The organism is Bifidobacterium sp. UBA4282 (assembly GCF_002394995.1).
GTDB lineage: Bacteria > Actinomycetota > Actinomycetes > Actinomycetales > Bifidobacteriaceae > Bifidobacterium > Bifidobacterium pullorum_B.
Genome location: NZ_DGVO01000053.1, coordinates 1 through 41255, shown reverse-complemented (window position 1 = coordinate 41255; position 41255 = coordinate 1). Strand labels below are relative to the sequence as shown.

31 protein-coding genes, 2 tRNA genes and 6 pseudogenes are annotated in these 41255 nt (G+C 65.7%); 9 read left to right on the top strand and 30 right to left on the bottom strand.

Translation table 11 applies throughout. The features are described 5' to 3' along the window. The 13 genes and pseudogenes from B4C31_RS08295 to B4C31_RS08245 form a co-directional block, all read right to left on the bottom strand. Positions 1-383: pseudogene (locus B4C31_RS08295) on the bottom strand (L-arabinose isomerase); the annotation flags it as partial. Positions 384-595: 212 nt separating this feature from the next. Beyond that, complete coding sequence (locus tag B4C31_RS08290; protein WP_033507239.1) at positions 596-1288, bottom strand: L-ribulose-5-phosphate 4-epimerase; 693 nt, start codon at positions 1286-1288, stop codon at positions 596-598. A 53-nt stretch (positions 1289-1341) separates the two neighbouring features. After that, a complete protein-coding gene (locus tag B4C31_RS08285) occupies positions 1342-2976 on the bottom strand; it encodes a xylulokinase (protein WP_291532078.1) in 1635 nt (544 codons plus the stop codon). Between the two features lie 236 nt (positions 2977-3212). After that, positions 3213-4289, bottom strand: a complete 1077-nt coding sequence (locus tag B4C31_RS08280) for a LacI family DNA-binding transcriptional regulator (RefSeq protein WP_414631863.1) — start codon at positions 4287-4289, stop codon at positions 3213-3215. A gap of 145 nt (positions 4290-4434) precedes the next feature. Beyond that, positions 4435-5436 (bottom strand): annotated as a pseudogene (locus tag B4C31_RS08895) (Maf family protein); the annotation flags it as partial. A 275-nt stretch (positions 5437-5711) separates the two neighbouring features. Then, a pseudogene (locus B4C31_RS08890) lies at positions 5712-6003 on the bottom strand (Maf family protein); the annotation flags it as partial. A 39-nt stretch (positions 6004-6042) separates the two neighbouring features. Further along, positions 6043-6315, bottom strand: a pseudogene (locus B4C31_RS08885) (homoserine kinase); the annotation flags it as partial. Between the two features lie 89 nt (positions 6316-6404). Continuing rightward, positions 6405-7125: pseudogene (gene thrB, locus B4C31_RS08270) on the bottom strand (homoserine kinase); the annotation flags it as partial. A gap of 127 nt (positions 7126-7252) precedes the next feature. Continuing rightward, positions 7253-8563, bottom strand: a complete 1311-nt coding sequence (locus B4C31_RS08265; protein WP_291532074.1) for a homoserine dehydrogenase — start codon at positions 8561-8563, stop codon at positions 7253-7255. Positions 8564-8721: 158 nt separating this feature from the next. Next, positions 8722-10284, bottom strand: a complete 1563-nt coding sequence (locus tag B4C31_RS08260) for a diaminopimelate decarboxylase family protein (RefSeq protein ID WP_291532073.1) — start codon at positions 10282-10284, stop codon at positions 8722-8724. Positions 10285-10409: 125 nt separating this feature from the next. Continuing rightward, the gene (gene argS, locus B4C31_RS08255) at positions 10410-12206 is read right to left on the bottom strand and encodes an arginine--tRNA ligase (protein WP_291532072.1); all 1797 of its coding nucleotides are present in this window, start codon (positions 12204-12206) and stop codon (positions 10410-10412) included. A gap of 107 nt (positions 12207-12313) precedes the next feature. Beyond that, the gene (locus B4C31_RS08250) at positions 12314-12700 is read right to left on the bottom strand and encodes a Rid family detoxifying hydrolase (RefSeq protein ID WP_291532071.1); all 387 of its coding nucleotides are present in this window, start codon (positions 12698-12700) and stop codon (positions 12314-12316) included. A 301-nt stretch (positions 12701-13001) separates the two neighbouring features. Further along, positions 13002-13074 (bottom strand) — tRNA-Arg (locus B4C31_RS08245). A 136-nt stretch (positions 13075-13210) separates the two neighbouring features. Between B4C31_RS08245 and B4C31_RS08240 the strand changes: the two genes are divergently transcribed. After that, a complete protein-coding gene (locus tag B4C31_RS08240) occupies positions 13211-13837 on the top strand; it encodes a hypothetical protein (protein WP_291532070.1) in 627 nt (208 codons plus the stop codon). Positions 13838-13946: 109 nt separating this feature from the next. Here the strand turns inward: B4C31_RS08240 and B4C31_RS08235 are convergent, their stop codons facing one another. The 3 genes from B4C31_RS08235 to B4C31_RS08225 all read right to left on the bottom strand — a co-directional run bounded on the left by B4C31_RS08235 (position 13947) and on the right by B4C31_RS08225 (position 17188). After that, a complete protein-coding gene (locus B4C31_RS08235) occupies positions 13947-14903 on the bottom strand; it encodes a tetratricopeptide repeat protein (protein ID WP_291532069.1) in 957 nt (318 codons plus the stop codon). 205 nt (positions 14904-15108) lie between these two features. Next, complete coding sequence (locus B4C31_RS08230; RefSeq protein WP_204386575.1) at positions 15109-16113, bottom strand: hypothetical protein; 1005 nt, start codon at positions 16111-16113, stop codon at positions 15109-15111. 1 nt (position 16114) lies between these two features. Next, the gene (locus B4C31_RS08225; RefSeq protein ID WP_291532068.1) at positions 16115-17188 is read right to left on the bottom strand and encodes a hypothetical protein; all 1074 of its coding nucleotides are present in this window, start codon (positions 17186-17188) and stop codon (positions 16115-16117) included. A gap of 88 nt (positions 17189-17276) precedes the next feature. Here B4C31_RS08225 and B4C31_RS08220 point away from each other — a divergent pair, with 88 nt between their 5' ends. After that, on the top strand, positions 17277-18248 hold the full coding sequence (locus B4C31_RS08220; protein ID WP_291532067.1) for an FKBP-type peptidyl-prolyl cis-trans isomerase: 972 nt from the start codon (positions 17277-17279) through the stop codon (positions 18246-18248). A 91-nt stretch (positions 18249-18339) separates the two neighbouring features. On the opposite strand, the gene nucS is transcribed toward B4C31_RS08220, so the two are convergent. From nucS to B4C31_RS08170, 10 genes are all read right to left on the bottom strand, one after another. Further along, positions 18340-19044 (bottom strand): endonuclease NucS, encoded by a 705-nt coding sequence (nucS, locus tag B4C31_RS08215; protein ID WP_291532066.1) that lies wholly within the window; start codon positions 19042-19044, stop codon positions 18340-18342. Between the two features lie 142 nt (positions 19045-19186). Further along, positions 19187-19486 carry a F0F1 ATP synthase subunit epsilon gene (locus B4C31_RS08210; RefSeq protein WP_291532065.1) on the bottom strand — a complete coding sequence of 100 codons (300 nt, stop codon included), beginning with the start codon at positions 19484-19486 and terminating at the stop codon, positions 19187-19189. Next, positions 19486-20973 carry a F0F1 ATP synthase subunit beta gene (gene atpD / locus B4C31_RS08205; RefSeq protein WP_033510367.1) on the bottom strand — a complete coding sequence of 496 codons (1488 nt, stop codon included), beginning with the start codon at positions 20971-20973 and terminating at the stop codon, positions 19486-19488. Before atpD ends, B4C31_RS08210 begins: the two co-directional genes overlap by 1 nt. 9 nt (positions 20974-20982) lie before the next feature. Further along, positions 20983-21900: a F0F1 ATP synthase subunit gamma gene (locus tag B4C31_RS08200; RefSeq protein WP_204386573.1), complete on the bottom strand. Its 918-nt coding sequence runs from the start codon at positions 21898-21900 to the stop codon at positions 20983-20985. Positions 21901-21902: 2 nt separating this feature from the next. Continuing rightward, positions 21903-23579 carry a F0F1 ATP synthase subunit alpha gene (gene atpA, locus B4C31_RS08195; RefSeq protein ID WP_291532064.1) on the bottom strand — a complete coding sequence of 559 codons (1677 nt, stop codon included), beginning with the start codon at positions 23577-23579 and terminating at the stop codon, positions 21903-21905. Between the two features lie 38 nt (positions 23580-23617). Next, positions 23618-24454, bottom strand: a complete 837-nt coding sequence (locus B4C31_RS08190) for a F0F1 ATP synthase subunit delta (RefSeq protein ID WP_291532063.1) — start codon at positions 24452-24454, stop codon at positions 23618-23620. 41 nt (positions 24455-24495) lie between these two features. Further along, the gene (locus tag B4C31_RS08185) at positions 24496-25020 is read right to left on the bottom strand and encodes a F0F1 ATP synthase subunit B (protein ID WP_033510363.1); all 525 of its coding nucleotides are present in this window, start codon (positions 25018-25020) and stop codon (positions 24496-24498) included. Positions 25021-25067: 47 nt separating this feature from the next. Then, complete coding sequence (atpE, locus tag B4C31_RS08180) at positions 25068-25298, bottom strand: ATP synthase F0 subunit C (protein WP_033510362.1); 231 nt, start codon at positions 25296-25298, stop codon at positions 25068-25070. 80 nt (positions 25299-25378) lie between these two features. After that, positions 25379-26188, bottom strand: a complete 810-nt coding sequence (gene atpB, locus B4C31_RS08175; protein ID WP_291532062.1) for a F0F1 ATP synthase subunit A — start codon at positions 26186-26188, stop codon at positions 25379-25381. Between the two features lie 234 nt (positions 26189-26422). After that, on the bottom strand, positions 26423-27472 hold the full coding sequence (locus B4C31_RS08170) for a homoserine O-succinyltransferase (RefSeq protein WP_291532061.1): 1050 nt from the start codon (positions 27470-27472) through the stop codon (positions 26423-26425). Between the two features lie 345 nt (positions 27473-27817). Between B4C31_RS08170 and B4C31_RS08165 the strand changes: the two genes are divergently transcribed. Beyond that, positions 27818-27891 (top strand) — tRNA-Met (locus B4C31_RS08165). Between the two features lie 153 nt (positions 27892-28044). Here the strand turns inward: B4C31_RS08165 and B4C31_RS08160 are convergent. Further along, the gene (locus B4C31_RS08160) at positions 28045-30291 is read right to left on the bottom strand and encodes a peptidase (protein WP_291532060.1); all 2247 of its coding nucleotides are present in this window, start codon (positions 30289-30291) and stop codon (positions 28045-28047) included. A 431-nt stretch (positions 30292-30722) separates the two neighbouring features. Between B4C31_RS08160 and B4C31_RS08155 the strand changes: the two genes are divergently transcribed. Both B4C31_RS08155 and B4C31_RS08150 read left to right on the top strand, forming a co-directional pair. Beyond that, positions 30723-32807: an alpha-1,4-glucan--maltose-1-phosphate maltosyltransferase gene (locus tag B4C31_RS08155; RefSeq protein WP_414631862.1), complete on the top strand. Its 2085-nt coding sequence runs from the start codon at positions 30723-30725 to the stop codon at positions 32805-32807. A gap of 134 nt (positions 32808-32941) precedes the next feature. After that, the gene (locus tag B4C31_RS08150) at positions 32942-33436 is read left to right on the top strand and encodes an inorganic diphosphatase (RefSeq protein WP_033507188.1); all 495 of its coding nucleotides are present in this window, start codon (positions 32942-32944) and stop codon (positions 33434-33436) included. Positions 33437-33521: 85 nt separating this feature from the next. On the opposite strand, the gene B4C31_RS08145 is transcribed toward B4C31_RS08150, so the two are convergent. After that, a complete protein-coding gene (locus B4C31_RS08145) occupies positions 33522-34286 on the bottom strand; it encodes a hypothetical protein (RefSeq protein ID WP_291532058.1) in 765 nt (254 codons plus the stop codon). Between the two features lie 189 nt (positions 34287-34475). Here B4C31_RS08145 and B4C31_RS08140 point away from each other — a divergent pair, with 189 nt between their 5' ends. Genes B4C31_RS08140 through valS form a run of 4 tightly spaced genes read left to right on the top strand, consistent with a single transcriptional unit; the run spans position 34476 to position 40177 of the window. Next, positions 34476-35198 carry a winged helix-turn-helix transcriptional regulator gene (locus B4C31_RS08140; protein WP_291532057.1) on the top strand — a complete coding sequence of 241 codons (723 nt, stop codon included), beginning with the start codon at positions 34476-34478 and terminating at the stop codon, positions 35196-35198. A gap of 1 nt (position 35199) precedes the next feature. Beyond that, on the top strand, positions 35200-35859 hold the full coding sequence (gene nth / locus B4C31_RS08135; RefSeq protein ID WP_291532056.1) for an endonuclease III: 660 nt from the start codon (positions 35200-35202) through the stop codon (positions 35857-35859). A gap of 37 nt (positions 35860-35896) precedes the next feature. After that, positions 35897-37429 carry an ABC transporter substrate-binding protein gene (locus tag B4C31_RS08130; RefSeq protein WP_291532055.1) on the top strand — a complete coding sequence of 511 codons (1533 nt, stop codon included), beginning with the start codon at positions 35897-35899 and terminating at the stop codon, positions 37427-37429. Positions 37430-37450: 21 nt separating this feature from the next. Beyond that, positions 37451-40177 carry a valine--tRNA ligase gene (gene valS, locus B4C31_RS08125; protein WP_291532054.1) on the top strand — a complete coding sequence of 909 codons (2727 nt, stop codon included), beginning with the start codon at positions 37451-37453 and terminating at the stop codon, positions 40175-40177. Positions 40178-40251: 74 nt separating this feature from the next. Here valS and B4C31_RS08120 read toward each other — a convergent pair whose 3' ends face one another. Both B4C31_RS08120 and B4C31_RS08115 read right to left on the bottom strand, forming a co-directional pair. Further along, positions 40252-40614, bottom strand: a complete 363-nt coding sequence (locus B4C31_RS08120) for a chorismate mutase (protein ID WP_291532053.1) — start codon at positions 40612-40614, stop codon at positions 40252-40254. Positions 40615-40967: 353 nt separating this feature from the next. Further along, positions 40968-41255 (bottom strand): annotated as a pseudogene (locus B4C31_RS08115) (transcription termination factor Rho); the annotation flags it as partial.

The window sequence follows — 41255 nt, the reverse complement described above, 5'->3', positions numbered from 1 at the left end:
TGGTTCAGGTTCATGAAGTCCATGTCGATGGTCTCCCACGGGATCTCCATGTGATGCTGGGTGTTCAGCTGCAGCATCGGCTTGGTGAGCACTTCCAGGCCGCGGATCCACATCTTGGCCGGGGAGAAGGTGTGGCACCAGGTGATCACGCCGATGACGTTCGGGTTGGCCGAGGCCTCGACCATGAACTGCTTGACGCCGTCGGAGGACTTCAGCGTGGGCTTGAGGACGATCTTGACCGGGATGACGCCGGTGGCGTTCAGGTAGTCGACGATCTCGGTGGACTGCTCGGCGACCTGACGCAGGGCCTCCTCGCCGTACAGGTCCTGCGAGCCGACGCCGAACCAGACTTCCTTGCCCTCGAACGGGTTTGCCATAACCATATGTGTTGTTTCCTTTGTTGTGTTGGTGTTGTATTGGTTGGTTTATTTCGATGCGTGTATCAGGCCGGTCGCCGCGGGTGCAGCATTAATAAGTCCCAGTACGGTGACCGACCGGCAGCACTGGCGCGATGCGTGCGGCCCCGGTGCGGCGGAGGGCGAAGGCGTACAACGGTACGTCGAGTCCTCCGCCGTGCCGGGGACGCTCCATCGCGTCAGTGCTGCCCGTAGACGTTCTGGTAGCGGTCGTTAAGCTTGTCGATGTCCTCCTGCGGGATCGGGATGATATCGCCGAGCTGGCGGGCGGCCCACATGGTATGGGCGACCTCCTCGGTCATCGCGGCGGCCTTGACGGCGGACTCAGCGTCCTTGCCGATGGTGAACGGACCATGGTTCTGCATGAGGACGGCCGGGGACTTCGGGTACTTCTTGAGCGTCTCGACGACGCCCTCGCCGATCGCCTCGGAGCCGATGAGACGGAACGGGCCGACCGGCACCTCGCCGCCGAACTCGTCGCCCATCATCGTCAGACCGCACGGGATGTTCTGGCCGGTGGCCGCCCAGGCGGTGGCGTAGGTGGAGTGCGTGTGCACGACGCCGTACACGTCCGGCATGTTGCGGTAGATGTAGCAGTGGGAGGCGGTGTCGGAGGACGGGGCCTCGGAGCCGTCGACCACGTTGCCGTCGAGGTCGCAGACGACCATCGAGCTCGGGGTCAGGTATTCGTAGCGCAGGCCGGAGGGCTTGATCACCATGAGGTCGGCGGTGTGCAGACGCTGGGAGACGTTGCCGGCGGTCCACACGACCAGGTTCCACTTGATGAGCTGGTCGTGCAGCGTCGCGACGACCTCGCGCACCTGCTTGACTTCGGCCCGGACTTCGGGACCGTAATCAGCCAATGTTGCCATATTGTGTTTCCTTTCTAATTGATCAGGTCTGTATCAGGTCTTGGGTTGGGGCGTCAGTCCTCAAGCGGGATCGCCGCGATGGCGGCGTGCTCGATCGGCAGGCCCGCGCGGAAGCGGGCGAAGAAGTCCTCGAAGCCTTCCACGTCTTTCTCGTCCGGGGTTTCGGTGACCGACTCGGCGTCCGCGAACACGCGGTTGTCCAGGTAGTCGGCCAGGTCCTCGTCGGCGTGCCACAGGTAGTCGCCGAGCACGGCCATGCCCCAGGCGCCGCCTTCCGCGGCGGTGGCCATGACCTTGATCGGGGTGTCGAACGCGGCGGCGAGGATCTTCTGCGCCACCTTGGGGGTGGTGAAGATGCCGCCGTGGCCCACGAGCGAATCGACCTGGACGTGCTCGTCCTTGGTCATGACGTCCATGCCGATCTTGACCGGCGAGAACGCGCCGAACAGCTGCGCGCGCATGAAGTTGCCGAGGCTCATGCGGGCTTCGGGCTTGCGGGCGAACAGCGGGCGGCCTTCGGGCAGGCCGGCCAGGAACTCGCCGGAGCGGAACGGATAGTTGAGCAGGCCGCCGCAGTTGGCGTCCACGTCGTCGGCGATGGCCGCGCGGAACAGCGTGCCGTACAGCGTGCCCGCGTCGACCGGATGGCCGAGGGCCTCGGCGAACTGGCCGAACAGGCCGACCCAGGCGTTCAGATCGGAGGTGAAGTTATTGGCGTGGCTCATGCCGGCCAGGTCGCCGGCCGGAGTGGTGACCAGATCGACCTCCGGATGCAGGGCCTTGAGCTTGCCTTCAAGCACCACGGTGGCAAAGATGGAGGTGCCGGCGGACACGTTGCCGGTGCGCTTGCGCACGGAGTTCGTGGCCATCATGCCGGTGCCGGCGTCGCCTTCCGGCGGGGCCAGCGTGATGCCGGCCTGCAGGGTGCCGGTCGGGTCGAGCAGCTTGGCGCCCTCCTCGGTGAGTTCGCCGGCCGGGGTGCCGGCCACGAGCGGTTCGGGCAGCAGGTCCTCGAGCTTCCACGGCTGGGCGGCCACCTCGGGCAGTTCGTTGAACTGGCGGATGAATTCGGTCTCCCAGGTGTGGGTGGCCGGGTCGATCGGGAACATGCCGGAGGCGTCGCCGACGCCGAGCACCTTCCTGCCGGTGAGCTTCCAGTGCACGTAGCCGGCCAGGGTGGTGAAGAAGGCGACCTTGGAGACGTGCTCCTCGTTGTCGAGCACGCACTGGTACAGGTGGGCGATGGACCAGCGTTCCGGGATGTTGTACTGGAACAGCTCGGAGAGCTTCTCATGCGCCTCGTGGGTGTTGGTGTTCTGCCAGGTGCGGAACGGCACCAGCAGTTCGCCGGCCTCGTCGAAGGCCAGATAGCCGTGCATCATGGCGGAGAAGCCGATGTGGCCGATGTGGGTGAGCTTCTCGCCGTAGGCGGCCTCCACGTCGCCGGCCATCTCGGCGTAGGCGGTCTGCAGGCCCTTCCAGATCTCCTCGACGGTGTAGCTCCACAGGCCGTGCTCCAGATGGCTGGCCCAGCCGTAATCGCCGGAGGCGATGGTGCGGTAGGTGTCGTCGATGAGGACGGCCTTGATTCGCGTGGAACCGAACTCGATGCCGAGCGAGGTCTTGCCCGCGCGGATCTTCTCCGCGATCGCGGCAACCTGATCGGAATCGTTCTGCATTACTGCCATGGTGGTGGACTCCTTACCCTGCCCGGCCGGCCCGTACCGTCCGCTGCACTGCTGTTGTCGTGAACGTTAACAGCCGCCTTCATCGGCCAGTGTTAGCGCTCACAATTTGTAGTGTCGATTATACGCGCCGACACCTCGAATCTCAACCCGGCGAGTGTCTTGTTTCATCGTTGTAAATTTCGATTGCCAGGCACCGCAACCCCGTGTCGTCATGACGGCCAACAGCCGCGTCGACGTCAACGCGCGGCCGAGCCCAGCGAGTTGCGCAGTATCACCTTCGCCGGCACCAGCCCCACGCCGTGCGAAGCCGCCGTGAACGTCGGTTCCGGCCCCTCACCCAGCAGATGCAGCACCTGCCTCATCGCGGCCACGCCCAACTGCTCGAAATCGGGGCGCACCGTGGTCAACGGCGGCAGCATGTTATCCATCGCGGGCATATCGTCGAAGCCCACCAGGCTCACATCCTGCGGGATCCGCAGCCGATGCTCGTGCAGCGCGCGCGTCACGCCCACCGCCTGGCTGTCGTTCGCCGTCACCACCAGCGACGGCAACGCGGCGCCACGGCTGCCGAAATCCTCAAGCACATGGTTCATCCGCGTATACGCCTCGGCCGACTCCCAGGACTCGCACTGCTCGACCATGCACTCCACGGCATGCTCCGCGCACAGCTGCCGCCACGCCGCCAGTCGCGTCCCCGCATCGCGCCACTCCTGCGGGCCGGCGAAATACAGCGCGCGACGATGCCCGTATTCCACGACCAGCCGCATCACCTCGGCCATCGCCCCCCACTGGTCGATGCCCACCAGCGCCACCTTGCGTTGATCGGCGGGACGGATCGCCGCCATGGCGGTGCGGATGTCCACCGCGCCGTGCGTCGAGGTGATCAGCACGCGCGGCTGCTGCACCGGCGCGTGGCAGGCGGCCGAGAACATGGCGTCGGTGGGTGTCAGGAAGATGAACGCGTCCACGTTCTGCTCGTCGAACGTGTCGCACAGCGTCTCGAAATCCTTCTGCGAGCAGAACGCCTCATGCACCAGCATGACGGACATGAACAGCTCATGGGCGCGGGCCATCGTCTCGATCGAGGAGATGGCGGAGATCGGCCCGAAGAAGCGCAGGCCGCCGGCGATCAGGCCGATCGTGCGCGAGCGCTGCGAGGCGAGCGCGCGGGCCGAATTGCTCGGACGGTAGCCCAGACGGTCGATGGCGGCCTGCACCTTGGCGCGCGTGACCTCGGACACGTCCGGGGAATGGTTGATCACGCGGGAGACGGTCTGATGACTCACACCGGCCAGCTTGGCCACTTCGAACATCGACGGGCGTTTGTTCGCACGGTTGACCGCCATGTCATCCTCCCTGTCTTGGTCCGACACGAATATACCGAGCATACCGCGTCACCCCCGGTAACACGGTGAACGCTCACATTCGGCGTATCTCAGTGCATATCATGCAGCCAAGTCACCGTTCACCGGCGATCGCGTCCAGCCGGGCGCGGAAGCGCGGCCAGTCGGTGCGCATGGCCGTCAGCAGCTTGCGGTTGGGCACTTCGTCGATCGGCACCCACTCGATTTCCATGCTCTCGTCGTCATTGGTGCGCGGCGTGACCGTGTGGCCGGGCTTCTCGAACGCGAACACGGTGGTGTAGGCCCAGTTGCCGTGGTCCTCCCGGTAGGCGCCGACCACCTCGATGTCCTCGGGGGTGATGTTGGCCTCCTCGTAGCTTTCGCGCAGCGCACCCTCGATGGCGCTCTCACCGTCCGCCGTGGCGCCGCCCGGGATGCCCCAGGTGCCGCCTTCGGCGCTCCACAACGCGCGATGCTGCATCACCACATGCGTCACCTTGCCGGTGACGGCGTCACGACGGGCCAGCAGCACGCCGGAGGCGCCGTTGAGTCCCCAGTGGCGGCGGCCGCAGTCGCAGTCGATCCAGCCGTCGCCCGGCTGGTGCACGTTCTCCTTGGGCGGCACCGAACCGGCGGCGGAGCTGGTCACGCCGTCAGATTTGGGGGCGGGGTCATGGTCGCCGCGGGCCACGTTCCACAGGTCCGTCCATTCCACGCCCAGCTCGCCGGCCAGCCGCCGGGCCAGCGGCAGGCTCAGGCCGATGATGCCGTGCGGATCGCCCTCGATGCCGTCGATGAACGCGCCGCCGAATCCTTCCAGCGTAAAGGAGCCGGCCACCTCCAACGGCTCGCCGGTGGCGATGTAGCGCTCGATGTCACGGTCGGAGTAATCGCTGAAATGCACGATGGCATGGCTGGCGCCGCAGGCCACGCGCCCGGTGGCGAAGTCGATCAGACAGTGGCCGGTCCACAGCTCGCCGCTGTGGCCGCGCATAGCCCTGAGCCGTTCGCGCGCCACGTCCGCGCTGTGAGGCTTGCCGTGGCATTCGCCGTTGAATAGGAACATCGAGTCGCAGCCCAGGATCAGCGGGCCGACCGCGGCGGTGGTCAGGCCATGGATTGCGGAGGCGGTGTTGATGCCGGAACCGTTGGCGCCAGTGCGGCCGGTATCGTCGGCGTCAGTGTCGTTAACGCCGGAACCGTCCCTGCCGACGCCACCCGCGGGCGTGTGAATCGGCTCCACGGTGATGGGCATATCCACGCCGGAGAAATCGCGGGTGATGTCGGAGGCTTTGTCGCCTGTAACGCCGGACGCCGGGGATGCGGAAGACGAAACGGAAGCCGGGACAGCGGTCAGATCGGATGATGAGGGAACTGAACCCGCATCGCCCACCCCCACGGCCTTGAGCGGATAGGCGGTCACGCGTTCGCCGGTCGCGGCGGCGGCCGCCTCGGCCACATTCCGGTACGCCTGATATACGGCCTGGGCCTTGGCCTCGGCCAGGATCATGACCCGCTGATTCACGCTCAGCTCATCGACGCTCACACCGGCCTGTTCGGCGGCATGTTCCAATGCGGCCGGTTCGTCGACATGCGAGACGCGAATGGTCGGGCACACGCCGGCCGAGTACAGCACATTGCGACGCGGGGCGGACTTCGAGGCAAGGATCAGCGGAATCGTCATACCGCCCACTGTACCGCAACAGTCACGCACATGGCCGGCTCAGCCGCGTTCCACGGTTACGCCGGCGGTGTCGATGGGCAGGTGCAGCACCTGCCAGTGGCCGGAGGCCAGATCATCGGCTGCAATGGCGTCGATGGCCCCACGCGCGTCACCATAGTGCAATACCAGCACGCACGGGCCGGCACCGGAGACGGCGGCCGCGTACCCATGCGAGCGGAAGCGTTCGATGAGCTTCCACGAAGGTTCCATCAACGCGGCGCGGTACGGCTGATGCAGCTTGTCCTGCGTGGCCGTGTACAGCAACGTGTTCGCCGTGGCCGCGAGCGCGGGCGACGCGGCGGAAGCGGAGGCGGCAACGTCCCCGTCGGCGGTCTCCGAGGAGGCGGTGTCCGCGGCAGTGGTGGCCGCGGCCAGCGCCCCGGGGTTCATGGCCGCGGGCAGCAGGCCCACGCGCGAGACGTTGTAGACCGCATCCCGGTAGGGCAGCGTGGCCGGCAGCGCCTGACGCGCCTTCTCGGTGGAGAGCTCGTAGTCCGGCACGAACACGGCGGCGGTGATGGCCAGGTCGACCGGATAGTTGACGGTATGGAACCCGCCATGCAGCGGTTCGCCGCCGGGGATCGGCACGGAGCCGACGCCCTCGGCGGTGGAGAAATCCCAGGATACGGTCAGGCCGCCGAACACGGCCGGCGCCACGTTGTCCGGATGCCCTTCGATGGTGGCGGCCAGGTCGAAGATGGCCGAACGGTTGAGCTCGCCCTCCTGCGCGAAGGCGGCGGCCGCCGCGATGCCGGCCACAATCGCCTCGGCGGAGGAGCCCATACCGCGTGCCTGCGGGATGCGATTGTGCGCCTCGAGCGTGAAGCCGAGCCGCCCCAGACCGAAGGTGCGGCAGGCACGGCGGAAGGTGGAGACCACCAGGTGGGTTTCGTCGCGCGGCAGCGTCCGTGCGCCCTCCCCCTCGATGATCACGTGCGCGTCGGTGTCCGCCGGGTCATCGCTCAGCGTGAAGGTGAGCTCGTCGTGGTAGTCGAGCGCCAGACCGACCGTGTCGAAGCCCGACCCCAGGTTCGCGCTGGTGGCGGGGACGCGGACGTGTACGCGACGTGTCACAGGATTCATGACATGCTCCTTACGAGGGGTCGGGTGGACTGGTTCCAGGATCGATGGTGAAACGAGAATCGGCCGGACTACCCCCGCTGCCGCATCGTTGCGCCGGCTTGCGGCAGGAGGGCGGCCATGCCGTGGGTTACAGGACGCGCAGGATGGAGGGCTCGCCGGTCACGAAGTCGAGCCGGCAGACGGCCTGCACGGTTTCGCGCAGCGTGACCTCGTCGGTCAGGTGGGTCACCAGGCGCAGCTGCTGGAGCTCGCCGGAGTAGCCCGGCTCGTGCAGCGTGGGTTTCAGGTCCTGGTTCACGCCGTTGATCGACACGCCGCGCTTGGCGAACTCCTCCGCGATGGCGGCGAGCACGCCCGGCTTGTCATGGATGACGAAACGCACGGCGAACGCGGCCTTGGAGGCCTCGATCGGAGCCTTGGGCAGGTCGTTGTACAGCGTGATGGCCGGGCCGGTGCAGCCCTGGGCGATATGGCGGGCCACGGTGACCACGTCGCCGACCACGGCGGAGGCGGTGGGTGCACCGCCGGCACCGCGACCGTAGAACATCAGGTCGTCGGCGGCCTCGGCCTTCACGAACACGGCGTTGAAGCTGCCGCGCACGGAGGCCAGCGGGTGGTTCTCGTCGATCAGGGCCGGGTAGACGCGCGCGGAGACGCCGGCCCCGCCGTTCTCCACCACCGCGAGCAGCTTGACCACCTTGTGTTCGGCGGCTGCGGCGGCGATGTCGTCCGCGGTGACCTTGGTGATGCCCTCCACGGTCACGTCGTCGATGCCGATGTTGGTGTGGAAACCGAGCGTGGCCATGATGGCGGCCTTGTTCGCCGCGTCATGCCCCTCGATGTCGCCGGTCGGATCCGCCTCGGCGTACCCCTTGGCCTGCGCGTCCTTGAGCGCCACGTCGAAGTCGAGGCCCTTGGTGGTCATCTCGTCGAGGATGTAGTTGGTGGTGCCGTTGACGATGCCGAGCATGCTGGTGACCTTGTCGCCGACCAACGACTCGCGCAGCGGGCGCACGATCGGAATCGCGCCGCCGACCGCGGCTTCGAAGTAGATGTCCACGCCCTTGGCTTCCGCGGCCTGGTAGATCTCGGGGCCGTACTTGGCCAGCAACGCCTTGTTGGCGGTCACCACGGACGCGCCGGATTCGATGGCGGCCAGCACGAAGGTGCGCGCCGGTTCGAGCCCGCCGATCAGTTCGACGACGATATCGGCGTTCGTGGCCACGGCCATGGTGTCGCTGGTCAGCAGCGACCGGTCGATCCAGGGGAAGTCGACCTCGTCCGGATCCAGACAGGCCACGCCGACGAGTTCGATGTCGCGCCCGATGCGCTGGGAGAGTTCGTCCCGCTGTTCCACCAGCAGGCGCGCGGTCTGCGATCCGACAGTGCCCGCGCCCAACAGTCCGACGCGGATGGGGGCTTCATTATGCTGTGCCACGAGTGTCCTTCCCTAGCGATGACGGGTGTGTACTGCCATCCTACGGAACGCCGCCGATTTACCGGGCCCGCGTCTCATACTCGAGCCGCCCGGGCACGGATGTGCGCCGGGCGGCAGGGATACGGAATGAATTGGCGGCACGGGAAACAGACGGCGGCTCAGCTGACGTCCAGCGCGAGCAGATCGTCCACGCTCTGCCGCCGCAGCATCACATGCGCACCGGTCTCGGATACGGCCACGACCGCCGGGATCAGCGCCTGGTTGTAGTTGCTGGCCATCGTACGGCCGTATGCGCCGGTGACCGGCACGGCCAGGATGTCGCCGCGTCTCAGATCGGCGGGCAGGCGGCATTCGTGCACGATGATGTCGCCGGATTCGCAGTGCATCCCGACGACGCGCGCCAGCATCGTCTCCGCAGTACCCTCGCGGTTCGCCAGCCGCGCCGTGTAGTCCGCGCCGTACAGCGCCGGACGGATGTTGTCGCTCATGCCGCCGTCCACCGATACGTACACGCGTTCGCCGATCGGTTCGCCCGCCGCGTCGGTGGTACCCGCAGGCAGGTGCACGGGCTTGATCGTGCCGACGCGGTACAGCGTCACGCCGGCCGGGGCCACGATCCAGCGACCCGGTTCGAAGGAGATCACCGGCGCGGGCATGCCGAACGCACGATTGACGGCGGTCACCGCATCGGCCAGGCGATGCAGCTCCACATCGATATCCATCGAATCCTCGCCGTCGGTGTACGCCACCGAGTAGCCGCCGCCCAGATCGACCTCGGGCAGCGTGTAGGCGTCGGTGGCGTAGAAGGTCTTGCGCAGCAGCATCATGCGCTTGGCCGCCTGCACGAACGCGTCCGCGTCGTGGATCTGCGAGCCGATATGCGAATGGATGCCGACCAGTTCCAGATCGTCGCCATACGCGAGGATGTCCTTGAGCACGGCCAGAGCCGGACCGTCGGCCACGGTCTCCATCGCCGCGGCGAGCGCCCGGTCGGCGGGATTGATGTCTTCGGCGCGCAGGTCGTACGGGTAGCGCACGTCGTAGCGCAGGGCGCGGTCGTTGGATTCGACCGGTTTGACGCGGACGTTCGCGCCGGCCGGCGTGATGCCGTCGAGGTCGTCGAGGATGGCCAGCACCGACGCGTCGGCACCGGCAGGCAGCAGCGGCACACCGAATTTCTGGTCCTCGTGCGCGGTGGAGATGAACTCGTGGCCGCCTGCGTGGATGCCGGCGGTCACGCGCAGCATGACGCGGGCGCGCTTGCCGAGCCGACGGGCGATGGCGGCGATGCGGGCCGGCTCGTCCGGCGAGTCGACCACGATCTTGGCGAAACCCTGCTCGATGGCGAGCGCGATCTCCTCGTCCGACTTGTTGTTGCCGTGCAACACCAGGCGGCGTCCGGGGGCGCCGGCGGCGAGCGCGATGCGCATCTCGCCCATCGAGCAGGTGTCCACCAGCATGCCCGCCTCGGTGACGATCCGGACCACTTCCTTGGACAGGAACGCCTTGCCGGCGAAACTGACATGCGTGGTGGTGTTGTGGAACGCGTCGGCCGCGGCGCGCACGAACCGGCGGGCGCGGGCGGCCACTTCGTCGGTGTCGATGAGGTACAGCGGAGAGCCGTACTCATCGAGCAGGCTCGATGCGGTGCGCCCGTGGAAGGTCAGTTCGCCGTTGGCGTCGAGCGCCGTGGCCTCGGGCCAGATCGGGGTGATTGCCATATCTTCTCCAACTCATGTTGCGTTGCGGCCGTATGCCGGCATCGGCTGGTGGTGCCGGCATACGTGCCGTATATGCGATTGCGCCGCCCGCGGATCGGTGTCCGTCGGACGGCGCATCGCGATTGTTACATCCGCTCCGGTGCCTCGACGCCCAGCAGGTCCAGGCCGGCGGCGATGACGATGCGCACGGCGTCGTTGAGCTTCAGACGCGCGGCGGCGCGGGCCGGCTCCGGGTTCTTGGCGATGCGCAGCGCCTCGCGGGCCGCGTCGTCCTGACGCTCCTCCGGGTCGGTCAGGGCCATCGGGACCACGCGCTCCACGTTGTACCACTTGTGGTACGTGGCGGCCAGGTCCTCCAGATAGTGGGCCACGCGGTGCGGGGCGCGCAGGTCGCCCGCCAGCGAGAGCAGCGCCGGCCACTGGGCGAGCGCGGCGAGCACCTCGCCGTCGGCCTCGGTGTCCAGCAGCGCCAGGTCCGCGCCCTCGTGGGTGATGCCGGCGTCGGCCGCGTTGCGATCCACGTTGCAGGCGCGGGCATGCGCGTACTGCACGTAGTACACCGGGTTCTCGTTGGTGTGCGAGGCCAGCAGGTCCAGGTCGATGTCCACCGGGGTGTTGTAGTCGGTGCGGGCCAGCGAGTAGCGGGCCGCGTCCACGCCCACGGCCTCCACCAGGTCGTCGATCGTGACCACGTTGCCGGCGCGCTTGGACATGCGCACGGGCTTGCCGTCCTTCATCACGTTGACCAGCTGGCCGATGAGGATCTGCATGTTCCGGCCCGGCTCGTCTCCGAACGCGGCGCACATGGCCATCATGCGGCCGATGTAGCCGTGGTGGTCGGCGCCGAGCATGTAGATGGCCACGTCGGCGGGGTTGGACTCGCGGTGGCGCTTGTTGCGGTAGTAGGCGATGTCAGCGGCGAAGTAGGCGTAGTTGCCGTCGGATTTGACGATGACGCGGTCCTTGTCGTCGCCGTGGTTGGTGGAGGCGAACCAGGTGGCGCCGTCCTTCTCGTAGATGTCGCCGCGTTCACGCAGATCGGCGATCGCGCGCTCGACCTCGCCGTCCTCGTACAGGCTGTTCTCATGGAACCAGACGTCGAAGCTCACGCGGAAGTTCTTCATCGACTCGCGGATCTCGGCGAACATCATCGGCACGGCGCGCTTGCGGAACTCCTCGCGCTGCTGCGAGTCGCCCTCGCCGAGCGGGTTGCCGTCGGCGTCCACGCCGCCGTCCACGCGCGGCAGGTTCAGCACGTCCACGCCGTCGGCCTTGGCCTCGTCGATCACGCGACGGGCGATCTCGTCGATGTACGCGCCCTTGTACCCGTCGGCCGGGCATTCCTCGCCGTGGGCGGCGGCCACCAAGGACTTGGCGAAGCGGTTGATCTGCTCGCCGTGGTCGTTGAAGTAGTATTCGCGCACCACCGTGGCGCCGTTGGCCTCGAGCACGCGGGCCATCGAGTCGCCGACGGCGGCCCATCGGGTGCCTCCGATGTGGATCGGTCCGGTGGGGTTGGCGGAGACGAACTCCAGGTTCAGCGTCTCGCCGCCCAGATGGCCGTTCCTGCCGAACGCTGCGCCTTCGGTCAGAACCTTGTCCACCACGGCCGCGGCGGAGGCGGAATCAAGGGTGATGTTGATGAAGCCGGGGCCCGCCACCTCAACGGATTTGACGCCTTCGGCCTCGGCGAGCGCGGCCGCGAACGGCTCGGCCAGGTCACGCGGCTTCATGCCGGCCTTCTTGGCCAGCTGCATGGCGATGTTGGACGCCCAGTCGCCGTGCGCGCGATCCTTCGGGCGCATGACGGTCAGCTTGTCCACGGACGGAATCAGGTCGTCGGTCAGATCGCCCGCCTTGCCTTGCGCGACAAGGTCATGGGCGATGGCGGAAATCAGTTCACTCAGCGCTTCTGGACTCATGGTATCCAAGGATACCGGGCGGCCTGACAGCGCAAACGCCCGCAGGCGCACGGCGGCGTCCACGGGCGTATCGGGTCGAATCGAACGGTCCGCTCGCAGATCGGACGTCACAGGGCCGCGATCGCGTCGATCTCGACGAGTGCGCCCTTGGGGATCTCGTTGCCGCCGAACGCGCAGCGGGCCGGCTTGACCGATCCGGTGAACACCTCGGCGTAGCGGGCGTTGACCTCGGCGAAGTCGTCCACGTTCTTCAGATAGATGGTGGCGCGCACCACGCGGGTCATGTCGGCGCCCGCGGCGGCCAGGATGCTGGCGATGTTCTTCAGCGACTGGGCGGCCTGCTCCCCGGCGGTCTCGCCGGCCAGTTCGCCGGTGGCCGGGTCGATGCCCAACTGACCCGAGACGAATACGAAGCCGTTGGCCTTGACGGCCTGGCTGTAGGCGCCCAGCGCGGCGGGGGCGGATGCGGTGGCGATCTCTTCGATGGCGGTCATGGTTGCTCCTTTACGACGATGAGCCGGCGTGGGACGCACGCCGGGATTGAAGTCACGATATCATCACGCGCCTCCGGCATCATCCCCTCTTCCGCATCCCGGCCACCGACGAAATCGTGACTGTAATCCGTCTCGGCCTCATCCCATTATCCAAAACGTTGAGATTCCAAGGATATCAAGGATATGAAGCGATATGGCACGGTCACGAAGCGGCACAGTCACACGGGAACGCGCTTCGACCCGGGACGAAGCCGCACGGATATGACGAAGCCCCGTCCCGATTGGGATGGGGCCAGCGCGGTGGGCCCGATGAGGTTCGAACTCACGACCTTCTGTTCCGGAGACAGACGCTCTATCCACTGAGCTACGGACCCGTGCCCCTCTACTTTACACGCCGGCATGACTTCCTCGCGTCTTCTAACATCGGCGAGTCTCCCTAAACCTCGTCCGATATTCGGACATATCGTAAGATTGCCGGAATTCCGCGGCGTTTCGCACTAGACTGGGTTCATGGATGATTTCGAGTATGAGCGTCGCTTCTTCTGCCGCGAAATGCCGCCCCAGCTCGACGATGGCGACGCACCGACGCTGATTGTACAGAGCTATTACGTGCACTCCGACAACTACGCGCTGCGCATCCGCCTGAAAACCCGCAGGACACGCATCCCCATGGACCGAAGCACCGACCCGCTCGAAGTGCTCGACCGTTGCCGTGACCTGTTCTCCCAAGCCTTCGTCACCATCAAGGGCCCGGCCGTGGGCGGCACGAGGTACGAGGCGGAACGGGAGATCGATACGCGCATCGCCGTCGAACTCGTCAAGCGCGGCGGCGATATCATCATCAAGAACCGCTACTCCGTGTGGATCGATGAGGACGGGTGGAACATCGACGTGTTCGGCGGCCCGAACGCCCCACTGGTCATCGCCGAAGCGGAACGCAGCGGACCGGTCACCAACCTGATCATCCCCTCGTTCTGCATCACCGAGGTCACCGATCAGGCGCGATTCTCCAACGACGGACTGGCGTCCAAACCGTACTCGGCCTGGGAGGACGAGTTCGAGCGGGAGCTGGCCGAACGGGGTCCGCAATTCCAGCAGATCTTCGGCCGCAACCGCATGCGTCATACGGTGCGCTGACGCCCGCATCACTCACCAGAGAAAAGCACCCGAAAGGCTCCGTCCCAGTTGGCCGCGCGGCGACCGGAGACGACTCTCCCAAAGGGCCGGAAATCGGTCAAAGGATGGATTAGTACAGCAGCGTGGCCAGACGGCGACGGGCACGCTTGAGGCGTTCGTCGGACGGGTCGGGGATGGCGAAGTATTCCAGCAGACGCACGCGCACCGTCTCCATCTGATCCCGGTGCCCGGCCGCCAGATAATCCAGCAGTCGATCGAACGCATCCTGAATCTGCCCGCCAATCATATCGATATCGGCCACGGCCATCTGCGCGTCCACATCCTCCGGATGATCCGCGGCGGCGGCACGCACCTCACGCACATCGGCGTCCGCGGAACGAGCCAGCAGCAACGCCTTCGCACGTTCGCGCGCGGCCAGCGCATCGTTCGGGTCGGCTTCCAGCACCTTGTCGTACGCGGCCGCGGCACCGGCGTAATCGCCCTCCATCGCCAGACGATGGGCCTGTTCGTGCTCCGGCGGCACAGTCGGCTCGGCCGGCTGCTCGGCGACGGCGTCCGGATCGCCCGCATACGGCGCGGTGCCGGTCACACCAGCCTGCTGCGCCACCTGCACGATCTTCGGCAGCACCTCATCCACGATCTGCTGCATCTCCTGATCCGACGGCAGCCCCTGCAGCAACGGCATCGGCCGCCCGTTGATCAGAGCGAACAGGGCCGGCGCCCCCTGGATGCCGAATGCCTGGGCCACCGCGGGGAACGAGGCCACATCGATGCGGGAAAGCTGCAGCTGGCCGTTCATCGCGTTCACTGCGTCGCCCAGGGCCTTGGCCATCGGGAAGAGGCGATCGTCGGTCGGCAGCCACAGCAGCAGCAGGATCGGGAACGTGGCCGAGGTCTGCACCATGGCCTGGAACGTGTTCTCCGTGGTGTCGATGACGTACCCACCGGCCGCAGGCGCGCCTCCCGCCTGCCCCGGTTCGGCCGTGACCTGATGCTTCAACGCCTCCAGATCCACCGCGCCCGCCAGGGACACACCCGGATTGAACTGCCGCTGCTGACCTGCCATCGTGCCTCCAAACTCGAAGAACCGTACTGATTCACAACTTACTCCATCGCGCCGCCAAGAATCGTGCGGTTCCCCAACGGCATAGCGGCCGTGTCGCCATACGGGACGGACGATTCCCGCGGCGGCAGGCGACGTCCGAAGGCGGTCGAGATATGATCGAACCCCGCACGCCGGCGGGGTTCGATCGGCAAAAAATCGGTCGGAATCAGATCGCCTCGACCTTGATCGGCTTGCGTTCCGCACCGACCGCCGTGATCTGTTCCCCGGAATCCTCCGGCGGCACGTACAACGCCACGATGTTGACGTACGTGACCTTCATCGTGCTCGTGGCGGTGCCGTCGCCGAACAGGGCCTGCTCCTCGTCCGAGGCGGGCAGCGATTCGCGGCCGTCGCCCGCGGCGCGAGTCCATTCGGAGTTGATCTGCGCCACCACCAGATCGCCGCCGTCGCTCGACCGCATGATCTTGATGGCGTCCGGGACCACAGTGAACGTCTGCGTCTGCGTGCCGTTGTTGCGTTCCATGCCCTCCTGCACGGTCTGTGCCACCGAGGCGATGGTCTGGCGCAGCGAGTCATCTGCGAACTGGTCGGCGAACTCGCTGTTCGCCCCGTTCTGCAGCACGTCGGCGTATCGTTCCACGGCCTCCTGCGGCGTGGCCACCAGACCCGTATCGTTCGGCAGACCCATCTGGGTGCCGATCTCGGGCACGGTGAACCGCGGCAGCTGGGCGCCGGCGAACAGACGGGCCACACCCCACAGCTTGTAGTTCTGACGTGGCGAATCCTGCGTGAACACCAGCAGGCGTTGCGACTGCTGGTCCTCGGTGGTGGTGGTGATCGTATACACCGTGCGGGGCCAGCCGGAGTCGACGGGGATCACCGTCTGCATCATGTCGGAAGGGATCGTGTTGGTCTTGTCCAGACCGCCGGTGGCCTTGCCCACCGTGATCGCACTGTTGCGCACGTCCAGCATCGGCCCGGTCACGCGCGCCGACAATCCGTCACCGCTCATATTCTGCGTGGCCTGATCCAGCGTCTCCAGAATCGAGGCGCGGATCTTGCTCTCCTGCTCCTCGGTCAGATCGGGAATCTGGTCCACGTCGGCCGGCGCCGCCTGAGGTTCGGGGATCCGGCCCTCGCACGCGCCCAATCCCAGCGTCAGCCCCAACGCCGCGACCGCGGCCATCAGCTTCGTGATTCGTGAACGCATATCACTCCCCTTCCTTGGCATCGTCGTTTTCGCTGGCCTCGGACGATTCGGCCTCGGACGATTCGGCCTCGGGGGCGCTCTCCTGGGCAAGGCGCGCGAAGTACGCCGCCAACTCGTCGGAGGAGATCACCGAAGTCTGCTCGCCAGCCCCCTCGTCCCCGGACTGCTCCGAGGAGCGCATCTGATCCGACACCAGGTTTCGGGCCGCGGGATCGACGATATTCGGCCCTTCGTCCTCAGACAGCTCGACCTGCTCGACTGTTCTGCCGCGTCCGTGCCTGCGACGGCGGGCGCGACGGCTTTCCGGCTCCGCCACGGCGTTGCCCGGCCCCATGCCCTCCGTCGGCTCTTCGGCTTCCGCCTCGGCGGCTTCCGACATCGCTTTGCGGCGCTTGTGCGGCGACATGGCGAACACCGATGCGCACAGCACCGCCAGCACCACGCAGATACCGCCGGCGAAGTAAAACGGCATCGCGAAATTGGGCACACTCTGGCGCACCCAATCCATCGTCACTGTGGCGGAGGCGTCGTCCTCCCCCAGATCCACCAGAGCGACACGGGACGCATCCTCATCGGTTGTCTTCAACGTGGCGGCACCCGTATCGCAAGACACGGTGGTCCACATGTCGGAATCGGCGAACGCCACACCGCCCTCGCCGGACAGATCCGACCCCTGGGCCTCGGCGTCGGTCACCGACAGCGTGGTCCACTCGCTCAATCCGGTCACACGGACGTACGGGTTGCCGGAAATCCAGCCGGTGATGTCCTTCATCGACCCCTCGGCCACACACACCGTGGCCTCGTCGTCGGCGCTTTTCACCGTCATCGACACCCGGTCATCGACCAGCCCCAGCACGCCGGGGTCGGTGACCACGTAGCGCGTGCCGGATACCGAAGCCGTGGCGACGATCTCACGACTGGGTTTCCAGATCGTGGCGTTCAGCACACCGAGCACGATGCAGGCCACGGCAATCAACCCGAAGATGGGCGTGACCACGCCCCGCATGATCTTGGCATGGCGGGTCGGGCCGGCCGGGGTCTGCGGCTCTTCTTGTTCACGTTCTTCAACAGTCATAGCAACGCCCATTCTACCGTTAGCCCATAACCCTTCGCTAGGAAAGGACTGGAAATCAGGGTGAGGCGCTAGTGTTGGTGCCATGCATATGAAGACATCGATTTCCCTGTTCGGCAAGCTGCTCGCGGCGTTGTGTGCGCTGGTCATGTGCGCCACGCTTGCGGCGTGCAACGGCGGCGATCAGGCCGACGATTCCAAGGATTCCAACGGTTCGAGCGATTCCTCGCAGTCGTCCGCCGACGCGTTGAAGGATCTGCCGCAGATCGCCGGGCTGGTGGCCGAGGGCGAGCCCGGGCAGAAGCCGACGATCAAATTCCATGCCCCGATGAGTGTGGAGGATGGCGCGTACGCGGTACTCCAAAAGGGGAATGGCGACAAGATCAAGATCGGCAACCGCGTGTGCATGCAGGCCTTTGCCGTCAATCTCAACGACGGCTCCGAGATGGCCAGCTCCTGGGAGAAGAACACCCCCGAGTGCTCGACGCTGCTGACCGAGGATACGGTGGCACAGTACCCGATCTATTCGCTGATCGCCGACGCGACCATCAACACCACCTTCGCGATCGGTTCGAATGACGACAGCGGTCAGCCGTACGCATGGATATGGACCATCGTCTCCCAATCCACCGATCCGACCCATGCCGAGGGCAAGGCCGTCACCGATATCCCGGCCGATCTGCCGAAGGTCACCCTTGCCAAGGACGGCAAGCCGTCGATCGATATGAACGGCCAGGGCGACGTGGACCAGCTGGTGGTGCAGACGTTGATCAAGGGCGAGGGCAAGGAGGTGCAGGAGAGCGACACGGTGCGGGCGCACTACACCGGCTGGCTGCTGGACGGCACGCAGTTCGACTCGTCCTGGGACCGCGGCGAGCCCTCCGACTTCTCGCTCGACAGCGTGATCGACGGCTGGCAGCAGGGCCTGACCGGGCAGACGGTGGGCTCGCAGGTGCTGCTGATCGTACCTTCCGACCTGGGCTACGGCGATTCCGGCTCCGGGGATACGATTCCGGGCGGTGCCACGCTGGTGTTCGTGGTCGATATCCTGGCGGCGTACTGACACCTAAGTGCACCCTACTTCGAGAAATATGATGCGAGCCGCGGAATTCCGCGGCTCCTTCGTTATATCTCGAAGTAGGGCGCACCCCGTTTCAGAACAACCTGATCTCGTCCGAGTCGGTGCCCTTCATCTCGTCATAATCCAGAATCAGGCACTCGAAGCCGCGATCCTGCGCCAGCACACGGGCCTGCGGGGTGATGGTCTGCGCGGCGAAGATGCCCCGCACAGGAGCCAGCAGCGGATCCCGGTTGAGCAGTTCGCAGTACCGCGTCAGTTGCTCGACGCCGTCGATGCCGCCATGCCGCTTGATCTCGATGGCCACATGCTGCCCTTCCGCGTCCACGGCCATGATGTCCACCGGGCCGATGGCGGTCGGGTATTCACGGCGCACCAGTTTGGCACCCTCACCGATGCGCTCGATCTGCTCGGCCAGATAGCGCTGCAGATGATCCTCCACACCGTCCTTGACCAGACCGGGATCCTCGCCCAGGTCATAGGACTCGTCGCTGTAGATGTGCTGGAGCGTGACCTCCAGGATGTCGCTGGACTTGTCCGAGCAGACGCGCAGCATCTTCTCCGGGACGGCGGTGTCCACGTCGGCGTCCGCGCCGGCCGGCGTAATCTCCTTGATCGTGCAGGGCGCGGCCATCCAATTCAGCGGCTTGTACGAGCCCAGCTCGGAGAAGATGAGCAGGCTGTTGTCGGCCTTGATCAGCAGCACGCGCCTGGCCAGCGGCAGGGACGCGTTCAGACGGCCGGAATATTCGGCGGAGCAATCGGCAACTATGATTCGCACAAGCCACCACCATACCCCATGCCGAGCCCTGCCGCTTCGCGACTGTGGAAAAGTGTACGGGGAACAGGCGGCCCTGTAACGTACCGGCCCCTCGCGCAAACGTTCCTGCGCGAGGGGCCGGTACTACGGGGATGTTGGCGTTCTATTCCGCTTCGGACGGTTCCCCGGCGCGGCAGACCACGTCACGACCGCGTTCCACGGCGACCGTGAGCTTGTTCGAGTCGAACGAGATGAATCCGTCGGTGACCTCGAACTCGTGCTTCACGTCGTTCGTGTCGGTGACCGTGACCACACCCTCCTTGAACAGCGTCAGGACCGGCTGGTGGTTCGGCTGGATGCCCATCGCACCCTCATATGCGGGGATGACGACGGACTTCGCCTGCCCCGCCCAGACCGGATGGTCGGCGGCGACGATGTTCACCTGCATGCTCGAAGCGGCCATCACGCACCAAACTCCTTCTGCATATCGTGCCAGCGACGCTCGAGGTCGTCGATGCCGCCGATGCCCGAGAACGCCTGCTCCGGCACCTCGTCATAGACGCCGTCGCAGATGCGGGTGAAGGCCTCGATGGTCTCCTCCGCGGGCACGTACGAACCCGGACGACCGGTGAACTTCTCGGCCACGTAGAAGTTCTGGCCGAGGAACTGCTCAATCTTGCGGGCACGGTTGACGGTGGTCTTGTCCTCCTCACCGAGCTCGTCGATGCCGATCAGGGCGATGATGTCCTGCAGCTCCTTGTTGCGCTGCAGGATGGCCTTGACGCGGTTGGCGCACTCGTAATGCGCCTGGCCCACGTAGCGCGGGTCCAGGATTCGCGAGGTGGAGGCCAGCGGATCCACGGCCGGGTAGATGCCCTTGGACGCGATGTCGCGGGACAACTCGGTGGTCGCATCCAGGTGGGCGAAGGTCGTGGCCGGGGCCGGGTCGGTGTAATCGTCGGCGGGCACGTAGATGGCCTGCAGCGAGGTGATCGAGTGGCCGCGGGTGGAGGTGATGCGCTCCTGCAACGAACCCATCTCGTCCGCCAGGTTCGGCTGGTAGCCCACGGCGGACGGCATACGGCCGAGCAGCGTGGACACCTCGGAGCCCGCCTGGGTGAAGCGGAAGATGTTGTCGATGAACAGCAGCACGTCCTGGTTCTGCACGTCGCGGAAGTACTCGGCCATCGTCAGGGCGGTCAGCGGCACGCGCAGACGCGTCCCCGGCGGCTCGTCCATCTGGCCGAAGACCAGCGCGGTCTTCTCAAGGACGCCGGCCTCCTCCATCTCGCCGATCAGGTCGTTGCCCTCACGGGTGCGCTCACCGACGCCGGCGAACACGGAGACGCCGCCGTGGTTCTGGGCCACGCGCTGGATCATCTCCTGGATCAGCACGGTCTTGCCGACGCCCGCGCCGCCGAACAGGCCGATCTTGCCGCCCTGCACGTACGGGGTGAGCAGATCGATGACCTTGATGCCGGTCTCGAACATCTGCGTCTTGGATTCGAGCTGGTCGAACGCCGGAGGATTGCGATGGATGGGCCAGCGCTCGGTGACGGTGACCGTCTCGCCTTCCTTCTTGTTCAGGATGTTGCCGGAGACGTCGAAGACGTGCCCCTTGGTCACGTCGCCGACCGGCACCTTGATCGGGCCGCCGGTATCGGTGACGGTGGCGCCGCGCACGAGGCCGTCGGTCGGCTTCAGGGCGACGGTGCGCACGGTGGAATCGCCCAGGTGCTGCTCCACCTCAAGGGTGATCTCGTGCGAGCTTTCGCCTTCGATGCTGCCCACGTTGGCGATGCTCACCTTCAGGGCGTTGTAGATGTCGGGCAGGTGGCCCACCGGGAATTCGACGTCGATGACCGATCCCTGGATGCGGGTCACGCGTCCGGTGATCGACGGTTCGGCCGCCGCTGCCTGGGGAGCCGCTGTGGTCTGATTCTCAGCCATTTCGCGTTCCTACTCTTCCTTTGTGTTCAGCGCGTCGGCGCTGCCGATGATTTCGGTGAGTTCCTGGGTGATCGAGGCCTGGCGCGAAGCGTTGAGCTTGCGGGTCAGGTCGTCGATCAGCTTGCGCGCGTTGTCCGTGGCGGTATGCATGGCGTTCTGCCGGCTCGCGGTTTCCGACGCCGCGGCCTCAAGCAGGCACTCGTGGATGCGGGAGCGGATGTACTTGGGCAACACCATGTCCAGCACGTCCTCGATATTCGGTTCGAAGACGTACAACGGCGAGACGCCCTGCACCGGGGCTTCCGGATCGGCGTCGACCGTGGCCTCCGCCTCGATGAGCTCCACCGGCAGCATGCGCAGCACGCGCACCTTCTGCACCACCATGTTGATGAACTCGGTGTACACGATGTACAGTTCCGAGACGCCGCCTTCGGACGCGGGACGCGTATAGGCGTCCAACAGCGCGTTGGAGATCGAGTCGGCGACCTCGACGCCGGGCTTGTCGGTATCACCCTCCCACGTCCGCACGATGTCACGGTTGCGGTACTTGTAGTACGTCACGCCACGGCGACCGTACACGTAGAGCTCAGGCTGCTTGCCGGCCGAGTCCAGCCGGGCGAGCAGGCCTTCCGTTTCACGGATGATCGACGAGGTGTAGGGGCCGGCCATGCCTCGGTCCGAGGTGAGCGCCAGGACGGCAACCCGGGGGTTGTTCTCCTCCTTGCTCACGATCGGATGCGAGATATGGCCGTGGGCCACCACCGCCTGGACGGCATCGAAGATCGCATCAGCGTACGGCTTCGCGTCCATCGCGACCTGACGGGCCTTGGCAATGTGCGAAGACGCGATCATCTCCTGCGCGTTGAAGATCTTCTCAAGCGACGCGGTGGAGGCGATCCTTGACTTGAATGCGAGCTGCGATGCCATAACTACTTCTTCTCCCCTGCCATCGGATGCATGTCCGGATCATGCTCGGGGCGCTCGGCCTTGGCCACGATGCGCTCCTGCTCGACCGGGGTGGGCTTGCGCGGGGCCTGCTTCTTCTCGATCAGCGGCTTGCCGGCACCGGTCACGAACGTGGCGCGGAACTCGTCGACCGCCTTGTCCAGAGCGGCCTCGGTATCGGCCGTGAAGTCCTCGGTCTCGCGGATCGTCGTGAGGATGTCGGTGTTGTGGTCGAGCCAGTCCAGCAGACCGCGTTCGAACGGCAGCACGTCGCCCAGTTCGAGATCGTCGAGCTTGCCGTGCGTGCCGGTCCACACCGACACGACCTCCTGCTCCATCGAGTACGGCGAGAACTGCGGCTGCTTGAGCAGCTCGGTCAGTCGGGCGCCGCGCGTCAGCTGGGCCTTCGAGGCCGCATCCAGATCGGAGGCGAACATGGCGAAGGATTCAAGCGAACGGTACTGGGCCAGCGAGATCTTCAGCGTGCCGGAGACCTTCTTCAGCGCCTTGGTCTGCGCCGCGCCGCCGACTCGGGACACCGAGATGCCGACGTCCACGGCCGGACGCTGGTTGGCGTTGAACAGATCGGACTGCAGGAAGATCTGGCCGTCGGTGATGGAGATCACGTTGGTCGGGATGTAGGCGGAGACGTCGTTCGCCTTGGTCTCGATGATCGGCAGGCCGGTCATCGAGCCGCCGCCCAGATCGTCCGACAGCTTGGCGCAGCGTTCGAGCAGGCGGGAGTGCAGGTAGAAGACGTCGCCCGGGTAGGCCTCACGCCCCGGCGGGCGGCGCAGCAGCAGCGAGATCGAACGGTAGGCTTCGGCCTGCTTCGACAGGTCGTCGAAGACGATGAGCACGTGCTTGCCGTTGTACATCCAGTGCTGGCCGATGGCCGAGCCGGTGTACGGGGCGATGTACTTGAAGCCGGCGGAATCGGAGGCCGGGGAGGCCACGATCGTGGTGTACTCCATGGCGCCGGACTCCTCAAGGCTCTGCTTGACCGAGGCGATGGTCGAGCCCTTCTGGCCGACGGCCACGTAGATGCAGCGGACCTGTTTCTTCGGGTCGCCGCTCTCCCAGTTCGCCTTCTGGTTGATGATGGTGTCGATTGCGATGGCGGTCTTGCCGGTCTGGCGGTCGCCGATGATGAGCTGGCGCTGGCCGCGGCCGATCGGCGTCATGGCGTCGATGGCCTTCAGGCCGGTGGACATCGGCTCGTCGACCGGATGACGGTGCATGACGTCAGGCGCCTGCGCCTCCAGGATACGGCGGCCTTCGCTCTTGATCGCTCCCAGACCGTCGATCGGGTTGCCCAGCGGGTCTACGACGCGGCCCAGATAGCCGTCGCCGACGGGCACGGACAGCACTTCGCCGGTGCGGCGGACCTCCTGGCCCTCCTCGATGCCTGCGAAGTCGCCGAGGATAACCACGCCGATCTCGCGGGCGTCAAGGTTGAACGCCAGGCCGAGGGTGCCGTCCTCAAAGGTCAGCAGCTCGTTGGCCATGCAACCAGGCAGTCCCTCCACATGCGCAATGCCATCGCCGGCCGTGGCCACATAACCCACTTCCTGGGTGGGTGTGTCGCTCGGCTTGTACGACTCGACGAATTCTTCGAGCGCACTGCTTATTGCGGCGGGATCAATGGTCAGTTCTGCCATGATCACTCCTTATTGGTTCATTGTTGACTGGTACGTCTTCAGGGTCTCGTTCCGGCTTTCACCTTGCGCTGCAGCTGCTCCAGCTGCGCCACCACGGTGTTGTCCGTCACCTCGTCGCCGATCTCGATGCGCATGCCGCCGATCACGGTGGGGTCGACGGTCGAGTTGATGTGCACCGGGCGGCCGACCTTCTTCGTGTAGATCGCAATCAGCCTGTCGATCTGCCCCTGGTTCAGCGGCGCCGCGGTGGTCACGGTGACCATCGATTCGCCCATATGCCGGGAGAACTTGTTGATCAGCCAGTGCAGCGTGGACAGATACCTGCGGTTGCGCGGGTTGCACGTCGCGTGTTCGGCCAGGCGCATGGTGACCTTGTTCAGGTTCGCGTCCTCGCCGATCAGGGCGAACAGCAGCTTGATGCGCGCCTCGGCCGGCACCCGCTCGTCGCTCAGGTCCGAACGGACGACCGGCAGGTTGAGCAACGCCGAACGCAGGTCGGCCAGCTCGATCGAGACCTGCAGCGTGGCATCGGTGGCGTCGGCATAGTACATCATGCCGTCCACGGCGAAATCCTCGACGGCGTTCGCGATGTCGGAGACACGGCTCCACCGGCGGCCGACCAGGTCGGTGAGGATTTCCATCGTCATCTCATGGGCCTGATCGCCGATGAGCCTGTTCAGCACGGCGACCTTGTCCGCCACCGGACGCGACGGGTCGGTCAGGGCGCGTTCGAGCCTGATGTTGTGATCGAGCACATTGGTGATCGTGAACAGTTCATTGCCGATACGCCACGCCAGATCGCGGGCCTCCCGAAGCTTGGGGGCCAGCGAGTCACGCGAGACGCGGTCGGCTATGCGTGAGGCCTCTCCTCGCATCCGTCACCTCCCTTTTCCTTGCGAATCCCCGGGCGCACGACTCACTGCTCATCGCTGTCCAGATCGGCGATCATCTGGTCGAGCATCGCCGTCTGCGTGGCATCATCCTGCAGCTTGGCGCCCAGGATCTTGCCGGCCAGCGCGGTGGCCAGCGTGCCGACCTCGCCCTTCAGGCTGACCATGGCCGCCTGCTGTTGCGATTCGATGGTGCGTTGCGCGTTGGTGGTGATCTGCTCGGCATCCGCCTCCGCGCGGGAACGGGCGTCGGCGATGATATGGGAGGCCTCGGCACGGGCGTCGTCGCGGATCTTGGACGCTTCGACGCGGGCGTGGCTCAGCTGCTCCTCATACTTGCGCTTTGCCTCCACGGCTTCCTTCTGCGCCTGTTCGGCCTTGGCGATGCCGCCTTCGATGCGCGCGGCGCGCTCATCGAACACAGCCTGGAACTTCGGCAATACCACTTTGTAGAACACCGCCGCAATGATGACGAGAATGACCAATGACCACACGATGTCATACGTTTCCGGCAGGAACAGATCGATTCCGCCTTCAGCAAGTGGCTTCATGGACTTCTCCTTTCAGATTCGGGCGTTGATACGTAGTGACTCCCGAATCACTGCGCCATGATGAAAGCAACGAAGCCCAGCAGGCCCAGCAGCTCGATCAGGGCCGCGCCGATGAACATCAGCGTCTGCAGACGACCGGCGATCTCAGGCTGACGAGCGGTGCTTTCCAGCGCCTTGCCGACAACGATGCCCAGGCCGATGCCGGGGCCGATGGCGGCGAAGCCGTAACCGATGACGCTGAGGTTTCCTGCCACTTCGGCGAGAGTGATGATATCCATTGTTGTCCTTTCTTACCGAAATCCGACATTTCCGGACGGTTCCCAACGGCCGGGAACCGCAAAACTATGCAAGCTTCCCGTCATTCCTCCGGGTAGCTCTGGTTGATGTACACCGTCGCCAGGATGGCGAACACATAGGCCTGCAGGGCCGCGACGAACATCTCGAACAAGGTGAAGACGAAACCACCGATGAACCACAGGCCGCCGACCGGGACGCCCGCCAGCTTGTCGGCCGATTCGATGATGTAGAACTGGGCGAAGGCCAGGCACGTGGCCAGCAGCAGGTGGCCGGCGATCATGTTGGCGAACAGTCGGATCGTCAGCGACAGCGGGCGGATGACCAACAGTTCAAGCAGCTGAATCGGCGTAAGGATGATGTAGATCGGCCAGGGCACGCCGGGCGGAAGCAGCTCCTCCTTGAGGAACGCCCCGATGCCCTTCTCCCGCACGCCGGCGATCCAGTACTGGCAGAACACCCACAACGCGAAAACCAGCGGCATGGTGACGGTCGCGGTGGCCGCGATGTTCATACCGGGGATGACGCCGCAGATGTTGAACACGAACACCGTCAGGAAGATGGTCGTGATCATCGGGATGTAGCGCCGCCCACGGATCTCGCCCATGACCTGGTAGATGATGTTGTCCCGGACGAAATCCAACACCCATTCAACGGCGGCCTGCCAACGGCCCGGCACGACCTTGGCCCTGCACGCGGTGACGACCATGACGGTCAGCAACACCACCGTGGCGATGATCCTGATAAGGATGATGCGGTTGATGGCGAACGGCGTGCCCTCGAACAGGATCTCCGGGGGCAGGAAGTCGTTCACGGAGGGAAGGTGCGGCCCCGCCTCGGCCGCCAGCAGCATCGCGGTGCTCACTGAACCCATGCTCTCGCCTCCTATCTTTCTATCTGCTGTCAGTCTAACCCAACAGAACGGGCGAATGTGACGTTACGGTTACGTCCGTCCATCCCGGTTACGGAACCGCATTCCCGAACCTGCGCCAGCGGGGTCGGAACCGGTTCCGAACGGCTGGATACGCATACTACCACCGTCTCGGACAACCTGCCATCACCGCGACATCCACCGGATACGGCGTCGACATCTTCACAATTCAGGCGTTCACATCGTGGTCGGCGGCACCGGGACGACACCATAACCATCGTTGAGGAACGGGCGGAAGCCGTCCGAGCGGGGGGCGCCCGGTTCGTGACGGATCGATCGGTCGGTGCCCAGCCGCTTCTCGGCACGCAACCGCGGCACCTCCGCCAAATCGTATGGCGTGGTCTGATATACCCAATTAAGCCAGTTGCGCCACAGCAGGTTGGCGTGCGCACGCCACGAGAACAGCGGCTCCAACGACGGATCGTCATGCGGGAAGTAGTTCTCCGGGAACGGCACGTTGGTCAGTCCCTTGGCCATGTCGCGCTCGTATTCCTCGGCAAGGGTGGTTTTGCCGTACTCCCAGTGGCCCAGCGCGAACACTTCGGAGAAGTCGCGCGTGGCGATCAGGCCGGGACCGGAACGGGGGCCCCAGGTCAGCACCTGCAGGTCAGGGCTGGCGGCCACATCGTCCTCATCCACACCGGCCAGACGGGAGTGGGGCTGCAGGGCGATCTCGTCGAAACCGTTGGTCAGGAAGCAGTATTCATCCTGCAGATACTGGGGGAACACGCCGAACAGCTTGGTCGGCAGGTCGCGCTTGCGCACGCCGTACCGGTAGCTGAGTGCGGCCATCGCGCCCCAGCACAGGTACATGGTGGAGAACACATGGGACCCGGCCCAATCCAGGATGGCCTTGAACTCGTCCCAATAGTCCACCTGTTCGAACGCCAGGTGCTCCACAGGCGCACCGGTGACCACGAATCCGTCGTAATAGTTGTTGCGGAACGCGTCAAGCGTTTCGTAGAACTTGACCAGATGGTCGGCGCTGACGTGGGTGGACTCGTGCGTGGAGGTCTTCATGAAGTCGATCTCCACCTGCAGCGGGGACTTGGAGATCAGGCGGAGCAGCTGGGTCTCCGTCTCGATCTTCTTGGGCATGAGGTTGAGGATCACCAGCTTGAGCGGACGGACACGCTGACGTTCCGCCTCGGGTTTCTCCAACGCGAAGATGCGTTCCGAATCGAGTATGGCTCTGGCCGGCAGGCCGCTGGGGATCTTGATAGGCATGGTTCCCATTATGACAAACGGTTGACCGGCACGGCGCACGGGGCCCGCGCGGTTCGCGCCGCAGGATGGATACAGACGACTGGTACGACCACTAATAAGACCGACATGCTGTCTGCGAGATTCGCGCGCGGACACAGACACCTCTGTGACTACGCATAATCCGCCACCGACGTCTACGCAGCCCACTGAGTCCTATGGCAGGATGTCAGGATGTGCGGTGGGCTTATGCGTCCATCGCATATGACACCTATAACGCCCCGCACGCAACACATCATGCGCGACACGCCGATTTGACTTTCCGAAAACAACTCCTATCGTAGATAGAGCTGCCGTAAGGCAAGCCGACGCGGGGTGGAGCAGCTCGGTAGCTCGCTGGGCTCATAACCCAGAGGTCCATGGTTCAAATCCATGCCCCGCTACTGGTAGACCGCCGTCCTCGGAATCGTCCGAGGCGGCGGTTTTGTTTTTCTCGGAGATGGATGGACTACACGTGGAGTCACCCGTACTCCATCCGCACACGGCAACACGTCTCCTGCATAGGCCATCACGCTAGACAGACTGGATGAACGGCATCAGGAGCGACGCCGGATGCCGGCGAGCATGACGCCACCCACCGCCAAGGCTGCCACCGCCACACCGAATACGGCCAACAGATCGGATCCGGCCTGGGGCAAAGGATCACGCTCCTTCGGCGTGACGAGCTTGGCAGGTTCCTTCACGGTCACGACCTCGCCCTCGGCGCCAAGCTCATGGGCGGCCAGTACATCGCCTTCCGCGGATATCAATGCGGCCCTCCAATAGACCAATCCCGGCTCATCCGAACGGACCTCGGGACTGGAGACCACTTGCTCGGACAGGGTGTGATCCACCGGCACGCGATGCGCATGCACCAGTTTTCCGTTGCCACCGGGCTCCTGCCCCTCCGGTATGGCCTTATAGGCGTCGAACACCACGAATGAGCCTTCGGGGATGTCACCGGTGATGCGCGCGGCGTCATGGAAGGGATCTCCGACGTTGACGGTTTCCGGGGCCACCTGTGTGGTGATCGCCGGCCGCTCCGGGGTATCGTATTCATTGACCCTGGTGCGCTCCCAGCCGTCGTTGTAGGCGCTGGTCACCGGCATGACCCGGTCGTCGCCGGTAAAGCTGTAGACGAACACGTACCAACCGTGCTGCTCCGCGGTGATATGCACCGGCTCTCCGTGCACATCGGGCACGCCGCCGCCCACGCGAATCGTGCCGTTGGCGGCCGGATACTCCCAGACACCCACCAGGCGGTGGTTCTCATCCTCCTGCGGTTCCGCCGCCGTGCCGGGGCGGTATGCCTCATCGTTGTTCGGATCGGTCGGGTCGCCCGCCCACCAGACACGCACCTGCGTGTACGCGGCGTCCGCACCGAACCCATACGTATCGTCGCCGTCGAATGCGCCGTGGTCGTCGGGGAATCCCGAGACCGTAATGGTGTCGCTCAATTCTGCACCCACCGTGGCGGAGTGTTCGGTGACGGTGGATTCCACGGACACCCGTGCACGGTTCGCATTGGTCTCCGGAATCTCCAGGAATGGGGTGATTACGTCCCGTGTCATATATTCCTGCGCCTGTTCACTCTGTCTGCCGCGTTCGAACGCCCACACCCAGGTGCCGAACCCTCCGCCGACCGGCGCCAGATAGGGTTTACCGTCCGCGGTATGTGCCTGCACGGTCACGTGCTGATCAGGACCGTCGAACACCGCTTCACCGTAGCCGGCGGGCTCGTAGCCGAGGGAAGCCAACGCGTCCAGGAACGCCTCGGCGCTCTGCCCTTCGTCCGGCTTGATGCCGCCGTCCGACGCCTCGGACAACGCCTCGGGATCGATCCGGTCGAAATACCAGCCCGTGGCGTTGAGTTCCAATCCGGGCACCCAGTGGTCGGTCGCGCCGGCCACGCCGGAGGTCACAGTATCAGTCACCGGCTGCCCGGCATCGACCACACGATGCTCCGCAACCGTGCTGAGGGCCGGTGTGAACGCCTTGCGCACCGTGAAGCGGATGCCGGAGCCCGACGCGTCGGCATTGCCCGCAAAGCGCACGTAATCCTGATTGCTGACCAGCCGCTGCAGCGCCGGGCGCAGGTAGGTGGCGCTCACCGCAACCTCGCCCTCGCCGGTGGCACGCCACGCGTGGGCGATCGTCTTGTCCGCCGAGATGCCCTGAACCCGCTGCCCGCCGCTGACGAACTCCGCCGGACCGGACAGGGTCACGCTATAGGGCACGCCGGCCACCATGGCACCGGACGAGTTCAGCACCCCCACATTCACCGTGCCGGAGCGCAGTCCCTCCGTATAGGCGTATGAGGCATGCATGGATGCGGGCATAGACTGACCGGCCTGATTCCACAGTTCGTCCGCGGTTCGGGCCAGGTCCGGATGTTGGGCATGGATAGCCGCCCAATGCGCCTGCCACGCGTTGGCATCCAGATCGAAATACCGGTGGGCCAGCACGCCGATGCCCGCGTGAATCCGCGCGTCGCGCGATTCGCGGTACTCCTCCGCCAGCCAGGCCACGCGCCGCGCCTGATCGGTGTCGGCGAGCGCGATCTCCTGGCTGTAGGACAGTTCCGCGGCCTTACCTGCCTCGATGCAGTAGACGTGCCCTTGTTCCGATGTGCCGATCGCGCCGATGTAGAGCCGCTGCCCCGCGTACTGATAGGTTAGGTATGTGCCATCCGCCGGTGCCGTCAGCGGGCCGGCGTGTGCCGAGCCCATCAGCCCGCAGCAGATGGCCAGCGCCGCGATTACGCCGACAATCAGCGCCATCGGCCTGCGTAGTTGTGCATTCATCTTCATCCTTTCGGTTGGCCTTCCCCCGCGCCCCACGCGTCACCTTCGAGCCTGCCATGGTTGCGCGCGGCGCGGCGGGGATTCCGGGGAATGTGGTCGAACGCTGGCCGACGCCGGCGTGTTCTGGGCGACTCGTCGCCGAGGTTATCCACATTCCGCGGTTGTAGTGTCCGCAGGCCGTCCACATATCCACAGTCATGCGATTCGTCGGTGGCACGGTTCGTCGGCAGCACGGTCCGCCCGTGCGCGTCCATATGCCGCAGCCGCGTCAAGCGGTTGGGACGCCGGCCCCTACAATGGGCTGTATGGCAACAAACAACAGCGCTTCCAAGCGCACCACCAGTGAGAAACCCGCTCCAAAGAGGAGCACGCGCAAGCGCACGACGAGGACTCAGGCGGCCGCCGCCGCGAATTCCACCGCGGCGAAGTCGATGGCCGCCGGCGAGGTCCCCGCCCCCACCATCCCCGTCACCTCGCCCGAGCAGTTCGGCCGCATCGTGGTCATGGACGTGACCCCGAGCGCCGAGCAGGGCATGTTCCCGGCGCGCGTCGAACTGGGCGAGCCGTTCGAGGTCACGGCGCAGGTGTTCATCGAGGGACGCACCAAGGTCGGTGCCACCGCCGTGCTGCGCAATCCGCGTGGCCGTGAGATGCAGCGCGCCGCCATGACCTGTGCGAACCCCGGTCTCGACCGTTGGACCGTCATGCTCCAGGCCGGCGAGCACAGCGATCTGAAGCCGTGGGATGAGGACTATGCCGCCGTCAAGCGCCAGCTGGGCGAGTGGACTGTGACCATTGAGGGTTGGGAGGATACCTATACCTCGTGGCTGCATGACGCCCGCATCAAGGTGCAGGTCGGCGACGACGTGGAGAACGCCCTGGAAACCGGCGCCGAGATGCTCAACCGTTGGGCGCACACCGCGGACGCGCACCTGTCCGCCCGCGACCGCAAGCATCTGGAACAGGCCGCCGAACGCATGTCGGACAAGGAACGTCCGGCCTCCGCCAGGCTCGCCGAGGCCGACAACCCGCGCATCGAGGCGCTGCACAGGACGCACCCGCTGCGCGACGGCATCTCCGAAAGCCGCCCGCAGCGCTTCAAGGTCGAGCGTCCGAAGTCCAGCTTCGCCGCCTGGTACCAGTTCTTCCCGCGTTCGGAAGGCGCGTACCGCGCCGAGGACGGCACGATCGTGCAGGGCAATTTCAGGACCGCGCTCACCGGCCTGGACCGTGCCGCCGAAGAGGGGTTCGACATCGTCTACCTGCCGCCGATCTTCCCGATCGGCGTGACCAACCGCAAGGGCCGCAACAACTCGCTTGTGGCCGGCCCGCACGACCCGGGATCCCCGTTCGGCATCGGCTCCGAGCTCGGCGGCCATGACACGGTGGATCCGCTGCTGGGTACGATGGACGACTTCAAGGCGTTCGTGGCCCACGCCCACGAGCTGGGTCTGGAGATCGCGCTCGACTTCGCGATGCAGTGCTCCCCCGACCATCCGTGGGTCAAGCAGCATCCGAACTGGTTCCGCATCAAGCCGGACGGCACGATCGCGTTCGCCGAGAACCCGCCGAAGAAGTACCAGGACATCTATCCGATCGACTTCAACGCGGACATGCCCGGCATCGAGCGCGAGGTCGAGCGCATCATGAACCTGTGGATCGAGGCGGGCGTGACGATCTTCCGCATCGACAATCCGCATACCAAGCCGGTCCGCTTCTGGCAGGACGTCATCGCCGCCGTGACCAAGAAGCATCCGGAGGTGCTGTTCCTGGCCGAGGCGTTCACCCGTCCGGGCATGATGCGCGCGCTGAGCTATGTGGGCTTCACGCAGTCGCACTGCTACTTCCCGTGGCGCAACACCAAGGAGGAGCTGGCCGAGTATCTGATCGAAACCAACGGCAACGACGGCTACTGCCAGCACAACACCTTCTGGCCCACCACGCCGGACATCCTCACCGCCTACGTGCGCGACAACGGCATCGCCGGCCACGCCGTGCGCGCGGTGCTGGCCGCCATGGGATCGCCCTCGTGGGGCATCTACAACGGCTACGAGCTGATCGAGAACCGCCAGCGTCCGGGATTCGAGGAGCAGATCGACAACGAGAAGTACGAGATCAAGGTCCGCGACTGGAAGGAAGCGGACAAGTACGGCATCGCCGAACTGCTCGGTTCGCTCAACGAGATCCGCCGCAACCATCCGGCCACCCGCAGCTACCACAACCTCACGGTGCTGCCGACCTCGGATCCGAGCATCCTGGCGTTCGCCCGCCACACGCCGGCCGAGCTGACCGGCACCGGCCAGGCTGACACGCTGATCGTGGTCGTGAACCTGGACGGACACAACGCCCATCAGTCCACCGTGCATATCGAACTGCCCGAACTCGGCCTACCGACCGATCGCGCCATCACCGTGCGCGACGAGCTGACCGGCCGTGAGTTCCAGTGGGGCTGGGACAACTTCGTCTCGCTGGCCCCGTGGGCCGATGTCGCGCACATCCTCAGTGTGCAAGGCTGACGCCTAACGTTCCCTGCCGGCCCGTCCACTTTTCGAAGCGGACGGGCCGTTTGCGTTTCCATGCCGCAACGGGTCCGTCGTGGGGTATCGTAGGTAATTGGATTTATCCGTCTGACCTTCCAAAGGAGAAGACAATGGCAGAAACCTTCAACGTGGTGGTGGAGATCCCGCGCGGCTCCAAGAACAAGTACGAGGTCGACCATGAGACCGGCCGCGTGTTCCTGGACCGTACGCTGTTCACCTCGATGGGTTACCCGGATGACTATGGCTACATCGACGGCACGCTGGGCGAGGACGGCGATCCGCTCGACGCCCTGGTGATGATCCCGAACTCGGTGTTCCCGGGCTGCGTGGTGGAATGCCGCGCCGTGGGCCTGTACCACATGGTCGACGAGGCCGGCGGCGATGACAAGGTGCTGTGCGTGCCCGCCGACGTGCGTTTCGACGACATCAAGGACATCGACGACGTCTCCGAGTACCACAAGGCCGAAATCAAGCACTTCTTCGAGCAGTACAAGGCCCTGGAGCCCGGCAAGGAAGTCATGCCCGGCGACTACTGGGCCGGCGTGGCCGAAGCCGAGAAGGAGATCGTGGCCGCCAAGGAGCGTCTCGCCGCCCAGGGCGAGTGAGTCCGTCTCCTCGGTAACGATTGCGGGGCGCATGGTATGAACCATGCGCCCCGTTCATATAGGTGTCCGGAGAGGGAACCGACCGCTACACCAGCAGCGTCACGATCAGACTGGCCACGGCCACCACCGGGCCCAGGAACATCACCGGCATCAGCCCGATGCCGAGCCACGGGTGCGCGGCGCCCTCCACCGGGTTCGCGTCCCGCGCCCACAAGTACGAGGCGGCCGCCAGCAACACCGCCAACACCACGATCACCGCGCAGGCCACCAACGCCGCTGTCGGGGCCGGACCGCCGTCCGCGGCACGGCAGGCGGCGAACAGATCGGGCAGGAAGCACCAGCCGGGGGCGGCGATCATCGTCACCCCGCCGGTCACTTCATGGGACAGCGAACGAATCAGATGCGACCGGTCCTCACGCGCCATCTGCCGCGCGAACGAGACCAGCACCAGCGCCACCAGCAGCCCCACGACCCCGGCGGCCCACGTCTCCTGCGGGTAGAACCCCACCGATTCGGTCCCTTCGGCACCCGTGGCGCGTGGCGGGAAGAACAGCGCCCCCAATGACTGCCCCACGGCGCATGCCAGGGACAGCGCACCGGCCACGGCCGCGATCACCCTGCCGGCCAGCCCGTCACGCAACGACGAGCACCATGTGAACAACGCCATGGCCACCACCACGGGAACCGTCGTATAGGCAACGTGCACGGCACCCTGCAGATCGCGCAGCGGCGAGCATGCCGACACCGCCACCAACACCACGTACGCGCAGACCTGAACCGCCGCCACCCTGGGGAACGGGATCGCATCGGGCTGTTCCGCCGCCTGTGCCGACGACTGCGTCTGAATCATGGTCGCCCTCTTTTCTATCGGACATTGCTATCGGACAATCGAACCGTTCCTTGCCATTCCAATGTAGTCTACAGTGTCCACATACTGCGCCGCGTCCCCGCAATTGACTTATCCCAAACGTACAATCCAACCAAAAGTGGCGTTGCGTTCCAACAGTCCGTGTCGGGAAAACAATCGAAGGAGGAGCAGGTGACGGATCTGACGTTGATGACTGCGGCGGAAGACCCCGCCACCGTGCTGCCCTCGTTGGCGCTGCTGCCGCACCGCGTGCGCGTGCTCCCGCTGGATCTGGCAAGCATCGTGCGTCTGCCCGAGGACACCATCCTGTTCGTCGACGCCCGCGACGACCTGGCCACCGCCAAAACCGTGTGCCTGATGATGCACGCCTCGGGGCTGGCCATACCGATCATCCTGATCCTGACCGACGGTGGATTCCCCGTGGTCACCGCCGAATGGGGGATCACCGACATGGTGCTGGCGTCCGCCTCGCCCGCCGAAGTCGAGGGACGGCTGCGGCTGGCCGGCGAGCGCCAGCCGGTGCGCGCCGACGCCGTGCAGAAGCTCGACGCGCCGGCCCTGAGCGACGAGCAGGACGGTCTGTTGCGCTGCGGCGATCTGGTGATGGATGTCAACGGCTATACGGCCAGCCTGCACGGCCAGCCGATCGACCTGGCCTACAAGGAGTTCGAGCTGCTCAAATACCTCATGCAGCACCCCGGGCATGTCTTCACCCGCGCCCAGCTCCTGCAGGAGGTGTGGGGGTACGACTACTACGGCGGCACCCGTACCGTGGACGTGCATATCCGGCGGCTGCGCGCCAAGCTCGGCGGCGAATACGAGCATGTGATCGGCACCGTGCGCAACGTGGGCTACCGGTTCGACCCGCCCGAGGACGCCCTAGGGGATGAGTAACATGCCGCGCGAATCCAAACGCGCCCGGTTGCGGCGCATGCACGACGAGTACGCGATCCTCTGCCGTGTCATCCCCGAGCCGGCGTGCGCGCTGGATTTCGATTCCCCGTTCCAATTGCTGGTGGCCACCGTGCTGAGCGCCCAGACCACCGACAAGCGCGTGAACACGGTCACCCCCGCGCTGTTCGCCGCCTACCCCACGTCCGCGGCGCTGGCGGCGGCCGACCCGCAGCATGTGGAGGACATCATCCTCCCCATCGGCTTCTACCATGCCAAGACGCGCAACATCATCGCCCTGTCCGCCCAGCTCGAATCCCGGTTCGCCGGCCGGGTGCCCGACACCATGGAGGAGCTGGTCACCCTGCCCGGCGTGGGCCGCAAAACCGCCAACGTGGTGCTCGGCAACGCGTTCGGCGTGCCCGGGTTCCCCGTGGATACGCATGTGATCCGTGTGACGGGCCGGCTGCGCTGGCGCGACGATTGGAACGATCCCACCCCCGACCCGGTGCGCATCGAACGGGAGATCACCGCCTGCTTCCCGCCCGAAGAGTGGACGGACCTGTCGCACCGGCTGATCCTGCACGGGCGCGCCACCTGCCACGCGCGCAAACCCGGCTGCGGGGCGTGCCCCCTGAACGACACCTGTCCTTCCGCTCATTGACAGCCGTTATTCAGACGCAGCGGCTACACTCGGTACCATGCGTACTCAGAGGAACGATGCATGGAAGCGTTGGGCCGTGTTCGTGGCGGTCGCCGCCGCGCTGTGCATGCTGCTGTGGGCGGGCTGGACGCTCCTGAAGGACAGTCACGTCATCGACCACGTCAGCTCGATCCAGTCCGACACGGCCGTCACCATCGGCGTTCCGGACGCACCGTCCTCGATCGACATCCGCACCGACGACAACCCCGCCATCGAGCAGGCGCTGCTCGGCAACGTGTACGAGACGCTCGTCGCCCGCGGCCAGGACAACTCCCTGACCGCCGGTCTGGCCAAGCAATGGAACGTCTCCGAGGATGGCCTCAGCTACACCTTCACGCTGCAATCCGGGCTGCGGTTCTCCAACGGCCATGCGCTCGACTCCTCCGACGTGGTCTGGTCCCTCCAGCAGGCCGTGCAGCAGCAGTACGTCGGCTCCGAGGCGCTCGACCATCTCGCCGAGGTCGCCAATCCGGACAAGGATACCGTCACCATCACGCTGTCCTCCCCCGACCCGACGCTGCCCCGGACCCTGGCCGGGCGCGCCGGCATCGTCTACGATGAGGACGCCTCCATCGATTACGCGCGCCAGGCCTTGGGCTCCGGGCCGTTCACCGTCTCCGAGTTCCGCCAGGGCGTGTCCATCGCGCTGCGCGGCAACGACTCCTACTGGGGGCAGGCCCCGGCCTCCTCGCAGATCACCCTCCGGTATTTCGCCGACGAATCCTCCATGGTGGAGGCTCTGCGGAACGGCGAGATCGACATGGCGCTGCCGCTGAGCGCGGCCACGGCCCAATCGCTGAGCGAGGACCCCACACTGATGGTCGCCACCGGGGAGAGCCTGAACAAGACCACGCTGGTGTTCAACAACGACGCCGATTCCATCCTGTCCGATTCGCAGATGCGGCAGGCCATACGGTATCTGGTTGACACCGCCGTCATCGCCCAGTCGCAGGCCGACGCCTCGCAGGAGCTGGGCGGCCCGATCGGCCCGCTCGACCCGGGGTACGAGGACCTGACCGACCTGTTCCCGCACGACACGGACCGGGGCGCTTCGCTGGCCTCGTATTTCGGCACCTCGTACTACGGCGGGGAGCTCCGGTTCGTCGTCCAGCAGGAGTACGCGACGCTGGCCACCACCATCGCCTCGCAGATCGAGCAGGGGGGTGTGCCGGTCAACGTGGAGGCGCTGGCCGAGAACGACTACCAGGTGCGCATCGACTCGCGCCAGTTCGACCTGACGCTGCGGACCGAGGACGGGGACGATTCCGCGGCGCAGTACGCCGACCCGCAGTCGCTCTCGCAGTACACCGATTCGCAGGCGCAGGACCAGTACAAGGCGGCCATGGCGGCCCCGAGCGACGAGGCGTATCAGGACGGCCTGCGCGCGTTCGCCCGCACGGTCAGCCAGGATGCGGCCAGCGACTGGCTGTACTCCTGCAGGACGTTCGTGGCGGCCCAGCCCCGGTTGAGCGGCTATGCGACGAATATGGTGGACCGGTGGCTGCCGTTGTCCGATATCGCGCTGTCGTAACGGATTTCTAGACTGTCGTGTATGACAGAGAGCCACAACACCATCATCAATGCGCATCTGACGCCGCTGCCCGACCGGGTGGGCGTCGACGGCCTCGAGGACAAGTGGCGCGGCGTCTGGGACGGCAACGGCACGTACAAGTTCCAGGGCACCCGCGACCGCAAGGCCGTCTATTCGATCGACACCCCGCCGCCCACCGTCTCCGGTTCGCTGCATGTGGGGCATGTGTTCTCCTACACGCACACCGACGTGATCGCCCGGTTCAAGCGCATGCGCGGCTACGACGTGTTCTATCCGATGGGTTGGGACGACAACGGCCTGCCCACCGAACGCCGTGTGCAGAACTACTACGGCGTGCGCGTGGACACCTCGCTGAAGTACGATCCGGATTTCAAGCCGCCGTTCGAAGGCACCGACGGCAAGAAGATCGACGCCAAGGACCAGGTGCCGATCAGCCGCCAGAACTTCATCGAGCTGTGCGAGAAGCTCACCGCGCAGGACGAGAAGCTGTTCGAGGCGCTGTGGCGCAAGCTGGGCCTGTCGATCGACTGGTCGCAGACCTACCACACCATCGGCGAGCATCCGCGGCGCGTGGCGCAGAAGGCGTTCCTGCGCAACCTGAAGCGCGGCGAAGCCTACCAGAAGGAGGCGCCGGGCCTGTGGGACGTGACGTTCCAGACCGCCGTGGCCCAGGCCGAGCTCGAATCGCGCGAGTACCCGGGTTTCTACCATAAGGTGGCGTTCCGTTTCGAGGACGGCACCCCGATCTACATCGAGACCACCCGCCCCGAGCTGCTGGCGGCCTGCACCTCGCTGATCGCCAACCCGGAGGACGAGCGCTACCAGCCGTATTTCGGCCAGTACGTGTATTCGCCGCTGTTCAAGGTCAAGGTGCCGATCCTGGCGCACAAGGCCGCCGAGATGGACAAGGGCGCCGGCATTGCCATGTGCTGTACGTTCGGCGACGTGACCGACGTGGAGTGGTGGCGCGACCTGAACCTGCCGCTGCGGTCGATCATCCAGCGCAACGGCCGCATCATCATGGACACCCCGGACTGGATCGAGGACGAGGCCGGACGCGAGCTGTTCCAGCAGATTGCCGGCAAGACCACGTTCTCCGCCCGCAAGGCGATCGTGGACGCGCTGCGCGAGTCCGGCGACCTGGACGGCGAGCCGACGCCGACCAAGCGTATGACGAACTTCTACGAGAAGGGCGACAAGCCGCTGGAGATCGTGACCTCCCGCCAGTGGTATCTGAAGAACGGCGGCACCGACCAGAAGCTGAATGCCGAGCTGATCGAGCGCGGCCGCGAGCTCAACTTCCACCCGGATTTCATGCGCGTGCGCTATGAGAACTGGGTCAATGGCTTGAACGGCGATTGGCTGATCTCCCGCCAGCGCTTCTTCGGCGTGCCGTTCCCGCTGTGGTACCCGGTCAAGGCCGACGGCACCGCGGATTACGAGCATCCGATCACGCCGAGCGAGGACGTGCTCCCGATCGACCCGACCACCGACGTGCCGGAGGGCTACGACGAGTCGCAGCGCGACGTGCCGGGCGGTTTCACGGCCGAGCCGGACATCATGGACACCTGGGCCACCTCGTCGCTGACCCCGCAGATCGTGACCCGCTGGGAGGAGCCGGGCGAGGAGAATCAGGCGATCTTCAACGCCACGTTCCCGATGGATCTGCGCCCGCAGGGCCAGGACATCATCCGCACCTGGTTGTTCTCCACCGTGGACCGCGCGCATCTGGAGAACGGCTGCCTGCCGTGGGCGCATGCCGCGCTCTCGGGCTGGATCCTGGACCCGGATCACAAGAAGATGTCGAAGTCCAAGGGCAACGTGGTGGTGCCGAACGAGCCGATCGACAAGTACGGCGCCGACGCGGTGCGCTACTGGGCCGCCGCCGCCCGCCTGGGCCTGGATGCCACCTATGACGAGGGCCAGATGAAGATCGGCCGCCGCCTGGCCATCAAGCTGCTCAACGCCACCAAGTTCGCGCTGGCCATCGGCCGCGAGGACGAGAACCATCATGTGGGCGCCGCCGCCACCGCCGCGTGGAATCCGGCCGACGTGACCGAGCCGCTGGACCGTGCCGCCATGGCCGCCATGGCCCGTGTGGTGCGCGAGGCCACCGAGTCGCTGGAGGCGTACGAGCATTCCAAGGCGCTGGAGGCCATCGAGACCTTCTTCTGGCAGTTCTGCGACGACTACATTGAGCTGGTGAAGAACCGCGCCTACGGCACCGCCGATTCGACCGGCGTGACGCCGAGCGAGGCCGCCGTGCTCTCCGCGCGCACCACGCTGGGCCTGGGACTGGATGCGTTCGCACGCCTGCTGGCCCCGTACCTGCCGTACGCCACCGAAGAGGTGTTCAGCTGGATGCATGAGGGCGAGGGCTCCGTGCACCGCGCCGCCTGGCCGGATGCGGCCGTGTACGAGGCGGCCGCCGGTTCGGTGTCCGCCGACGTGCTCGACTGGGCGGGCAAGGCCCTGGCCGAGCTGCGTGGCTTGAAGTCGCAGGCCAAGGTCTCAATGAAGACCCCGATCCTCTCCGCCACGCTGGCCGCGCCGACCGACGCCGTGGAGGCGATCATCAGCACGCTCAGCGACATCGCCGAGGCCGGCCGTGTGACCGGTCCGCTGACCGTGGTGGAGGCCGCCGCGGCTGAGGGCGAGGCGGATGCGACCGTTGCGGTGACCGCCAGCGAGCTGGGCGAACCGCCGGCCAAGAAGCCGAAGGCCTGATCCAAGGTTTCTTTCCGGGGAGGGGGCGTCCGATATCCATCGGACGCCCCCTCCCGTATGTTATTTCGGCTGTGCTACGACTGGGCGGCGATGCGTTCGTGGCGGGTCTTGGATTCGCTCACCACGAAGGCGTGGTAGGACTCGGCGATGTCCGGGTCCAATTCGGCCTGTTCCGCCAGCGTGCGCAGCCGTGCGATCTGGCGGTGTTCCCGCTCGTTGTCGGCGGGGGCGAACCCGGCCCGGGCCTTCCATTGGCCTATCTGGGCCGTGTACTTGAACCGTTCGGCCAGCAGCATGATGATGGCCGTGTCCACGTTGTCGATCGATCCGCGCAGCCGCTCGATGGCCTGCACGGCCTCAGTTGTCTCCGGATGCTCCCGTGCTTCGGCGGCGTCGATGGTGCAATCGCGCCAACCGCTCTGTTCGTTATCGCTCATACCCGTCAGCCTAGCGCATCCCGCGGGCGGTGGGCAGCACCCCGAGTTCCAGATAGAAGTGCAACACCTGTCTAAGGTTGGAGGTGACCATGTTCCATCACATAGTGGTACGCAATGCACATACGCCCCTTAGAAAGGTTCCGTACCGTACCACACCCCTCCGCCGGATTAAGGATTGGCTATATTCTGCCATTCCTGTCCGTACCACATCCATGTGGTACGGTACGGAACCCCACATACAGGATGCGACCCGTTACGTACCACGTCGTGGTGGTACGCGGTTATGAAAAACCGCCGTGGCGCGTTGCGTACCACGGCGGTTGATGCGTTCAGTGCCAGCGTCCGGCTGGGGCTCAGTTGCCGTTGACGGCGCTGGAGTTGCTCTGCTGGACGATCGCGGCCAGGAAGTCGCGGTTGGTCGGTGTCTTCTTGAGCCTCGGCACCAGCGTCTGGTAGGCCTGCTCCGGTTCCAGACCACCCAGCAGGCGGCGCAGACGGTAGATGACCGGCAGTTCGTCGGGCGGGGTGATGAGCTCCTCACGGCGGGTGCCGGACGAATTCACATCGATGGCCGGGAACAGGCGCTTGTCGGCCAGCTCGCGGCTGAGTTTGAGTTCCATGTTGCCGGTGCCCTTGAACTC

Bases quoted from the DNA above. Each gene is read 5' to 3' on its own strand.
- B4C31_RS08290 (WP_033507239.1), bottom strand. From the start codon at position 1,288: ATGGCAACATTGGCTGATTACGGTCCCGAAGTCCGGGCCGAAGTCAAG.
- B4C31_RS08285 (WP_291532078.1), bottom strand. From the start codon at position 2,976: ATGGCAGTAATGCAGAACGATTCCGATCAGGTTGCCGCGATCGCGGAG.
- B4C31_RS08280 (WP_414631863.1), bottom strand. From the start codon at position 4,289: ATGTTCGAAGTGGCCAAGCTGGCCGGTGTGAGTCATCAGACCGTCTCC.
- B4C31_RS08260 (WP_291532073.1), bottom strand. From the start codon at position 10,284: ATGGCAATCACCCCGATCTGGCCCGAGGCCACGGCGCTCGACGCCAAC.
- argS (WP_291532072.1), bottom strand. From the start codon at position 12,206: ATGAGTCCAGAAGCGCTGAGTGAACTGATTTCCGCCATCGCCCATGAC.
- B4C31_RS08250 (WP_291532071.1), bottom strand. From the start codon at position 12,700: ATGACCGCCATCGAAGAGATCGCCACCGCATCCGCCCCCGCCGCGCTG.
- B4C31_RS08240 (WP_291532070.1), top strand. From the start codon at position 13,211: ATGGATGATTTCGAGTATGAGCGTCGCTTCTTCTGCCGCGAAATGCCG.
- B4C31_RS08235 (WP_291532069.1), bottom strand. From the start codon at position 14,903: ATGGCAGGTCAGCAGCGGCAGTTCAATCCGGGTGTGTCCCTGGCGGGC.
- B4C31_RS08230 (WP_204386575.1), bottom strand. From the start codon at position 16,113: ATGCGTTCACGAATCACGAAGCTGATGGCCGCGGTCGCGGCGTTGGGG.
- B4C31_RS08225 (WP_291532068.1), bottom strand. From the start codon at position 17,188: ATGACTGTTGAAGAACGTGAACAAGAAGAGCCGCAGACCCCGGCCGGC.
- B4C31_RS08220 (WP_291532067.1), top strand. From the start codon at position 17,277: ATGAAGACATCGATTTCCCTGTTCGGCAAGCTGCTCGCGGCGTTGTGT.
- B4C31_RS08210 (WP_291532065.1), bottom strand. From the start codon at position 19,486: ATGGCCGCTTCGAGCATGCAGGTGAACATCGTCGCCGCCGACCATCCG.
- atpD (WP_033510367.1), bottom strand. From the start codon at position 20,973: ATGGCTGAGAATCAGACCACAGCGGCTCCCCAGGCAGCGGCGGCCGAA.
- B4C31_RS08200 (WP_204386573.1), bottom strand. From the start codon at position 21,900: ATGGCATCGCAGCTCGCATTCAAGTCAAGGATCGCCTCCACCGCGTCG.
- atpA (WP_291532064.1), bottom strand. From the start codon at position 23,579: ATGGCAGAACTGACCATTGATCCCGCCGCAATAAGCAGTGCGCTCGAA.
- B4C31_RS08190 (WP_291532063.1), bottom strand. From the start codon at position 24,454: ATGCGAGGAGAGGCCTCACGCATAGCCGACCGCGTCTCGCGTGACTCG.
- B4C31_RS08185 (WP_033510363.1), bottom strand. From the start codon at position 25,020: ATGAAGCCACTTGCTGAAGGCGGAATCGATCTGTTCCTGCCGGAAACG.
- atpE (WP_033510362.1), bottom strand. From the start codon at position 25,298: ATGGATATCATCACTCTCGCCGAAGTGGCAGGAAACCTCAGCGTCATC.
- atpB (WP_291532062.1), bottom strand. From the start codon at position 26,188: ATGGGTTCAGTGAGCACCGCGATGCTGCTGGCGGCCGAGGCGGGGCCG.
- B4C31_RS08170 (WP_291532061.1), bottom strand. From the start codon at position 27,472: ATGCCTATCAAGATCCCCAGCGGCCTGCCGGCCAGAGCCATACTCGAT.
- B4C31_RS08160 (WP_291532060.1), bottom strand. From the start codon at position 30,291: ATGAATGCACAACTACGCAGGCCGATGGCGCTGATTGTCGGCGTAATC.
- B4C31_RS08155 (WP_414631862.1), top strand. From the start codon at position 30,723: ATGGCCGCCGGCGAGGTCCCCGCCCCCACCATCCCCGTCACCTCGCCC.
- B4C31_RS08150 (WP_033507188.1), top strand. From the start codon at position 32,942: ATGGCAGAAACCTTCAACGTGGTGGTGGAGATCCCGCGCGGCTCCAAG.
- B4C31_RS08145 (WP_291532058.1), bottom strand. From the start codon at position 34,286: ATGATTCAGACGCAGTCGTCGGCACAGGCGGCGGAACAGCCCGATGCG.
- nth (WP_291532056.1), top strand. From the start codon at position 35,200: ATGCCGCGCGAATCCAAACGCGCCCGGTTGCGGCGCATGCACGACGAG.
- B4C31_RS08130 (WP_291532055.1), top strand. From the start codon at position 35,897: ATGCGTACTCAGAGGAACGATGCATGGAAGCGTTGGGCCGTGTTCGTG.
- valS (WP_291532054.1), top strand. From the start codon at position 37,451: ATGACAGAGAGCCACAACACCATCATCAATGCGCATCTGACGCCGCTG.
- B4C31_RS08120 (WP_291532053.1), bottom strand. From the start codon at position 40,614: ATGAGCGATAACGAACAGAGCGGTTGGCGCGATTGCACCATCGACGCC.